The sequence below is a fragment of the Bacillus sp. SCT118 genome, assembly GCF_058566435.1.
Map to the genome: position 1 here is coordinate 3,696,201 of NZ_CP191225.1, position 57,671 is coordinate 3,753,871.

A 57,671-nucleotide genomic window follows, 5' to 3' on the forward strand; every position below is an offset into this window, starting at 1 on the left:
TATCATAAGAACCTTGGTCAATGACAGGTCCCATATAAACATCTGCACTGTCAGGTTTAGCTGTTACTTTTGATTCCGTAATTTCAATAACACGCTCTAATACTTGATCATACACTTTTTCATGAACAACTGCACGTGAACCTGCAGAGCATTTTTGTCCCGCAAAGCCGAATGCTGAAGTAAAGATCGATTGAGCCGCTAATTCAATGTCCGCATCCTCATCAACAACAACCGTATCTTTACCGCCCATTTCAGCGATGACACGCTTTAAATGCTGCTGGCCCGGCTGAACCTTCGCCGCGCGTTCGAAAATTCTCGTACCAACTTCTCTTGATCCCGTAAATGTGATAAGGCTTGTTTTCGGATGGTCAACAAGATAGTCGCCTACTTCCGCTCCGCTTCCCGGAACAAAGTTGACTACGCCTTTTGGCAATCCGGACTCTTCAAGCACCTCAACAAATTTTGCTGCAATAACAGGTGTAGCACTCGCAGGTTTCAGAACCACTGTGTTTCCAGTAACGATCGGCGCCACTGTTGTGCCTGCCATGATCGCAAACAAGAAGTTCCAAGGCGGGATCACGACTGTCACTCCAGTCGGCGTGTATACATATTGGTTTTTCTCGCCTTCACGGCTGTTGACCGGTTTGCCTTTTGCCAGTTCGATCATTTGGCGTGCATAATACTCCATGAAGTCGATCGCTTCAGCCGTATCGGCATCCGCCTCGTTCCAAGGCTTTCCTGCTTCTTTCACAAGCAAAGCTGAGAATTCATGTTTTCTTCTGCGGACTTTGGCAGCAGCGCGGAACAGGACAGCCGCTCTCTCTTCAGGAGACGTGTATCTCCACTCTTCAAATGCTTTTGCAGCCGCTTGAATCGCTTGCTCAGCGTGCTCTTGAGACGCTTTTGACACTCGGCCGACGACTTCTTCTTTATCAGCCGGGTTGATTGAAACGATTTTCGCTTCCGTTTCCACTCTCTCGCCGTTAATGACAAGCGGATAGTCTTTTCCTAAATATTCGCTTACTGTCGCAAGCGCTTTTTTAAACGCTTCCACGTTGTTTTGATCTTGGAAATTTGTGAATGGCTCGTGTTTGTAAGGTGTTGTCATGATAATCTCTCCTTTTTTACTTCTTTGTCATTCCTTTGAAAGCAAATGCAATGTTTGACGGACGTTCTGCAAGGCGTCTCATAAAGTAGCCGTACCAATCCTCGCCGTATGGCAGGTAGACTCTCATGTTATAACCTTCTTTTACGAGGCTGAGCTGGGTTTGCGACCGCATGCCGTACAGCATCTGAAATTCAAACTTGTCATGGGCAATGCCATGTTCCTTGGCAAGCTGCTTTGTAAAGTCGATCATTTTGTCGTCATGTGTGGCAATCGCTGTATAGTGACCGTTTAAGAGCTGCTTTCGGATGATTTTTTTGTAATTTTCGTCGACATCGCTTTTCTCCGGGAAAGCTACTTTTTCTGATTCTTTATAAGCTCCTTTTACAAGGCGAAGGAACGGGTTTAAAGAATCCAAATCGTCAATGTCTTTTTCCGTCCGGTACAGATAGGCTTGCAGCACTGTGCTCACATGCTCGTATTTCTTTCTGAAATCTTTGAAAATATCAAGCGTTTTCTGGCATCTGACTTCGTCCTCCATGTCAATGGTGACCATGATTTTATGTTTCTCGGCCGTCTGAAGGATTTTTGTCATATTTTCATACACCAAATCCATATCTATATCCAAACCTAAAGACGTCATTTTTAAAGAAACGTGTGAGTTCAGCTCCTGATCCGCGATGGTCGCAATGGTTTGAATGCACTCTTCCGTACGCTCCCGTGCGACCTCGGCGCTGTTCACGAACTCGCCTAAATGATCGACAGTAACTGACAGGCCTTGGCTGTTAAGCTGTCGAATGGTCGGGATTGAACTGTTAAAGTCATTCCCGCCGATAATTTTACCCGCTGCTACCCGGCTTCCCCAGTTCCTCGCCATTTTATTGAGAAAGCCGCTTTTGGATAAAAATAAGAAAAAATCTCTTGTGATCACTTCCAACCTCAACACCCCGCAATCTAAGAAGTATTTGTATGAGTTTATTGTAAATGGACAAAACCGGCGTTCACAATATTCTCAAAATACAAAGATTCTGATTATTTTTGTGGGTTTGCCACAATCAGATAGTTAGAAAGTCGGGGGGGATTCTGTCGAATAAAGGAGAAAAAGAAGCGACAAAAAACATCAGCTTCCTCCATCCTTCCACACTTCTTCAACCGTATTCAAAAGCAAACGGTTCAACTCAGGTGTCATATCTTTTTTCTCTGCCTTCAGTTCTTTTGCCGCTTCCATGATTCTTTCGATTTCCGTTTCAATGAATTGGTGAATAACATCGATTCTTGCTTCGAGGTCAAGCTCTTCTCCTCTTCTTTTCCGTTCAAGCAAAGTTTCCATTTCAGCCTTCAGCTCGGGTTCAGCAATAAGTTCATTCATCAAAACAGTAAAGTCCATTGGCGGAATGGTTCCGTGCTTTTCAATCCATTGGCAGGCCAAAATAGGCCGAAGAACGTAGAAGTACTTTTTAATTTTGACCTCTTGTCCTTGTAGATAATCCTTGACGTTCCTTCTCGCCATATTGATATAGTGATACACGCTTGCTTCAGGCTTAAATGCCTCCTTCCGCAGTTTTCTTAACTGCTCTGCGGTCGTAAATGCTTCGTAATACACAATGTCTGAGGACAGCCATTCAAGGAGCGGCGGGTTTGATTTTTTGAAGAGGCGCAGCGTCTTTCTCAGCTCCCAGCCGCTGATATCCAGTAAATCGTGAATCGGTTCCTCAATCACATCCCGCTCCTGCTCAATTGAAAAATACCACTCCTTTTTCGGCACATAAATAAAGCGGACGTCGTAATCACTATCCTGCGAGGGAAATCCCCATGCGCGGCTTCCTGACTCGACGGCATACACGATTTTGACTCCGTATGACTGCTCGATCCGTTTTAATTCATCAATGATTCTTTGTTTCATATCTATTCGTCTCCAGTCTGTTCTCATTCCGGCAGTTTGCAGAAAAAAACCGCCTGATGATATGCGGCGGCTTTTCACATTTATCAGCCTTTAAGATGCTGCTTAAAGAAAGCAAGTTTTTCCGTTTGAAAAGCAGGGATATACTCATGTCCGAAGTAGCGGTACACCTTCAGCTCTTTCTCTGTTTCCAAATGATTGTAGGCGGCAAACACGGTGGACGGTGGCGTGACCTTGTCAATCAGGCCGATTGACATCAGGACAGGCACCTTCACTCGGTCAGCGAGATTCATAATATCGAAATATGAAAGTGTCTTCATCGCCTGCACTTCTGTTTCCGGGCTGCCATTTCTTCTGAAGAAGGAATTGATTTCAAGGTACGGCTGTTCAAGCGCCACATCAATGGCCCGTTCAAAGTTGCTTAAATAAGGATAATCGGCAACCGCGGCTTTTGGAATGTCTGACAGCGCTGCTGCGGCAATGGTTAAACCTCCGCCTTGGCTTCCTCCTGTCACACCGATCCTTGTTTCGTCAACCTCGTCGAAGCTGCTGATGACCTCAAGCGCGCGGACGGCGTCCAAATAAACACCGCGGTAATAGTATGTATCTTTATCAAGAATTCCTTTCGTCATCCAGCCCAAAGCGTGACCGTGCGGTGAAATACTCGTATCCTCGCTGCTCTGCTGGCCGCGGACAAGCATGCCGAATGCGGCGTATCCATGGAGTGCCCAGTTTACCATTTCATGAATCTCACCATCATAGCTTGCATTGTAGCCATGATATTTCACGATCGCCGGATGCGGGCCTTCCTTGTCAGGCACCGCGTACCATCCGGTAATGCGGGCGTTTTCGAAGCTTTTATATGTGAGACGGTACACTTTTACTCCGTCAGCAGGATAGTCAACCGGCTGTAAATCAGGTTCTGCTTGGACTTTTGCAAGTTCCTCCAAAGACAATTTCCAAAACTCAGAAAAATCTTTCGGTGCTGTTTTTTCAGGCTTATATGTTTGCAATTGGTCGAGCGGCAGATCGAATAGTTGCATTTCCGATTATTCCCCTTTGTTTTATAAGATTTAGTTTGTATTCCTATACTACCACGTTTCGGCTTTGTTTTCTAAATATTTTCAGCTTTGTTTCCCAGACAGCCTTCATCAAACGTTTGTTTAAGGCTTTCCCGGCTTAGTTCCATAAAGGCCTGGGCGGTCAGACTGACATAGCGGTTCTTTAAAAAGACAAAGACGAGGGTTCGTGATGGCGCGGATTGAATCGATAAATAGATTACACCCGGATCTTTATCCCTTTTGACCATATTCGGTGCCATTGTCACACCTAATCCGTTAGCCACAAGAGATTGGGCGGTTTCAATATGGCTCGTCTTAAAGGCAGCATTCGGCTTAAAGCCGCTTTCTGCACAGAGATCGAGAACTGTCCTGCGAAAGCCGAAGCCTTCTTTTAACAGAATAAAGGGCACGTTCCTTACCATGGCAAGCGGCACACACGGATGGCGGCCCTCATCTTCTTCCAGCGCTTTCTCAATCAGCGCGACCATTTCCGGCGGCATCCACCTTTGTTTTTCCTTCGGCACCGCGAGAACAACCGGTTCCGTGAGCAAGGGTGTAATGGAGAGCCGTTCATCCTCGATCGGCAAGGATAAAACAGAAAGGTCAACTTCTCCCTTTGCCGTCATCTCCTCTAATGAAACCGGATCTTTTTCAACAAGCTGAACCTCCACATGAGGATAGCGCGCCAAAAACTGCTTCAGCAGCGGAGGAAAGAGATATCTCCCTGTTACAGCAGGAATTCCGATGGATAATTTATGACCGATTCCCTGTGATCGCTCCTGCATTTCCCGAAGCAAATCATCTCTGGAACGAATGATGTCCTCGGCTTTTTCAATGAAACGCCTGCCGTGAGGTGTCAGTGTAACAGAGCCATGAGATCTGTGAAAAAGGGTAAGCCCCAGCTCAGCCTCAAGCTTTTTGATTTGCTGGCTGAGAGACGGCTGTGCGATATGAAGATGTTCCGCCGCCTTTGTAAAGCTTTGGCGCCGGGCAATTTCCGCTGCATATTCCATCACTTTAATATCCATTTCAGCCTCCATAGGTTGAACCTATCGTTTTCATCATTTTTATATCTTGGACGAATCATAACAGAAATTGCTAACATAATCCATATCATCATTTACAAAAGAAGGAGCTGGTTCAAATGACAAATGAAACACCGTTTTCTAAAAACGCCGAGATGTATCGGGATGAAAAGGTATTTGCCGAGGGGGAAGATTTGGGGTTGATGATCAAAACAGCGGAATGCCGGGCAGAGCATCGGGTGCTGGATATCGGAGCGGGCGCCGGCCATACGGCCCTGGCATTTTCTCCTTATGTACAGGAGTGCATCGGTGTTGATGCAACGAAAGAGATGGTAGAGGTTGCGTCCTCCTTCGCGCAAGAAAAAGGAGCTGAAAACGTACGCTTTCAGCAAGGAACGGCAGAGTCACTCCCCTTCCCCGACGATTCATTTGATATCATCACCTGCCGATACGCAGCCCACCATTTTTCAGATGTCCGCAAAGCTGTCAGCGAGGTTGCACGCGTACTGAAACAGGACGGACGTTTTCTCTTAGTTGATCATTACGCGCCTGAAGATCCCATTCTTGATGAGTTTGTCAATCAGTTGAACCGGCTTCGAGACCCTTCCCATGTTCGAGAAAGCTCATTATCAGAATGGCAGGCGATGTTCAGCGCCAATCAACTGGCTTATCAAGACATCCAAAAGTGGAACTTGCCGATTCAATACGATAGCTGGATCAAACGAGGCGGAACCCCCGCTGACCGGGAAAAACAAATCATTGCCCACTTGAACCACACATCAGACGAAGCACGCGACACGTTCTGTATTACATTAAACCGAAACGGACAGCCCGTCTCCTTTTGTTTAAAAGCGATTTTGATACAAGGGATAAAACGATAAAAAAAGCCGTGCGCTGCGCACGGCTTTTTACATCGGCTGATAAAGATCCCAGCCAATTTTTAATGTCTCAACAATGTAATCGGCAACCTCTTCCGGGGAAAGGTTGTCTGTTGCCACTTTTGAATTGTGCTTGTCATAAATGACTTTTCTTTCGTTAAACAGCTGTTCCATTTCATCCATTGAACGGTTATGCAGTACAGGGCGGCTTTCGATCAATAAATCCGCGCGCTGCTTCCAATTCTCCCATGACAGGTCAAGATGAAGCACGAGACAGTTTTCCAGACAGCAATTTCTGATTTCTTCTTGTTTAAAAGATCCCCCGCCCAGAGATACGATTTTGAATCGTTTATGATGGCAGATGTCTAAAATATATTCCTTCTCCGTTTTCCGGAAAAAGTCTTCTCCCTTTTTCTCAAATATCTCAGGAATTGACATATTGAAATCCTTTTCGATCTCTTGGTCAATATCAATAAAATCTCTATATAATTTTTTAGCGACCAATTGGCCGATTGTCGTTTTTCCTACACCCATGAATCCAATCAGGACGATATTTCTTTCTCTTACTGGGATGGCTCGTTTAGCGTTCATCTTCGGCGAAATCCTCCTAAGGAATGAAAGTTTATCTTCATTATATGCTTAATTAGCGAATATTTATATAGATACCGGCTTTACTGGTCAAGCTTATAGTGCGCTTTGTTGTTTAGCCATTTTTGCCTGAATGACATTCATTGTACAACATTTCTGCAGGTATTTTAATACTTCGACGCAAAAAAGCATTAAAACCTTCCGCCTTTATTGTTTTTCCAGCTGACTCTTCGATGGAAGGGTCTTTTTCTGTATGATAAATAGGAAGGGAGAAATGGCGATGATCATTTGGATAAACGGGGCATTCGGTTCCGGAAAAACACAAACAGCCTTCGAACTGCACAGAAGGCTGAACCCATCTTACGTGTATGATCCCGAGAAAATGGGTTTTGCGCTGCGCTCCATGGTGCCGCAGGAGATCGCAAAGGACGATTTTCAAAGCTATCCCTTATGGCGGGCGTTCAATTACAGTTTACTAGCTTCTCTGACAGATACATACCGCGGCATCATTATTGTGCCTATGACGATTGTACATCCTGAATACTTCAATGAGATCATCGGCAGGCTCAGACATGAAGGCAGGATCGTTCACCACTTTACACTAATGGCTTCAAAGGAAACCTTGTTAAAAAGGCTGCAAACCAGAGCAGAAGGAAAAAACTCATGGGCCGCCAAACAAATTGACCGCTGCGTTGAAGGTTTATCATCACCCATTTTTGAGGACCACATTCAAACAGACCACCTGTCGATTCAGGATGTGGCAGAGAACATTGCCGCGAGAGCCGAACTCCCATTAGATCCTGATACGAGAGGCAGCCTCCGAAGGCTCGCCGACAGATTAATGGTAAAGCTGAATCATATCCGCATCAAATAAAGCTTCTGTACACGACAAAAGCCCGCTCCGAGAGCGGGCTTTCTTCAACTTATTTCCACCAGTCATCAAACATAGACGCCGGAACCTGGCGTTTATGTTCAGTCATGCTGTAGCGTTTTTCCAGCGCTTCTGATACTTTCGCTGATACTTCTTTTCCTTCGAGATAATCGTCAATCTCGTCGTAGGAAATGCCAAGCTCTGTTTCATCCGACTGCTGCGGTTTTTCGTCGAGCAGATCGGCAGTCGGTTCTTTTAAGTATAAGCGTTCCGGTGCACCCAGCTCTTTCAGCAGTGTTCTTCCCTGGCGCTTCGTCAAGCCTGTCAGCGGCAGGAGGTCTGCTCCGCCGTCACCGTACTTCGTAAAGAAACCAGTCACTGCTTCAGCAGCATGGTCTGTTCCTAACACAAGAAGGCCTTCCTGGCCGCCGATCGCGTATTGCGCGATCATTCTTGTTCTTGCTTTTACGTTTCCTTTATTAAAGTCAGTCAGCTGATCGCCTGTTTCCTGCTGATACTGATCAGAAAAAGCGCTGACTGTCGATTTAATATCAAACTTCCATGATTTATCCGGCTTAATAAACTTTAAAGCAAGCTGGGCATCGTCTTCATCCTGCTGTGTGCCATGCGGAAGACGGACCGCGATAAATTGAGCGTCTCCGCCCTCCTCGCGAATGCTCTCCACCGCAAGCTGAGCGAGTCTTCCCGCAAGTGTTGAATCCTGGCCTCCGCTGATTCCCAATACAAAGCCTTTAGCACCGGTTTTCTTTACATATTGTTTTAAAAAATTGACTCGGTCCTCAATTTCTTGCTTTGGATCAATTGAGGGCTTCACATGTAACTCACGCATAATCTTTTCCTGCATGCTCATCCCAATCATTCCTCCTGTACATTTTCCCTTGTTACTGATCATTTCCCCAAATCAATGAAAATGAATCATGACTGTTATGTATCCCTATTAAATATAGCACAGGTCTTCATTCACAGTGAACAAGAGAGATCAGCTGACTTCAACCCGTATGGATGTCACACTGTCGCCATTGCATTTCCCTTTTTCAATCGGGCAGGAAGAAAACGCGACAATTAAATCCATCTCCGCCCTGAGCCTTACATAATCTCCGGCATACGAAAGCGGCGTTTCCACAGACAGATTCCCTTTCTCATCAAGGACAGTATTCATAAAAATCGCAAATGGGTAATGCATGTGAGGCTTCGGTACGCCAAACTGCTCAAGCGCACGGTTCATATTGTCATAGCACGTATCCTGAAACTCATCCTTTTGCTTCCCATATAAGAGCCTGTTCATATCAGGACGGCAGGCGGGCAGCAGCAGATCATGCTTGCCGACCGTATCTTCAATCAGGGTTAACATCGGCTTATACAGGTTGGAGTAGAGATGGTCGTTGACCTTCACATGAATGGAGTGATTGGCATCTATCGTCGCTCCCTGATCAAGGTGTTCATAAAAATCCTTGGCATGGTATGCGACAAAATCAGCCACCTGCTGCCCTTCTACATCAACCACCTTTAAAATCTGCCCCTTTTTCAGCTTCAGCCCAAGCCCTTTTTTCGGCTCCACAATATATTGCTGTGTCATTGGTTTGCTCCTTTTTTCATTAGTATGAGCGTCCGCTTCCTTCTTCATGTAAAAAGAGGCAAAAATCCGATGTATATAAGCTTCGGACAGATCACAATCTAACCTTAGATAAAAGGGGTTGAATAAATAATGAGCCAAACAAAAAAAGACCAGCCAAAAGGGAATCTGGCTTGGTGGCAGCTGTCACTGATCGGAGTCGGCTGCACGATTGGAACAGGCTTCTTTCTCGGTTCCAGCATCGCTATTGTAAAAAGCGGTTTTTCCGTTCTCCTTTCATTTCTGATCGCAGGGATCGGTACGTATTTTGTCTTTGAACAGCTCGCCAAGCTGTCGGCGAAGCAGCCGGAGAAAGGTTCGTTTTGTGCGTATGCCCGAAAAGCATTCGGCAAATGGGCAGGCTTCAGCAACGGCTGGGTGTACTGGTCATCAGAAATGCTGATTACCGGAAGCCAGCTGACAGCCATTTCGCTATTTACGAAGCATTGGTTTCCTCAAGTGCCGCTATGGGTGTTTGCCTCAATCTACGCGGTACTGGGGCTCCTTATTATTTTCACCGGCCTGTCCGTCTTTGAAAAAACAGAAAACGTGCTGGCAGTCATTAAAACAGCTGCTATTTTTATGTTTATTGTCATTGCCATCCTGGCATTATGCGGTATCCTGTCCGGCGGAAATCATGGCATACATGTTCCAAATAAGACGAGAGAGCTTTTCCCATACGGCGTCATGGGGCTGTGGACAGGTTTAATCTATGCGTTTTACGCTTTTGGCGGAATTGAGGTCATGGGGTTGATGGCGGTTCACTTAAAAAAACCTGAGGAAGCGTCTAAATCAGGGAAACTGATGCTGGCGACGCTGGCGATTATTTATATCATTTCAATCGGGCTTGCTCTGCTTTTGGTTCCGTTACACGCGTTTACTGAACAGGACAGTCCGTTCATTACGTCATTAAAAGGATATAACCTTGAGATCATCCTTGATATATTTAATGGGATTTTCATCATCGCCGGGTTCTCGACCCTTGTCGCTTCGCTTTTTGCCGTTACGACATTGCTTTGTACAATGGCTGATGACGGCGACGCGCCGAAATGCTTTACTCTAAAGGAAGGCAAAAAAATATGCTGGCCGGCACTTGGGCTGACGTTTGCGGGGCTTGTTCTCTCCATTATTCTGTCGTTAGTGCTGCCTAAAAACATTTATGAGCATATGACAACAGCTGCGGGGCTTATGCTTTTATACACTTGGCTGTTTATCCTGTTCTCCAGCAAAAAGCTGACTGATCCCGAGGGCATGGGAAAAACGCAAATTTATTTAGCGATGGTTCTGATTGCTGCAGCTGTGTCCGGTACATTGTTTGAAAAATCAAGCCGGCCCGGTTTTTTCGTCAGCATAGGTTTTCTCGTGATCATCGCCATTGTAACCATGATCTATCAAAAAAAGCAGGGTCATAAAGATCGCCCTGCCAGCTCGTGATTTATTTCATTTTGTTGAACATATTCTTTAAATAAGAAAACGGGCACTTCGATACCTGTTTTTCGTCGTCACGGAGGAAATACTGCTTCCATTCACGATTATCCTTTCCTCCGTACCAGCCTAATTGCGGGTGAATTGGAGCCTGATCATAGGCCTCTAAACGAGATCGGATCAGCCTGCTCATGTTACGGCCAAATGCAGTTGATCCATTTAGGTCCTCAAACACCCACCTTGGCTGAAACGTTATCATAAAAAAAGGAAAGCTTCGGCTTTTTCTCGCCTCGTGCGCCGGTGTAGCGCAGAGAAGAAAGTACGGCTCGCCGTCAAAACAAAACTCCCATTTATAATGCTCGGGATCGGCCGGAATGTCTTCCGGCCATTCTTTTTCGTCTTGATGACTCAGTCTATTTAAAAAGCGCCAAAACAGCTCTTCATACGCTTCAATCGAATAGTGCTCAGCCAAATCTTCCGGCGTATCAAACAACACAACGAAGGATGCGTATTTTCCCGTGTCCCGCGATATCTTGCCGTACTCCGCAAGCAACGGAGCCAGGTCCTCCGCTGTACGGTTTTCCCGCGGATCTCCTGCAAAAGCAATCCGAAGCTGATCAGTCAGAAACGCCTGGCGTCCGGGAATGCACGGAAACATATCCGCTTCGTCCCCCAGCGTTTCTGCCAGCAGCTCAAAAGCGATTCTTTGCCATTCCGGGAGCTCATCTTGACTACGTTCCAGAAAACTTTTGGTGTAAATCCCATTCACCATTGATCCACCTCCAGTATCATCTGGATACTATATTAAAACTGGAGGCGGAAGGTGACTGTCCTTCATGAATCAGCCCAATAACTGTTTGATGCCCTGATAACCAAAGTAAAAGCCAAACACAAGGAGGGATACACCGGCGATTCCGGTCAATCCTCTCAATAGCTTTTCATGAAGCAGGTTTCTGAACGTACTGGCTGTGATAGCCATGCAGAAATCCCAGATTAAAATGCCGATCATGATGCCGGAGCTATAGATTAGAAGCTGATTCATATTGTAGGCCTCTGCTGTTTTCGCAAGAATGCTTCCGTAAATTCCAAGCCAAAAAAGGATGCTCAATGGGTTTGACAATGAAATGAGAAAACCCGATGCGAATGTTTTCCTGTATGACGGTTTCCCCCGCGAGCTTCGCACATCCATCGGTTCTCTGACGTTTTTCAGCGTTTCAATTCCGGTATAGGTCAGGACAAAAAAACCGAAGAGCCACAAAAACGTTTTCACAAATGGAGCAGTCAAGAACTGTGACAGCCCGAAATAGATAAAAAGCATGTACAGCCCATCCGCTGTCATGGCGCCTAAACCGAAAATCCATGCATGCCAAAAACCGTTTTTAATTCCTTTGTCTATTTGCGCCGCATTCACTGGCCCCACAGGCGCAGACAAGGACAGCCCCAGCACAATATAGCTCAAAAAAATGTTCACCGGCCCGTACTCCCTTCTCTTATGTAACTTGTACAATTTATTCGGGAACGGGCCAAGCTATGCACAAATTCACTTACTGTTTCAGACGTTCAAGCTCTTCCTCCATAATATCGGCGGCTTTGCCTACAAAACTGAAAATGAGTTCCAGCTCCTCTTCCGTATATTCGCGGCACAAATCCATCGTCGACTCAGACAGAGGACGGAACAAATCCTTTATATGTTTTTTCGAAGCAGTCAAAGGGACGATTACGACTCTCCTGCGATCGTTCGGGTCCTTTTCACGAGCCACATACCCCGCTTTTTCCAACCGGTCAACAAGCGCCGTGACGGAACCCGTGCTGAGGCCGGTTTTTTTCCCCAGCTCTCCGGCCGTCATCGGCCCTGCTTCATTTAAAATGTCAGCTGATTTCAAATCGGTGGGAAACAGACCGAGAGCTTGAGCGGCTGCCTGATGAAACAGAACCGTTCTTGTGCCCAGTTTTCGAAAAAGCTGAACAGCAGTCTTTTCCAACTCACTTCTGGAATTTCTTGTTGACAACTGACAGTCCTCCCTATAAAATCGAGTTTATCTTGATAATCGAGATATTCAACGATCAAACTATTATCATGATATCAGAACTTACATAGAAAAGTAAGAGGAGGTAGAACAAATGGACACAACAACAGCAAAACAGGCTTCCACCAAATTTGTGGTCCTCGGTCTCCTGCTGGGCATCTTGATGTCTGCAATGGACAATACGATTGTTGCCACCGCGATGGGCAATATCGTAGCCGATCTTGGAAGCTTCGATAAATTTGCCTGGGTGACGGCATCCTATATGGTGGCGGTTATGGCTGGCATGCCGATTTACGGCAAGCTTTCCGATATGTACGGCCGAAAACGTTTTTTCCTGTTTGGACTTATTTTTTTCTTAATCGGCTCGGCTTTATGCGGAATTGCCCAGACGATGAATCAGCTGATCATCTTCCGGGCTATTCAAGGGATCGGGGGCGGCGCGCTCCTGCCGATTGCCTTTACCATTATCTTTGATTTGTTTCCGCCGGAAAAACGCGGAAAAATGTCCGGCATGTTCGGTGCTGTATTTGGATTATCCAGTGTTCTTGGTCCGCTCTTAGGCGCGATTATTACAGATTCGATCAGCTGGCACTGGGTGTTTTACATCAATGTGCCGATCGGCGCATTGTCATTGTTTTTCATTATGCGCTACTACAAAGAATCTCTGGAGCACAGAAAGCAGAAAATAGACTGGGGCGGCGCGATTACCTTAGTCGTATCCATTGTATGCCTGATGTTCGCCCTTGAGCTTGGCGGCAAAACATACGATTGGAACTCCATTCAGATCATTGGGCTGTTTATTGTATTCGCCGTTTTCTTCATTGCCTTTTTTATTGTGGAGAGAAAAGCAGAAGAGCCGATTATTTCTTTCTGGATGTTTAAGAACCGCTTGTTTGCCACAGCGCAGATTCTCGCTTTTCTGTATGGCGGAACATTTATTATTTTAGCGGTATTTATTCCGATTTTCGTTCAGGCGGTCTACGGCAGCTCGGCGACAAGCGCGGGCTTCATTCTGACGCCGATGATGATTGGATCAGTCATCGGAAGCATGATCGGCGGGATCTTCCAAACGAAGGCAAGCTTCCGCAATTTGATGCTGATATCTGTTATAGCTTTCTTTATCGGCATGCTGCTTCTTTCCAATATGACGCCTGACACAGCACGGGTATGGCTGACAGTCTTTATGATGATTTCAGGCTTTGGTGTAGGCTTTAACTTCTCCCTGCTGCCGGCGGCATCGATGAATGATCTTGAACCTCGCTTTCGGGGGACGGCCAATTCTACAAATTCATTTTTGCGGTCACTCGGCATGACCCTGGGCGTTACTATTTTTGGAACGGTGCAAACAAACGTATTCACAAACAAGCTGACCGACTCCTTCAGCGGTATGAAAGGCTCAGCGGGATCAGGTGCTGCGCAACATATTGGCGACCCGCAGGAGATATTCCAAGCGGGAACACGTTCCCAGATTCCTGATGCGATCCTGAATCGCATTATTGACGCGATGTCATCAAGTATTACGTATGTCTTTTTGCTCGCTTTGATTCCAATTGTCCTCGCGGCGGTTACCATTGTGTTTATGGGAAAAGCCAGAGTGAAAACAACAGCCGAAATGACAAAGAAAGCAAATTAACATAAAAAAAGCAGTACATGCTGGGCATGTACTGCTTTTTTCTATTACACTCCTAATCTTGCAAGAATAAACGTCCATATACAAATGATCAATAACAGAATCAGGCTGTACGCCACTGTCCTTTTAAACAGTTTAGATTCCTTGCCTGTTTGGCCGACCGCTGCGGCAGCGATGGCGATAGATTGAGGAGAAACAAGTTTCGCCATGACACCGCCCGCCGTATTTGCGGCTAACAGCAAGTCTGAACCCGCACCGATCTGCGCTCCGGTGACAACCTGCAAATGGCCAAACAAAGCGTTATTGCTAACAACAGAACCTGTGATAAACACGCCAATCCAGCCGAGAACAGGACTGACAAACGGGAACAGGTCTCCTGTTTTCGCCAATGCTAACCCAATTGAAGAGCTGAGCCCTGCGAAGTTGGCCAGATTGGCAAAGCCCATCACGAAGCAGATCGTCATAATCGGCACCCACAGCTCTTTTCCTGTCTCCTTCAGGGAAGCAAAGGCATCCCGGGAGGAGAACTTTTTGCTGAACAGCCCTGTCACGATGACCGCCGCTAAAATCGCTGTACCAGTCGCTGACAGCAGATCAACTTTAAAGACTGCATCTAACGGCATGGCAGATGGCGCGATCGGCGGCATTTTCATAATTTGCTGATGCAGAAAAGGCATTTTGAACAGGAGCGTTGATTGATATAACAGTCCGCCTTCTTGAAAAAGCGCTTTGAAGGCAGGAAGGCTCCAGATGGTGATCGCCGCAGTTAAAATGTAGAAAGGAGACCATGCTTTCGCAATATCAGCGGCACGGTATGCCTTTTTCTCACTAGCATCGCCGGCCCCTTCCTCGCGGTAAATCTCTTTCGGCTGCCATTTGCGGAGGAAGAGGGCAAGCCCGCCCATGCTGAATAAGGCCGCCAAAATGTTTGCTAATTCCGGCCCGAGCACCGCCATTGTCAGTGTCTGAACCGCTGTATACCCACCGCTCACAACCAGAAGAGCGGGCCATGTCTGTTTGATTCCTTTCATTCGGTCTAATAAGAATACAAGCAGGAAAGGTATGAAAAATGAGATCATCGGCAGTGTCCACATCAATGTCCGTGACAGCTCAAGAGCAGACAAATCACCAATCTGCGCCCCTGTGATGACAGGAATCCCGATCGCCCCAAAGGCTCCGGAAGCTGCGTTTGCAATCAAGCAGAGCGCTGCCGCTTTTAACGGTTTAAAACCAAGTTCGACGAGCAGCGCCGCGCTGATCGCAATCGGAACACCAAAACCGGCCGCGCCTTCCAAAAACGCGTTAAAACAAAAACCAATTAATAATAGCTGTAATCGTTGGTCAGGCGAAATGCCGGCAATGCTGGACCGAATAATAGTAAATTTCCCGGTTTTCACCGCGATTTTATACAGCCACACCGCCATCAGGACGATGTAGCCAATGGGCCACAGCCCGCTCCCGATTCCTAGCAAAACAGAAGAAATCGCTTTTTCAACCGGCATGTGAAATGCCAAAACGGAGACGAAGAAACTGACGGCTAGAGTAAGAAACGCCGCAAGTATGCCTTTCATTTTCAAAACAGTTAAAGCCAAAAGAAAAAAGAGAATCGGAGTGAGCGCCACAAGTGCGCTCACATACTCGTTTCCAAACGGATCATACAACTGCTCCCACATTGACAATCAGCCCTTTACTCTAAAGTTGCGGTTAGTTGACTTTTTGTTCTGCAAAATGAGGTTTTAAAATGTTTTTAAGGACACCGGCGCTGTGAAGAAACTGTTCTTTTTCTTTCTCATTTAAGTTCAGCTCAGTGATACCTGCGATCCCTCCGCGGTTCACGACAGCCGGCACACCGATGTACACGTCATCTGCACCGTATTGCCCGTCCACATATGTGCTGACAGTTAATATGCTGTTTTCATTATGAAGAATGGCTTTTGTAATGCGAGCAAGACTCATCGCAACTCCATAATAAGTCGCGCCTTTTTTCTCAATGATATGGTAAGCTGCGTTTTTCACATCATCTACAATTTGGTCCAGCTCCTCTTGTTTGTACGCATCGTTTTTCTCAACGAGTTCACTGACCGGCACACCGCCGACATTCGCGCGGCTCCAAACAGGAAGCTCTGTGTCGCCGTGCTCTCCGATAATATGCGCGTGCACGTTTTGAGGCGCTGCGCCAAAGTATTCGCTCAGCATGAAACGGAATCTCGCAGAATCAAGTGTTGTGCCACTTCCGATCACCCGCTCTTTTGGCAGGCCGCTGAATTTCCATGTAGCGTAAGTCAGGATATCAACCGGATTTGTCGCGATTAAGAAAATGCCGTCAAATCCGCTCGCCATGACTTCACTGACGATGCCTTTGAAAATCTTCAAGTTCTTTTCTACTAATTCAAGGCGTGTCTCACCAGGTTTTTGGTTTGCTCCGGCGCAAATGCAGACAATATCAGCATCCTTGCAGTCTTCATATGTTCCGTAAGATGTTTTGACCGGTTGTGGCGCAAACGCCTTTCCGTGGTTTAAATCCATCACATCGCCCATTGCTTTTTCTTTATTTACATCAATGACCACAAGCTCATCTGTGATCCCTTGGTTAATTAACGCAAATGCATAACTGCTTCCAACAAAACCCGCTCCGATTAAAGCTACTTTATTTACTTGTTTGTTCATCATTAATCATCCTTCCAGGGTATGTTTCTCTTTGATGTCTTTTGTTTGTGAAGTATTTCACATTTATATTGTGCAACATTTCACAAACTTTTGCAAGAGAAAAGTTTTGTCTGATTTATGAACAAAAAAGAAACCATCATTGATGGTTTCTTTCGGTAAGTCCCGTCTAGCATTGCCCTCAATGAGGAAGAGAACCGCTTAAGCCCGAGTCATTATATAAACCATTTTGCACATAATCAAAGCCAGGCTGATTCTGACCGGGCACTTGGGCGCTGCCATTATTAAAAATCACTTTGGCGTTGGTTGTATCCGTGTCCGCGGGCAGCGTCAGCGTGTAAATTCCATCTGCATTTTTAGTCATTGGTTTTCCAGGCCAAGATCCGGTCAATTCAATTGCCCGGCCCCCATCATGTTTATAGATATAAGCATTTACTTGGCTCCAATGATTCGGATTTTGATAGCCGATGGTTTTGGCCGAAGCTGGATCTCTTTTAACAAAGCTGTATTCCTCGGTCTTCGTTACCCCATCACTGTTCGTTCCTTTTAATATGATGGTGTATGTTTTGCCAAATGGATCTCCTTTTCCGATTGTGAATTGATCTCCATCCTTAAACGCTGTCTCTGGTCCATTATTGATTTGATAAACGGCTTTTGTTGTATTCGCATCTGCACGCAAGGTAATCGTCAGTTGATCATTGAAAGAATGTGTTACACCTGTTTTGTAATTCTCAAGGAAAACATGAGGCGCTTTTGCAATATCATCAGGATAAAGCACAGCCACAGATCTGGCATTGATCGTGCCTGTCAGTTTACCATCGTTCACTTGAAATGAACCCGCCCCAGCTTTATTATCATACCTGCCATTAGGCAATTTTGTTGGCGTATTGATAGAAACAGAGGAAGAACCTGTATTTGCCAGCACAACGCCATGTGAGCCGCGCTGATTCATAAATATCTGGTTGTTTCCATTCGGGTTCGAGAGTTCCTCAGGCTGTCCAGCCATCACATTGTGAAATCTATTGACCGCAGTGATAGCCTGATCTTCAAATAAAGCACTCCCGCGATCGCCTATTTGGCTTTTCCCCGGGAATCTCACACCATTTCCGCCTCCCTCAGGTCTAGAAAAGAAAAGAGGCGTACTGCCTGAACGAGAAGCTATCACCGCCCAGCCTAAACGGATATCATCATCGCTCATCCATGTCGACTCTTCATCATCATTGGCATACGTATCATGCGACTCTACCCATGTCACTAGCTTGTCCGCAGACACATCTGATGCATAGTGGGAGATATTCGACACGCCCAGATTACGATTCTTTAAAGCGGACCTTATGGAATGCCCATAGTTAGACGCTGTCACATTCATATAATTCGCATAGGCAGCATCTCTTGAGGCACTATCCTGCAGGATTTCTCCGTATTGGAACTCTGCAGATGTATTTGTGATATTCGGCCAAAATTGACTGCCGTAACTCCCATCATCCGGAAGCTCTATATGTTTGGCGGCATCAAATCGAAAACCGTCTGCCCCGTCATTCAATGCTCTTTCTAAGAAACGTTTCAAATAGGACTGTACTTGTGTATTTTGTGTATTCCAGTCATACAGCCCGAGCAATGAATTCTGCGTGACATCCCATCGATCAGACCAGTTTTTAATTTGTGTGTTTCCATGTGTCCAGTTTGGAATACTCTTAATCTCATTGGAAATCGCGGCATAGTCACTGGTGGTATGATTGATGACCGCGTCAACAATGACCTTTATGCCATATTCTTCAGCGGCTGCACACATTTCTTTAAATTCTTGTTCAGTTCCTAAGTAACGGTTGCCAATTTGGTACGATGTCGGCTGATAGAGCCAGTACCAGTTCGACATGCTTTTATTTCCTTGGTTCCCTTCCTTTACTTGGTTAATCGGAGACGTCTGAATGGCTGTATATCCTGCATCATGAATATCCTTCATATTGTGTTTTAACGTATTAAACGACCAATTCCAAGCATGAAGAATGGTTCCGCTTTTGATCGATGGCGCTGTAAGCTCATTTGATTTGTTAGCCGTTTCAGCATTCGCAGCCGTTGGTCCTGCCAGAACCAAATGAAACAGCAATAAAAATCCAGCGAATAACGGCAGTAAAGAGGTTTTGAATCGTTTTGCAAACATTCTTGACACTCCTTATTTGATTTTTGAAGACTTACTTCGGAGTCAAAAATCCCTCTTACTTCATTCTTCCGCTTCCTCCTTTCAAACTGATGTGAAGACTGGAGAATTTTGTTAACGCTTACATTTTAAATTATCACAATCACTCTATCAAAACAACTTGGCAGAGTGAATACAAATCAATGTTCCTATAAAAAAAGCTGCCCGAAACTGTGAACGCTTCCCTCGCTTTCCAAACAAAAAAAGAAACCATCTATTTTTCAAGATGATTTCTTTTTTATTTCTTCTTTTACCGCTCTTCTGTAAGCCAGCTTCACAATCACATACCGAAGCAGAAACAGAACGCCGCCGCAGACGATAAAAAGAAGAATCATTTTCAGCCAAGCGAAGAATGTATGGGGAATCCCCCTGTCGTACATCGTAAGCACCACTACCGCAAAGGCGACCGCAATTGATTCTATTCGCTGCTGCTTCACCCGTTTTTGCAGTTCTTCTTTGGTGTCTATTCTCGGCATGAGCATTCCGGATGCCGCAGCCCTGATGCAGTAATATAAGATAATGATGAACAAAAACACAAGGCTTGCAGCCCATTCTTTAAACGGAAATTCAAACATAATGCCGCGGATGATCACATCAAGCAGCGCAAATGCTCCCGCTATCATCCCAATCTCCGACCAGATTTTTTGTTCTTTTTCTTTTACTCTCTTATTTTTCCCATTCACGCCTGAAAGTCTATTACGCAGATTATTCATGACCTTCCTCCCGCACTTTTACGAATGGCTTATGGCTTACATGTTACAATAACAGCCTGCGCTTCTGCAATGAATAACTCAAAAGCCCGCCGTACAAGCCGGCGGGCAGTAATCGTTAAAACGGCCCCCAATTGATCATGACGCCGATCACGATAAAGACAAGCCCGATCAAGAACCAAATCAGAGCAAGCGGCACCATAAACCGCAGCCACTTGACATACGGAATACCGCTGGCGGCAAGCACTGCCATGAGAACGCCGGATGTCGGGTTCACACAGTTGACGACCCCTTCTCCAAGCATAACTGCCTCCACTGCAACCTGTCTCGTGATTCCCATCAAATCAGCGAGCGGCGCCAGGATTGGAATAAATACAACGGCTTCGCCAGACCCTGAAGAGATGAGAAAATGAAGCAGCGCACTGGCGATATACATGCCGATTGCCCCGGCAATCGGGCTGAATCCGTCCAAAAGTGAAGCCAAAGCATTGACGACAGTATCGAGGAGCTTTCCATTTTCAAGGATAACGGAAATGCTTCGTGCCATCCCGACAATCAGCGCCCCGTATACAAGGCTTTGGCAGCCCGTAATGAAGGTTTTGGCAATATCGTTCGCCGCAAGCCCGCCTATTAAACCGGCAAGGACAGAAATAAAAATAAATGTCGCAGCCATTTGGGAATCTGACCAGCCAAGCTTCAAAGCGCCGTATAAAAATCCGACAAGTGAGAGTCCCGCCACAGCCAAAATCAGCTTATGGCGAACGGTAAACGGCACTGACTGATCTTCTTCTTTACCGGCTTCGCCCATTCCTGCCGCAGGGAACCAATCTGTTCCTAACACGCTGGCATCTTTTGATTTTTTTAATTTTCTCGTATACAAATAGATATAAATAATAGAAGACAGCAAAAAGCATATGTATATCACAACTCGCAGGCCGATTCCAGAAAAAAGAGGGAGCTCCGCGATTGATTGTGATAAACCGAGCGGTGACGGTGATAATATGGTGGAGTTAAATCCAGCGTAGCAGCCGATGTAAATAACAGCGGCTCCCGCGACTGCGTCCCATTTTAAGGATCGTGCCACAATGAGGCCTATGGGGATAAAACCGATAACTGAATTCACGACAATCCCGGTTGTTCCGAGAATGGAGAACAATGCGCCGACAATACAAATAAATAATAATTGCTTTGTGCGGAATTTGCTGATGACATTGTAAATCAGGCCATTGATGGCACCCGTTTTTTCTAGAATAGCAATGGTGCCGCCTGTGAATAAAATCAGAAAGATGATGGGTGCTGATCCAACCATTCCATCCTGTAGAGAAGTAAAAAAGCTGATCAAGCTGACCGGAGACTGTTCAATTGAATGATAGCTTCCTGGAACAGCGGTCGTGACATCCCCCTTCGTCACGCGGTCAAATTCACCTGCCGGCACAATATATGAAGCGATTGCGCAAATGAAAGCAATCATAAATAAGAGGACATAGGCGTCAGGCATTTTAAATGTCATACGTTTTTTCTTAGGCTGTGTTTCGGCTGCTGGCATACTCATATTTCGATCCATCCCCTCTGTTTGAAAATATTAATTATTCTGAAAAGTAGCAATATGTGCTATATTATATACAGCCTATCTTCCTGTTTCAATATAAATAAAGTAAAGAAGGTAAAAATTCATTCTGATAGAAGGAGGTATTTCTTACCATGCAAAAGCTTTCAGAAGACATGAAACAAACCATTATGGATATCTTCGAGCATCTGCACGCGAACCCTGAAGTCAGCTGGAAGGAATATGAAACAACTTCATTTTTGAAACAAAAGCTTGAGGATTTAGGGTGCCGGACGCGCACGTTTTCAGACTGCACCGGGGTTGTCGGCGAAATCGGCTCAGGCTCACCTGTTGTAGCGGTACGCGCTGATATTGACGCGCTGTGGCAGGAGGTTAACGGCACATTTCGCGCCAACCATTCCTGCGGACACGATTCACATATGACAATGGCATTGGGCACGTTAATGCTGCTCAAAAAACAACCTGAGCTTTCGAAGGGCACAATCCGTTTTATCTTTCAGCCGGCAGAAGAAAAAGGCGGCGGCGCCTTGAAAATGATAGAAGAAGGCGTGCTTGATGATGTCGACTATTTGTACGGCGTTCACGTCCGTCCGATTCAGGAAACACAGAACGGCCGCTGCGCTCCGTCTATTCTGCACGGATCAAGCCAGCACATTGAGGGAACGATCATCGGGGAAGAGGCTCATGGCGCCCGTCCGCACCTCGGGAAAAACAGCATTGAAATTGCGGCATTTCTTGTACATAAGCTCGGACTCATTCATATTGACCCGCAAATCCCGCATACCGTCAAAATGACAAAACTTCAAGCCGGCGGTGAAAGCTCTAACATCATTCCAGGAAAAGCATCGTTCAGCCTTGATTTGCGCGCACAGACCAATGAAGCCATGGAGGCGTTAATCGCCGAAACAGAAAGAGCCTGTGAAGCGGCCGCCGCTGCATTCGGCGCAAAAATCGAGCTGCAAAAAGAACACAGCCTTCCTGCAGCAACACAAAACAAAGAAGCTGAAGCGATCATGGCAGAAGCCATTACAGATATCATCGGGGCTGAGGGGCTTGATGACCCGCTTGTCACCACCGGCGGCGAGGATTTTCATTTTTACGCCGTGAAGGTGCCGAATCTGAAAACAACGATGCTCGGACTAGGCTGCGGGCTCCAGCCGGGGCTCCATCATCCGCACATGACCTTTGACAGAAATGCGATGTTCAACGGCATTCACATTTTAGCGAATGCCGTATTAAAAACTTTTCAAAAGGCTGATTCACCCGCTGCCGCTTACGTAAAATAACGCAAAAAAAGCAGCCTGACACAGGCTGCTTTTTTGATTACTTCTTCAAATCTTCAATTGAGTTGACATTTTTCATATATTGAGGAACAACAAGCCCCATCTTCACACCAGTCATACTGGTGCCAATATCATCATATTTGCCTTTATATTTAGCGGCGTATGCTTTATGGGTATTCGGCAGCCATGCGGAAAGGGATGCATCCGCACTTCCCGTCGCAATTGCAGTCCACATCGGCCCAGCCTCTACCTGAGTAAGTGTTACCTCATAGCCCAAGTCTTCTAAGACTTTGCCTATGACGTTTGTACTTGCAATCTCACTGTCCCACGCAACATAGGCAAGGTTGATTTTGTCTCCCTTCACCTTTTGAACGCCTTTTGTCCATTCGGCAATCTGATCCTTGTGTTTATTGACGTACTCAGCAGCAACTTTGGAAGGTTTCTCGCCTTCTTCCACCTTGATCATGATTTCGCCCATTTCGTCTTGCGTCCATTTAAACTGGCTCAGAAGCTTTGCGGCATTCGGCTGTTCTTTGCTGAAGCCTTTGCGTGTGATCGTATGGATTTCCTCTGCGCTGCCATAAGATTGTTTCGGATCATCGAGATATTTCAGCTTATATCTGGAGAACATCCAGTGCGGTGTCCATCCTGTAATGATAATCGGTTTCTTACGGTCGTATGACTTTTTAAGTGTAGCGGTCATCGCAGCACTTGACGCTGAAATCAATGTCCAGTCATTCAGGTCATAATCCTTCATCGCTTTGTCAGTCAGGGACATAATCCCTGAACCGGGGTCAATCCCGATGATGGTCTTATTCACCTGTTCTGCTGCGGATGCATTTTCATCGTTTTCTGAACCGCAAGCCGCAAGTGAGAGCGCCAGCATGGCGGAAACGCCGATGCCGATGATTTTTTTAAGCATCAGGCATTCCCCCTGCTTTTCTTCTTCACTTTAATATTTTGAGTAATACGGTCCAGGGTAATGGCAACGATAACGATGGCGATACCGGCCTCTACTCCGACCCCGGTTTTCAGCTGTGTAACGGCACTGTATACTTCAGAACCAAGTCCCGGTGCACCGACCATTGCGGCGATAACAACCATTGATAACGCAAGCATGATGCTTTGGTTAATTCCGGCCAAAATGGTTTTTGTCGCAAGCGGAAGCTGAACTTTAAACAAACGCTGAGCTGTTGTAGAACCGAATGCCTCAGTCGCTTCAATCAGATCCGCCGGCACTTGTTTAATACCGAGAACAGTCATGCGGATTGTCGGCGGCATCGCGAAGATAACAGATGCAACAACACCCGGCACAACACCGATGTTAAAGAAGAAAATCGCCGGCAATAGATATACGAAAGCAGGCATTGTCTGCATTAAATCAAGAATTGGCGTTACAATACGGCGAACCGTTTCTTTCTGGGACGCCCAAATTCCGATCGGAACTCCGACCACAATCGAAATAATCACAGATGTCAAAACAAGCGCCAATGTTTGCAGCATTGGGTCCCAATATCCTAAATAATCGATCAGGAGGAATCCAATCAATGTAAATAACGCAATTCCCCTTGTACTGATCCACCACGCAAGTGCGGCGAAAATAATCGTTAACAAAATAGATGGAATAAATCCAAGACCAGTGACAATTCCATTTACAAAAGCGGCCAATCCGTTTGCAATTCCGTCGAAGAATCCGCCAAACGTCATCGTAATCCAGTCAACAAAACGGTCAATGATATCTGCTAAAGGTATTCTAGGCAGTCTATCCATCTTACTTCACCTCCTGTGCAGAAGGATCTTGAGTTTGTCCGTCAGTGCCTTCAGCATTGATATACTCGTTATTGCCGGCAAGTGCGCCAATCAGCGCGCCTCTTACGACAATCCCTTTCATTCTTTGCTTCTCATCTACAACCGCAATTGGAATATTCGCGTCAGACACAACGTCAAAAATCTCTGTCAGATACGTATTCTCTGGTACAGTCGTAAATTCTGTATTCAAGATGTCTTGAAGTGACAAATCAGACTCAGCCGCTTTTTTCGCATCAGACGCATAGATAACACCTAACAATTTCTTTTGTTTATCCACTGCGTAAATCGAAGAAATTCCAAGGTTTTTCATCAGCGTCAATGCTACGCGAGGCCCTTTATCAATCCGCACTGTTTCAGCGCGTTTCATAATGTGGCCTGCTGTGAGGACTTTAGACAAATCAACATCCTCGACGAATTTTGCAACATATTCGTTAGATGGATTCATCAAGATTTCTTCAGGCGTGCCAATCTGAACGATGTTACCGTCCTTCATTAGGACAATTCTGTCGCCGATCCGCAACGCTTCATCCAAGTCGTGCGTAATAAAAATAATTGTTTTTCCAACATTATCGTGAAGATCAAGGAGCTCATCCTGCATATCTTTACGAATCAATGGATCAAGCGCACTGAACGCTTCGTCCATCAGAAGGATGTCAGGATCATTCGTCAACGCGCGGGCAAGGCCGACACGCTGCTGCATCCCGCCGGAGAGCTGGTCTGGATATTGATGTTCAAATCCTTCGAGCCCGACGAGCTTAAGAGACTCAAGCGCTTTTTGCTCCCGCTCTTGTTTGTCTACGCCTTGAAGCTCCAGTCCGTATTCTGTGTTTTCAAGTATCGTTCTGTGCGGGAACAGAGCGAACTTTTGGAAGACCATGCTGATTTTTTTCCGGCGGACTTCCCGGAGCTGGTCTTTTGACATATTTGTTATCATGTCACCATCAATGTAAATACTTCCGGCAGTCGGTTCAATAAGCCGGTTTAACATCCGTACTAAAGTTGATTTACCGCTCCCTGATAGACCCATGATGACAAATATCTCACCATCATATACTTCAAAATCTGCCTGATTAACCCCAACGGTTGATCCGGTTGCTTTCAGGATCTCTTTTTTTGTCTTTCCGTTGGCAAGCATTTGAACTGCCTTCTTTGTTTGTTTTCCAAAAATCTTAGAGACTTTCTCGACTTTTATCTTAATTGGTTTCTCATCTACACTCATATTTTCCCTCCATATTAAGCAATCTTTATTACCGTAACATTTATGTAACTCCCCGCACAAACAGCATATTCTCTTTTATTCTGTACCATTTCTTTATAAACATCCATGTGACCACATAATCTTATTTATGCTTCTAAATGCTCTGTAATCCTCCTATATGATTGTATTTTACGGGTGATTTTTCGCCTATCTTTAGTTGAAAACGCTTTTATTGGAATTGAATTCCTCCTTCCTCTTATGACTTCCTGCTCCTTTACTGGAAAAATAAGTTGCTTTTTCAACACCCATTATGTATTATAGTTTCATGACTATGAAACAATCAGATGATCAAATCAGAGCGCAAATTTTCAAAGCACTGTCTGATGAATCAAGGCTTGCCATTATTCGTACGCTTTATGTCAGCGGAAAAGAACTCAGCTGCGGTGAAGTAGGTGAAAAGTGCAATATTGTCAAAACCACGGCATCTTATCATTTTAAAACGCTGCGTGAAGCGGGATTGACGGCAACTCGGAAAGATTCGCGGACAAAATACGTCAGTCTGCGTGAAGACACATTTCAAACTTACCTGCCTGGCTTTTTGGAAACCCTCTAACAAAGGGTTTTCTCTATACATATCTGTTTTATAGTTTCAAAGTTATAAAACAATAGGAGTGATAAAATTTGAATCGCATTTGGCTTTTCTTCAGTGTCATGTTTGTCATTGGCACGGATACCTTTTTGCTTTCGCCGCTTCTCCCCCTTTTACAGGATCAGTTTCATGTTTCTACTGATTTGTCAGGCTGGATGGTCAGTGCTTATGCACTCGGTTATGCGCTCTTCGCTTTCATTGCAGGCCCAATCTCAGACCGGCTGAACAGGAAAACAGTCATGCTGTGGGGACTTGCAGGCTTTATCGTATCCACGTTTTTATGCGGCATCGCTCCCTCTTTTGCCGCCATGTGCCTGTTCCGTTTTGCCGCAGGCGTTAGCGCTGCGTTTGTAACGCCTCAAATTTGGGCGTCCATCCCAGTCATTGTCCACCCTTCTCAGATCATAAAAGGCATGGGGATTGCGACAGCAGGTTTGGCCGCTTCACAAATGCTCGGACTTCCTATTGGAGGGTTTCTCGCTTCCTTTACATGGCATACGCCATTTTTCGTTTTGTCAGCGTGCTCGCTTATTCTTCTATTGATCCTGGCGGCGGTCATGCCTGATATCCGGCCTTCTGAACAATTGATACGCCCATCAATTGTAAACCCCTATCGGGAGCTTTTTTCATTGCCGAAAACATCGGTTATTCTGCTTGCCTATTTTCTGTTTCAAACCGGAAACTTCGCTTCGTTCAGCTTTCTGGGTACTTGGCTTTCCGCAGATTATCATTTAACCGTGTCACAAATTGGCGCAGCTATGCTTGTACTCGGACTGGGAAATATGCTCGGGAGCCTTATCGGCAGCCGGGTTTCAGAAAAGCTGGGCATGTTTAAAACACTGATCAGCGGGATGCTGCTAATGGGCGCTCTCTATTTCGCTCTTCCGTTCTTTCCAAACTTGTTTTTTGTAGAAGCCGGCTTTTTTCTCACGTTCTTTACAGCTGGCATCATCTTTCCGTTAATGATGAGTGTCTTTCAATCCATTGCACCAAATGCGCGAGGAACCATCGCTTCCCTTTCCAATGCCGCTATGTATGCCGGAACCACTGTCGGTACAAGTATTGCAGGTTTTTTATATCAAAGCACACAGCATTTCGGAGCTGTCACAGGATTTACTGCCATTCTGTTCATACTTTCTATGACGCTCTACCAAACAATCAGTAAAACCGGGAAACGCCAATCCGCAGCCCGGGCGCAATTGTAAAAAAAGCACCTCATTCAAGAGGTGCCTCAGATTGTTGACAAAATCCTAAAATGGTTTTCATTTTAGGATTTTGTCATCTTTTCAGCGTGATTGAAAACCCTTGAAGTCTAGGAAGGACGAGCATAGGAGCGGACATTCACAGGATGTGATGACGGCGGCGTTTAGGCAGGACGCCTGAGAATTTAGCCGTTGATCCACTTCGCATTGAGCACCGAAGCGCAGTCCTGACAACGAATGCGAGGGTTTGTCGACACGCTGAAAGCACCTCTTTCAAGAGGTGCTTTTCCTATTCCAGCTCAGTTTGTTTCGTTTCTTTCCCCATAATCAAAATACAAGCAACCGCGAGTAAGATTGCAATGCAAAAGATTGAAAAGATGACCGAAAACGAAATATGACGGGCTGCCAGGGTTCCGACGAGCAAAGGCCCGAAGATGCCGCCGATTCTTCCAAACGCTGCTGTCGTTCCTGAACCTGTTGCTCGAATCGCAGTCGGGTATTGCTCCGGGGTATAAGCATACAGCACGCCCCACGCACCGAGATTGAAAAACGATAACAGCATTCCAGCCGTAAGCAGAAGACTTAAGGAATCCGCCGTTCCGAAGAAATAGGCGCTTCCTGCTGTACCAATCAAGTAAATGACGAGTATCCACTTCCGGCCTGCTTTTTCAATCAGCCAGGCGGCAGAGAAATAGCCCGGTAGCTGAGCAAGCGTCATCAGCAGGACATATTCAAAGCTTTGAATCATGCTGAAGCCTTTCAGCAGCATGACACTCGGCAGCCATAAGAACATGCCGTAATAAGAAAACACCACACAGAACCAAACGATCGACAGCATTACGGTCGGCCGTATATACTGTCTTGCCCAGACGCTTTTTACATTCTCCCACACCGACCTCTTTTTGGCAGAAAGCGATTCATATTTCGGCGAATCAGGCAGACTCGTCCGCAGGTACAGCGCATAAAAAGCAGTCAGCGCAGTTAACAGAAGGGCAGCCTGCCAGCCGAAGCTTGGTATCACAAAGTAAGAAATCAAGGCCGCTGCGAGCCAGCCCACGGCCCAAAAGCTTTCCAAAAGCACAATCACTCTGCCTCGCTTTTCAGGCACAACCGCTTCCGAAACGAGTGTTGAAGCGACTGGAAGCTCGCCGCCAAGTCCCATACCAATCACGAAACGAAGGATTAGAAATGCCGATAAGCTCGTCACAAAAGCGGAAATGCCGCTTCCGATGGAAAAGCATAAAAGGGTGATGATGAACACTTTTTTGCGGCCGATTCGATCAGCAAGCAAACCAAACAAAAACGCACCCGCAGCCATGCCGATGGAATTGACGCTTCCGATCCATTTCATTTCCTCGGGCGACAGATTCCACTCTACATGGAGCGCGGCGATAATAAACGATAATATTCCGACATCCATTGCATCAAACAGCCACCCCAAACCGGCGACGCCCAGCAGTTTACGCTGGGATATAGGCTGTTGTTTTCCCATTGCCAACACCTCTGATATGCAAAATGATTACCGTTTAAGTTTACACCTGTCTTTACACATTGTCATTAACTAAATGATGTAAATGAAAAACCCCGCTTATGTTCCACAAGCGGGGTTTTTATTATTGCTGCAATGCTGCTTTTTTAATATTATCCTGAAGCTGTGCAATTCGTTTCGCGCCGTCTTCGCGGAGGCGTTTGTTTTCTTCCTCGATTTGTTTTGTTTCCTGCATGCCGCTGACAATGGTGTTCCAAGACGATTCGATCGTTTCAATATCTATGCTCGGTCTGCCGGCCATTCTGGCAATTTCAACACTTTGGCTCGAGATGTTTTCAGCATTTCGTTTCAGCATCTCGTTTGTCCGGCGGTCAAGCTCGCTCATGGAATCAGCCACAAGCTTTTGCCGCTTTACCGTAACAGCCTGAATAATGCCGTTTTTGAAAATCGGAATGGTAATGATAAACGCGGAGTTGATTTTCCCGATCAGCTTTGCATTTCCTCGCTGCAGGAGACGGATTTGAGGTGCGGTTTGAAGCGCCACCATCCGTGCCATGTCCAGATCATACACCCGTTCCTCAAGCGCCTGAATGCCGTTGCGCAACGTATCGAGCTGCATTTGCGCCAGCTGGTTCCCGCTTGCCGCTTTTTCCTCATATGAAGGAAGGATCGACTGCATCTCTTCCAGTTTCATCTGCCCGGCAACGACGTATTTTTCAAGCTCCATATAGTATTTGATATTGTTTTCATACATTTCATCGAGCGTGTAGTTCGTCTTCGTCATCTCATCTTTGTATTTTGAAATCTCAACGTGGATTTTTTCAATCTCTCCGCCAAGTGTCTGATACTTTTTAAAGATTTTTTCAATCATGCTGCCGCCGCGTTTGAAAATTTTCGCCATTAATCCCTTTGGCTCATCAAAATCATTTTTGTCGAAGCGGTCCATGATTTTCCCAAGCTGAGTCAGCATTGTGCCGGAGTCTGTCACGCTTGTTGTTTTCATCATCCCCAAGATGCGGTCAGAGAACTTGGATATTTCAACGGCCGGCTCCTTGCCATACTCAAGCAGCTCCATTTGGTTTTTGACGTCAATTTGTTGAGCAAGCCGCTTTACTTCTGGTTCCTGACGGAGCTGAAGACGAATATCGTCAGCTTTTTGCTGGGAAATCTCTTCATTTTTATCGAGAACAAGCGGATTTTGATTTTCTGTTGTCATGCTTTTCTTCTCTCCTTATTTTTGGGTAATGGTTCTGAAGAGCCTTTTCACAAGCGAAGGCTCTTTGTAGTCCTGCTGAAACACCATGTCGTCCAGCCAGTGGATATCATACTGGTCCTCTTCAATAAACTGCTCAATATCTTGGTGTCCGGGCGGATTATAAATGATGATATCGATTCCGATTTCATTCAGGAACAGCAGGGCGGCAGCATCCGATCGCGTGAGTCCGCCGCTCATTTCCGTATGATATAAAACGAGTTTCGGAACGGTTTGCGCATAGTCGAACATTTGAATCAATTTCAGCAGATTAGCAGGCAGGTTTGTTGTTTGTTTAAACAAATAGATTTGAACATCCTTGACTTGTTCCTGATGCAAAGCCTTAAGCCGCGGGTGCCTGCACATTCTCGAGATCGTTTTGGCAATGGCAGTCTGAACGCCCGCCGGCAGCTGTTTGTACTGCCACACATTGCTTGCCATCAGCTTGTCCGGATCAATGTTCCCTTCTTGATCAAGTGCGTGGCTGTAGTGAAATTGATAGTTCGACTTTATTTCTTCTGTAAATGGAAAGCTTCTTACCATTTCTGTTTCCTGATAATCCGCTAGAGTATGAAGCCTGTTCCAATATTCCTTATTGTCTTTCGACACGCCCATAATTTTGGCGAATACATTCGGAATCTCAATTGAATGTTTATCTGCTTTGAAATTCGGCCGAATAAAGGCGCGTTCTTTCGTGATTAAAAACAATTCATCATAGGTCGTTTTCAGCGTAACGGACACCGGTGTGTGATCTCTGAACTGCCACGGCTTATACAGCATAGATTCCTCGTGATTCAGCACATGTTCAATTTCCTTTGTTGAGCGGTAAGCCACTGTTGATTTCCGGTCTGGTTTTTCTTTCGGAAACGGCTGAAGCTCCGAAACATCCGGGAGCTTTTCCGTAAAACCGAGCTCCTGCTTCGGGTCGACAAGCGCCAGCTGATCCGTTCCCGCCGGATGGAACAGTAGTACATCACAGCCGACTAGCATCAGATAATATAAGAAATAGAGCTGGCTTTTCGTCGCATCTCCATACCAAACAACCTTCGGCAACTCCCGCTCTATATCGGTTTTTTCCAGCCAAGGATTCAGGTGGTTTAAGGAAAACTTCGAGACATCAAGCAGCACTCTGCGAAAATCAGGATGATTCAGCCCCTTTTCATGACTGTCCGCAAAGGTATGTAAAAGCGTCATCAGCGCTTTTCTTAAATGGCGGTGCATCAGGGGATTTGAGTGCTTCGCAATCAGCTTTTCCCCGTCCAGAAAGGCAACAAAGCGGCTGACTGACAGCCCTTTTTCTTTCTGATTGATGGAATGAATATGCTGAAGCTTTTGAAATGTTTCCGGTTCGATTGTTTTATCAAGCGTTTCACTCAAAATCGTTATGCGGTCGTTTACAGACAGCTCATACAGCTCGTTATAGTAGTCCGTCTCATCAATAGGCGTGCCCAATATCTGACCGGCAAGACGAGAAAAAGAAAGGCCTTGTGCAGTTTCATAGTGATCCCGCTCCGGCAATGGCTGAAACAGCAGGCTTTTCCAATCGCCATCAGCCGGAAGTGCTTTATGAATGGTTAGTTCTTCTTGTCTCATCATATCCTCCTTTCCGGTTTGTCATTGAACGATATTTCGGTAACAAAAAAGGAAGGACATTGAACCTCCCTCCTTGTTTTGTTTTATTCTTCTTTTGAAGCGGCTGTTTGTTCGCGCACCTGCTTTTGTTTATTGATGTAGTGAATAATCAATGTTACCGCAAATGCAGCGATAATGATGATGAAGAATACGGAGTGCGGCATTTCGTAATGGAAAGCGCTCCCCGCCATTTTCAGCGCGATAATGCCGATTAAGACGAATGCTGTGTTTTCCAGCTCAGGAATTTTATCAATCAGCACAAGGAACACTTTTGCCACTGTACGCATCATTAAAATACCAAGCATACCGCCGATCAGAAGCACCCATACTTTTTCAGATACTGCAAACGCGGCCAGGATGCTGTCCACAGAGAAGGCAAGATCCATTAATTCTACTGAAATGACAGTCGCCCAGAAGATCCCGAACGTGCGGACCATCCAAGAGTTTTTCTTCATGCCGTCCGCTTCCTCTTCTTTTTCGCCTATCCAGAAGTGCTTAATGACGAGCCAAGCCAGGTAAAGCGCGCCAAGCACCTTGATCCACCAGAATTTAATGAGAAGCATACCGAGCCCGATGAAAATAAACCTGAAAATATAAGCTCCAAACAAACCATACGTTAACGCTTTTTTCCGCTGTTTTTCCGGCAGGTGTTTAACCATGACCGCAAGAACAAGCGCGTTATCGGCCGATAAAAGGCCTTCCAGAACAACAAGGGAACCGATCAAACCCCAAGAAACAGGATCAGTCAGAACTTCCCCCCACATTTTCCAATCGAAAAATGAAGCATACGTAGACAAAATATGATGTAAAAAGTCCAAGTTTTTTCCTCCTATTAATTTGAAACGGTGACTTCTCTATTTGTCACTCGCTTACACTTGCAAACCGTAATTCCGGCACAATGCAGCCAGCCCGCCGGAAAATCCGCTGCCGATCGCATTGAATTTCCACTCGTCGCCGTGTCTGTAAAGCTCACAAACGACAACAGCTGTTTCAATGGAGAAGTCTTCTCCCAAATCGAAGCGAAGAAGCTCATTCTGCGTTTCTTCATCCACAACGCGGACAAATGCATTGGAAACTTGTCCAAAGTTTTGGCTGCGTGCTTCAGCGTCGTGAATGGTCACTGTGATGCCGATTTTCTCAATGTGAGCAGGGATTTTTGAGAAATCAACGATAATCTGCTCATCATCTCCGTCGCCCTCACCCGTGCGGTTGTCACCCGTATGGATGACACCGCCGCTCGGATGTTCAAGGTTATTATAGAAGACGAAATCGAGATCATTTACGCAGTTATCATGCGCATCAACTAAAAAGGCCGAAGCATCCAGGTCAAAATCCTCTCCGCCAGAGTACTTGTTTGTATCCCAGCCTAAGCCGATCACCGCTTTTGTCAGTCCCGGATTTGTTTTTGTTAAATCAATGCGCTGTCCTTTTGATAATTGAATGGCCATACTGCCTCTCTCCTTTCTGCTCTTCGTATTTGTCTTAACCGACTTGCAAACCGTAGTCTGTTGCAATGCGGGCAAGGCCGCCTTGGTAGCCTGAGCCGATTGCGGAGAATTTCCACTCGCCGTTATGTCTGTAAAGCTCCCCTGCAATGATTGCCGTTTCAATAGAGAAATCTTCTGCAAGATCGTAACGGATGAGCTCTTCATTTGTTTCTTCATTTACGATGCGGACAAACGCGTTTGATACTTGTCCAAAGTTTTGGCTGCGCGCTTCTGCATCGTGAATGGTAATAACAAATGAGATTTTATCAATGTTTGCCGGTACAGCGCTGAGATTTACTTTTACATTCTCATCGTCGCCTTCGCCAGCACCAGTCAGGTTGTCGCCTGAATGAACGACTGAACCGTTGCCGCCTTCAAGCTGGTTGTAGAAAATAAAGTCGTTTGGAGATGCGCATTTGCCTGCAGCGTCTAACAGAAACACACTTGAGTCAAGATCAAAGTCGTGCCCGCCGTCATACTTGTTCGTATCCCAGCCTAAACCGACAACAACCTTTGAAAGACCCGGATTTGTTTTTGTTAAATCTACTTTTTGTCCTTTTGCCAATGAAATTGTCATGTTTCATCCACTCCTTTTCTTTTATACGTATCTGCTGATAATATCTTCTAATCTCGTATCGTTTGTGCCCTCACCGATCGCCGCAAACTTCCACTCACTGCCGCTGCGGTAGATTTCTGCTGTAATCAGGCTTGTTCTGCCGGCATAATTGTCTCTCAAATTGTACTTGAGCATTTCTTCATGATGAGATTGATCAACTACGCGGATAAACGCATTTTGAATCATGCCGAAATCTTGTTTTCTTCTGACACAATCGTAAATGTTTACTACAAATACAAGCTTATCGATGTTTGCAGGCACTTTATCTAAATCTATCATAATTTGCTCGTCATCGCCCGCACCGTCACCCGTCAGGTTGTCGCCTGTATGCTGTACACCGCCGCAGCGGCTTTTCAGGTTGCCGAAATAAATCAGGTTTTTCTTATCGGTAAATTTTCCGTTTTCCAGCATCAGCACTGAAGCGTCACAGTCGATATTCGGACCGCCTCCGCCAAGCAGTTTGCTGAAGAATCCTCCGCCTGAGGACACTGGGTCCCAGCCGAGACCGACCATCAATTTTGACAGACCGGCTTTTCCTTTTGTTAAATCAATTCGTTGACCTTTTTCTAAAGAAATTGCCACACGATTCACTCCTACTCATCGAAATGTGAGGATAGTCACATTTATTTTTACGCTCACAAGGAAAATAAGCCGTAAATTACTAATATATACGTTTGTTATTATATCAAAGTTTCGTAAAAGTTAAGAATAATTGACGAAAAACCTCGAAAAAAAACTTCCATATTTGATATATGATTTGCAAATGCTATAAAGTGCGCTTCTTAAACAAACCATTTGACGCGGGCAAGTCATTTTGCCTATTCTTGTGTCACCATCTAAAAACAGACAGAAAGGAAGCGGCCTTTTGATTCATTTAAGCATACTTGATCAGGCACCTGTTTCTAAAGGAGAAAGCCCTGTGACAACTCTTCAGCATTCGGTTGAGCTTGCCCAATTAAGCGAAGAGTGGGGCTATAAGCGTTATTGGTTTGCCGAGCATCACAGCACGAAAGGACTGGCAAGCACAGCGCCTGAAATCATGATCGCCCGCATCGCAGCACAGACAAACACCATTCGTGTCGGATCAGGCGGCGTGCTTCTGCCCCAATACAGCCCATTTAAAGTGGCTGAAACCTTTCGCCAGCTTGAGGCCCTGTATCCAAACCGGATTGACCTCGGCGTCGGTCGTTCTCCCGGCGGCACGACAAAAACCAGGCTTGCATTAACGGACGGGGTGAAAAAAAGCTTAACCGAATTTAACAGACAGCTGCAGGATGTCTCTTATTTTCTAACAGATTCCCTTCCTCCCGACCATCCGTATGCCGGAATCAAAGCGGCGCCCCTTATTGGTACGGCACCCGAGCTATGGGTGCTCGGTCTTGGTGAAAACAGCGCAAGACGCGCGGCGCACCAGGGGATTGGATATGTATTTGGGCATTTCATTAATCCCGAGCGAGGAGAAAATGCATTCCGCATCTACCGGGAAAGCTTTCGGCCCTCAGCCCATTTTTCGAATCCATCCGCACTGTTTACGATTTTTGTCATTTGCGCAAAAACAGATGAAGAGGCAGAAGAACTCGCATTAAGCCAGGATTTGTGGCTTCTTCGCGTCGGAAAAGGCTTGGACAGCCGCGTGCCAAGCATCGAGGAAGCGAAAGCCCATCTCTACACAGCGTCCGATAAAAAACTCATAGAAGAAAACAGAAAGCGGATGGTGATCGGTTCTCCAACCACTGTCAAACAACAGCTGTTAGACCTCACAGACCGCTATGAAACAAATGAAATCATGGTACTGTGCAATGTATTTGATTTTGAGGCGAAAAAAGAATCGTATGAGCGCCTTGCCGGATTGTTTCTATAAAAAAAGCAGTTTTCCCTGGGGAAAACTGCTTTTCATGTTATCGGCGCCTTTTTTTGCGCTGAGCTTCTTTTTTGATAAACGTCCAAACTCCCTGAACTGCAAATCCGATTAATAGCAAAACGATCAATAGCAGGGTAATAGACGGACCTGGCGGCGTCCCGAGCTGATAGGATGATGTCAGTCCCGTAAATACACTGAATAACGAAATGAGTATGGCTGTAATGAAAACCATGTTAAAGCCTTTTGCAATTCTGATGGCGAATGCTGCCGGCAATACGAGCAGGGCCGAGACAAGAAGGACCCCGATGATCGGAATAATGACTGAAATCGCAAGGCCTGTGACAATACTGAATGACAACGAGAGAACGTTTGTATTGATTCCCGATGTTTTGGCTGTTGCTTCATCAAACGTCAGCAGGTAGAGCGGCCTTTTCAGTACGATAAAATAAAGCAGGATCAGCAGTGTGATAATACTGATAATATAGACCTGCTGCTGGTTGACTGTCACAAGCGATCCAAATAGGTATTGATCGATGCTCATATTGGCTGTGCCTTTGGAAAGGCTGATTAAAAACATCGCGAAGGACAAACCAGCTGCCATCAAGATGGCAATGGACACTTCTGAATAAGTCCGATACGCCCGCCGCATGTATTCAATTCCGATTGCGCCGATGGTCACGACGACTATGCTTGCTGCGGTTATATTGGTGCTGAGAAAAAAGCCGATGGCAACACCTGACAATGAGATATGTGAAAGTGTGTCAGCCATTAAGGCCTGTCTTCTGAGAACGAGATACACTCCTAGTATCGGAGCCATGACGGCGATCATGCCGCCTGCTAGAAAAGCTCGTCGCATGAATTCCAAGTCAAACATTTCCATCCGCCTTTTTCTCCTCTCTCTAATCGAATCACTTTATCTAAAAATTGCTGTACTTCGTTTTGTTCGTGAGTAACCATCACAACTGTGCGGTTGTGATTTTTCACTAGGTGATGCATAAATTCGTAAAATCCTTTTCTGCTGTCGTAATCAACAGCTGTCGTCGGTTCGTCCAGCATCAGCAGATCCGGGTTGCTGGCAAGCATTCTGGCGATACAGATTTTCTGTTTCTGTCCGCCTGATAAATCACCGATTTTACGATGGCGGAGCTCCCACATTTCCACCATTTTCAGTGCTTTTTCTACTTCAAGATGATCTTCTTCATTTAAACGTTTAAACCATTTCCCTTTTGTGTAGCGGCCTGATTGAACAAGCTCCAGCACCGTGCTCGGAAAGCCGGCATTAAATGAAGAAATTTGCTGCGGGACGTACCCTATGGTCAGGCGTTTCCCTTCTGTATTCCTTTTACTGATCGTCACTGTGCCTTCCCACGGTTTCAGCATGCCGAGCATTACCTTTATGAGCGTCGATTTAGAGGCGCCGTTTGGTCCAGTGATGCCGACGAACTCACCGCTTTCAATATCAAGTGATACTTTATCTAAAACAGGCGTATGGGAATAGCCGAAAACGATATCTTTCAATGAGACGAGATTCATGTTAATCTTCCTTTCTCACAAAGAAATAGTGTGCACCCTCCGGCGCACACTATCTTATGATTTAACCAATAGTGAATCTTTCAGGGCATCGAGGTTTTGTTTCATAATGTCGATATACCCTAAACCTTTATCCTGTTCTTCTTTGCTCAAGCCTTCCAGTGTATTCAGCACTTCTGTCTTCGCGCCGATTTCACTGGCGAGCGTATCTGCGACCTTTGAGGATGCAATTTCTTCAAAGTAAATGACTTTTACATTATGTTCTTTGGCATATGTTTTCAGCTTTGCCAAGCTGGCTGCGCTCGGTTCTTGGTCAGGTGAAAGCCCTGCAATCGGAACCTGCTTCAAGCCGTATTCTTTTGCCAGATAGCCAAAAGCTGTATGCTGCGTGATAAATTCTTTTTTCTCCGCTTTTTTTGCGGTTGTACGATATAGTTTATCAAGATCCTGCAGTTTTGCAATATATTCTTTACTATTTTTCTCATAGTATTCTTTGTTATCCGGGTCCTGCTTCACGATTTGCGCCGTAATATTTTTAACTTCCTTCTGTGCCAGAACAGGGCTGAGCCATACGTGAGGGTCCATTGCATGACTGTGCTCATGCTCTCCATGATCATGCTCTTCGTGTTCTTCTTCAGAGCCTTCCATTAAATCAATGCCTTTGCTTGCATTAACGAAAACGGCATGGCCTTGGCCCATGCTTTTTTCAGCTGACGGAACCCATGTCTCCATGTATTCACTATTATAAACGAACAAATCAGCATCCTGAATGTTGGCAATGTCTTTCGGCGTCGGTTCCCAATCATGCGGTTCAACGGAAGATGGGATTAACAGATCCACATCGCCTTTGTCTTTTACAATTTGTTTTGTGAATTCATACATCGGGTAGAACGTTGTGACAACGTGCAGTTTATCACCCTTTGAATCCGCCGACCCTTTTGTTGATGAGTTGCCGCATGCTGCAACTAATAAAAAGCACGCTGCAATCACAAACAAACCGCTCCATTTTTTAAACATATCGTATATCCCCTCTTTTTCAGTAACTTTAAATCAAAATGATAACGATTTTGTAATCCTATATCATAATAAACCGAAGTCATTACGTTTTGCAAGAATAAATTTCATTTTCATTTATTCTTCCCGCCTGCAGAGCGAATATATGTACTAAAAAAACCCGGCTAAGAATGCCGGGCTACTTCAATCATTAGTTTGTTTTGTCCAGAAGATAGACCCTGCTCTCATAAGGCCGGAACACCATTTCGTCAGCAAGATCATCGTTGTTATAATTGCTGAGAAGCAGAGAGGCCTGAGCTTTGCCGCAGTTCTTAGGCCACTGAAAAACAGCCTGCTCTTTTGAAAAATTATTGACCGACAAAAGCTGCTGTTTACTGTTTTCTCTCATGTATACAAACAACTGCGGATCGTCCGGAAGCAAAAGATCAAAGCTCCCTTTCATGAGGTCAGCGTACTGCTTTCTCAGGCTGATCAGCTTTTTGTAATAGATTAAGACCGAATCAGGATCTCCCTGCGCTTCCTCCACATTGATTGCGGTGAAGTTCGGATTGACCTTCAGCCAAGGCGTGCCGTCAGTAAATCCGGCATTTTTGCCGCTGTTCCACTGCATCGGGGTCCGGGCGTGATCCCGGCTTTTGGCTAAGATCGATCTCATCACATCATTTGGATCATAGCCTTTTTCAAACACCCGTTTATGATACATATTGATCGTTTGGATATCTTTGTAGTCTTCAATCCGGGTAAACGGCGCATTTGTCATCCCGATTTCTTCTCCCTGATAAATATACGGCGTGCCCTTCATAAAATAAAGTACGGTTGCCAGCATTTTCGCTGATGTTTTACGGTATTCCCCATCGTCTCCGAATCTGGACACAATCCGGGGCTGGTCGTGGTTGCACCAAAACAATGTATTCCAGCCTTGATGTTCAAGCTTCTTTTGCCATTTTGTCAAAACCGATTTTAAATCAGAAAGCTCAAGGGGCTTCAAATCCCAATGTTCTTTTCCGGGCTGCTGATCAAGCTCCATATGCTGAAAGTGAAAAATCATATTCAGCTCATGCTTATCTGTTCCCGTATATTTCAGGCCTTCTTCCGGTGTGACACTGCCGACCTCTCCGACAGACAAGACATCATATTGAGAAAACACTTCATCTGTCATTTCTTTTAAATAGTCATGGATTCTTTCGCCATTTGGCTGAAAGGGCCTCGGCTCTGCCTGCTGATTGATATAGTCCTCATACGAAGGAAGATATTCTTTCTTAGAAATGAGATGGAGCTGATCAATTCGCAAACCGTCGACCCCTTTATCGAGCCAAAATTTCATCATGTCATACACCGCCTGGCGAACTTCGGGATTTTCCCAGTTTAAATCAGCTTGTTTGACGGCATTCATATGGAGATAGTATTCTCCGGTGTGCTCCTCGTATTGCCAGACCGGGCATCCATAGTCTGAGAGCCAGTCCGTCGGCGGACCTTTCTTTGTGCCGGGACGCCAATAATAATAGCTGCGGTATTTACTGTTTTTGTCCAGCTCCGCTTCTTTAAACCACGGATGCTCGACCGAGGTGTGATTTAACACAAAGTCCATCACCAGCTTTAATCCCCGCTGATGAACCTGGTCCAGCAGCTCGTGAAAATCGTCCATTGTTCCGTAAGAATCCATAATCGCCTTATGGTTTGTCACATCATAGCCGTAATCAACATTCGGAGAAGGATAGATCGGGCAAATCCAAATCACATCTGCCCCGAGCTCCTTTATGTAGTCAAGACGGGAAATAATCCCCCGCAAATCCCCAATTCCGTCTCCATTGCTGTCCTGAAAGCTTCTCGGGTAAATTTGGTACACCACTGCATCCTTCCACCAGTCTGTTTTCATCCCGCAATCCCCCTGTTTTGTCTTCTATTCAAGCTGAGATGGATAAAGTGTCATTCCGCCGTCGACGAAAAGTGTTGTGCCGGTCACATAGCTTGCTTCCTCAGATACGAGCCAAGCTGCTGCTGCCGCCACTTCTTCAGGCTTTCCGAAGGCTTTCATCGGAATTTTTTTCAATTGTTTTTGCCTGCTCTCTTCCTTTTTCGTATCAACATTTGATTCTGTGGCAATGGTGCCGGGCGCTATCGCATTGACGCGGATTCCTTTATCCGCATAATTGAGCGCCAGCGTTTCCGTCATCATCTTGATGCCGCCTTTGGATGTGGAATACTGAACGTTGACTGGGCGCGGAATCTGCTGATGAACACTTGAGATATTCAGCACATTGCCCTTGATATTGTTTTTCATCATGTGGTTAAGTGCTGCTTTTGCTCCCAGAAAGGTTCCGGTAACATTGACATCAATCACTCTCTGCCAATCTTCAAGACTCATCTCATGCGGCATCGCCTCAACTCCGTTAAAACCGGAGTTGTTTACCATCACATCGAGCGTGCCGAAATGCTCTAAAGCTGTGTCCAAGAGCGCCTGAATCCCCTCTTCTTTTGACACGTCCGCCTCAACTGCGACGGCTTTCCCTCCGTTCTGCTTAATGATTTCCAGAGTTTCATCGGCTCCAGACGGGTCGCTGTGGTAGTTTACAACAACATTCATTTTCTCCTGTCCGAACCGTTCCGCAATGGCTTTCCCGATTCCTTTTGAAGACCCTGTCACAATCGCTGTTTTTCCGGTTAAATCTTTGTACATACTTGATATCCTCCTCTGATTTCTCACTATGCAGTGGAAAATACCCTGTTTTTCCGAGTTGAAAACAGCACAAAAAAAGCAGAGAACCTGTAGTTCTCTGCCATTTCCTATTGAAAACGCTGCTCGGCAAGCTTCTTTTTAATATTCATCAGCCTGCGGTAAAAGAAAGCGGCGGACTCGTAATGTTCCAGCTGATTGAAACGTTCCGCTGTATCATGCAGCAGATCTTCGGCGTCGGCAAGAAGCTGCCTGGATTCCAGCAGGTCAAAGCATTCTGTAAGCACGTTCAGGTCGCCGCTTCCAAGATACAGCTCATGAATGAGGCGGAATTTCGTCAAGTACATGTCATCCTCCCATTCATCCGCGCTCTTTATCCCGCGGTCATACGCCTCTACTGCCTTGTCGTATTTTCCCTCTTTACAGTAGATATGGGTCAGTGAAAATACAGCTTGAACAGCTTGCTGAAAGTTGTGCTCCTCAAAAATGGCGGCGGCTGTTTTGAAATAGCCCTCCGCTTCTTTGTAATCACCCAGACTGTACTTACAGTGTCCGACATTATAATAGGCAGCGGCGATCATGTATGCTTCTTCAAGCTGCCTGGCATGATCTAAAGCGCTGCACAAGTGGGTCAGTGCTTTTTCATGATGATACACATCGGTCAAATTTCCGGCGATGATAAATTCACACTGAACTCGGCGGCGACCGTACAGTTCATATTTCGTATAGATATCAAGCGCCTGGCTCGCATAATTCATGGAAAAATACGTTTGTTTGATGTGATAATACACTTCTGCGACTTTAAAAAGAAACTCAGCTTTTTCGATCTCATCCTCGACATACTCGAGCTTTTCCTCGGCATGTTTATAATGGTCGATCGCTAATATGAAATTTTTCTGCTTGAATTCGTACATTCCTCTGAAATAATAAAAGTAGTATTCCAATAAGCCCGTGAGTTTTTGCTGATTGCTTTCAATTTCGTTCAGCATATCAGAGAACGGAGGCTTGGTGTCGCTGTCTTTCACCGGCATCAGCTTATCAAGCATGATTCGATGGCGGAATTCCATCAAAGAAAAATATAAAAGCAAGTCCTGGTTCTCTTCCATATCTTCTAAATCGTATTCAATCTCCTGCTTTAACGCTTCTGCTTGATCTGCTTCAAATGCGCGAATGAGCTTGTACCATTCATTCAGCTTTACTGCTACTTCTTCTGATGGAATCTTTGCTCTCATCGGTCTGCCTCCTTCCTCCTGCTACTATTTATGTTATATTTTATCATAGCTGTTCGCTTTTAGAGAGAGTCAATCACTTGAAAGCGTTAACATTCAGCACATCTTGAGAAAGTGAGACCGATATGAAGTTACCCGCAAAAACATTTGTCATCTTATGTATTCTATGTATTCTATTTCTTCTAGATCTTTGTTTTAGTTATATTCGGCATGAATGGCATTCTCAAAACGCCTTGCAGGACATGCCTGTCCCTTCGGATCTTCATCCGATTGTGAAGCAGAATGCCGATGCACTCAAAGCCGCTGCAGCGAATAAAGGCATTACCGTCGTCATTACTGAAGGATTCAGGTCCTTTAAGGAACAAGATGAATTATATAAACAGGGACGTACAAAAAAAGGGAATATTGTCACCTATGCAAGAGGAGGGGAATCGTATCATAACTATGGTTTAGCGATTGATTTCGCCCTTCAAAAAAAGGATGGAAGCATCATATGGGATATGGAATATGACGGCAATCAAAACGGAAAATCAGATTGGCTGGAGGTTGTCGGGATCGCTAAGACACTCGGTTTTGAATGGGGCGGGGATTGGAAACGATTCAAGGACTACCCCCACTTGGAGATGATTCCTAACTAGACACCCCTCACAGCCTTTTCTTTTTCCTTATGTGCGCATCAATATAGGAAGGGTAAACCGGCTTATAGACAAGTTTGTAGTGCTGGTCACTGCCTGCAGTAAAATCAGGCTGCCATTCCAGCTTCACATCAAAAGCGGCTAAAAACGCTTCTCTCGCTTCTTCAGCGGAAACATCCGGCCTGTGATTTATCGCTTCCAATTGTTCAGGTTCAATATCAGGCGCCATAAAAGCGTCAATCAACCCAGTTTCCGGATTGACAATGATGCGGGCAGCGCCGAACCGCAGCGGCACTCCTTTATACCAGACAGAAAAATGGTTGCGGACTCTCCCTCTCTCATCAATTCGGACGGGATTCACCCTGAAAAACTCAGCCGCTCTCGGATAGAGGGCATACAAAAATTGAAGCGCTATCTCTTGGCATTCTTCCGTGGAGCATTGGCGGTTGTTCGGCCGCTCCATAAAAGAAAGCGCTGCTTTTAATTTTCCAGTTCTTTTATCCGTCTTCATTTTGATTGTGTTTTTATTTCTCGTTTCAAAATAGCTTCCTATGCTTAAATCCTTACGCTCCGGCGCAGCGCCCCTGCGCCATGTGCTTCCAATTTGTTCTCCAAAGTCTCTTTCACTGACTTTCTGCATATCAGAGGTAAAACCCAGCAAGGCAAATATATCAACTTCTTCCTTGTTCTGAAGCGGCGGCAGTGGCGCCGTGTTTTCTATTCTTTCATCTGCGATATGCTGGTCGGGCACAATTTCGTCTATATCTGCGGGATAGCTGTATCCCGGGAGAATCGGTTCATAAACAAGCCTTGGTTCCTGTTCGCCATCAATGACATCGTACATCAGCTCAAAAGACATTGTGTTTAAGTAATGGGACACAACCTTCTCTTTTGCTACAAATTCTGTCGGAACTTCGGCTTTATGCCCTTCCCCGTAATATAGAAAGTGGACAATCTGACCGCTTCGTGTCATATCAATTAAAAAGCCTGAATTGGGAATCGGAAGCCCCAGCTCTATTTTGGTATAGACAAACCGGATGTGCTGCCCCCGTTCTTCCTTGCCTTGAAAATGAAAATTCATAAATGTGCCGGGATGATTGGCAGCGGCAAACTGAAGAGCCGTCAGCTTCAGCTCGGCATCTGGAAGTTGTTTGTCTGTCTCGGAGCGGACAGTTGTTGAAAAGGTGAGCAAAGCGCCGTCATTTCTAAGTTCAACTGTAATGTGCTTTTCCGGATCTTTAGGGTCCTTCCAGATAAAATATGCCTGCCCGTTCTTCTTTTGCTTTTGGTCGTAATCTTCTATCTCAAGCTCATAATGCGTCGGTACATTTCCGATCTCCTGCGCCTTCTTTTTCAGCTGTTTATTAACCAATGAAGTCATCCCTTTCAAAGAGTCTACGACAAAGAGAATCCCGTTTATTATATAAAAAGACCTTTCTTCATTTAAAGTGAAGAAAGGTCCTTTTCTATTATTGTCATTGTTTTTCGAGATTCTTTCTGTTACTTTCATCACATACTCTCTTCTATATCCGAGGCAATTGCGTGACTTTTGACTGTTTCACCATAAGCTGAAGACAGCCTCTCCTGTATGTGCATCGATAAAATGCGGATACACCGGCCTATAGACGAGCCGGTAGCTGTGTTCTTCATTATCGTGATATTCTCTTTCCCAGCCAAGCTCAACTTTAAAATGCTGCCAAAAGATAGACTTGGCTTGTTCAACTGAAATGGCCGGCACAGGATTAATGGTTGCCAGCTCATTTGGGTCAATATCCGGTCCCATATAAACGGTGATATACCCTGTCTGGCGGCTGACACAAATTTTGATCTGCCCAAATCGGATCGGAACTCCGTGACAATGCGCTTCAAATGTAAAAACAGCGACTGCGTTTTCCTCTTCATCCTTTTCGTCGTATCTGATCCTAAAATATTGATCGGCATTCGGAAATAAAGCAAACAGAAAGCGAAGCGCGATTTTTTCACACTCTGCCAAAGTTACTGTCAGCGGCCCTTTTTCCTCCATAAATGACATGACGCCTTCGAGTTTTCCGGTTTCTTTATTATAGATGGTTTTCAGCACTTGATGAGTCCGTCCCTTAAACCAGCTGTCCATGCTTTTATCCGCCGGCTGATACACAGGGTCATCCGGATTCCGCCAAACGATTCCGATTCTCCCATCTCCCAAATCCGCTTCCCGCTCTTTGACAAACCCATTTTCAATACCAATCATGCTGTCAGGATCGGCCTTTTCGTGGATGCCCTCGAATAAAGGGAGAGGAAAGCTCTCAGGCTCCCTGTAATTATCGTCATCATCAACTCCTCCTTGTTCTTCTTGAACCAAATCCGCAGGTACGGTAATCGCCCTACATTCAGGCTCATACACCAAATGCGGCTGATCATCTCCATTTTCGTAAACAGAACGATGGAGAACCTGAAACAAAAGGTCGAACTCCACGTCCTTCTTGATAAAGGCAAGTGCCTCTTCAACATCCGCGACCCTCTTTGGCTTGATGATGCTGCCTGCTTCGCCGTAATAGCGGAAGTAAACGATCTCACCTGATAAGGAAACATCAGCCATAAATCCGCTCATGGGGAGAGGAAGCCCAGCCTCCATTTGAACATATGAAAATCTCACTTTATTGCCGTATGCACGGTCATTTTCTTCACGAACAAAGGCAGAGAGTGCCCCCGGATGATGAGTCTCGACAAATTGGCGCATGATATCCTCTAGTTTCTCCTCAGACAGCCTTTCTCCGCTTTCAGGTTCAATATCACGGGAAAGGGATTCCAGCTCTCCGTCCGGTCCAAGTTCCACGATAATGCCGATATTCTCATCCTGAGGATCTGCCCAACAAAAATGAGCTCTTTTGTCATCACCGCCATAATCTTCAATTTCCAGTTTTAAGTGTGTCGGCACCCGGCCGATTTCCAGTGCTTTTTGTTTCAGTCCCTCTTTCTTCACAAAGGCAGCCCCTTTCATCCTTCTTAAGTTCCCTCCAACTAATCAAAAAGTAATAGTCTAAAATACACAGTTTTCTGAGTTTACCAGTTTTACCAGAACATTTTTCACCAAAAATAGGATGATGAACCTATTCAATATAAAAGCTAATAATCTTAAAATTAATTCCGTTGTAACTTTTTATAGGTCCATTCATGACAAAGGAGGGCGGAGTTTCCAGAAAATCCGGTGAAAACCGTGAGAAAAGAACTGATTTTTTTGGTTATATGATGCTAATCCATTCAAAAAGATCCATTTCTCAAAGACAAAAGACTCCCCTTTCCTAAACCATTTGAGGAGGAAAAATGAATGTTTCAGAAAAAAACGTACGCTGTTTTCCTAATTCTTCTGCTGATGATGTTTACAGCTGCTTGTTCCGGCAGCAAAACAAGCGCGGAGAAGAAAGAATCAGAAACAGAAAAAAGCTCAGATATAGCTCAAGTCAAAATCAAGGATGTCTCTTACACGCTTCCGTCTAAATATGATAAGTCCACTTCAGATGACCAGCTTGTGTTAAAAGTCAATGTCGCGGTGAAAAACACAGGAAAAGACCCGCTGAATGTAGACAGTATGGATTTCACATTGTATCAAGGTGATACCAAAATGTCTGACACAGACCCTGAAGACTATAGCGAAAAGCTTCAAGGCAGCACGATTAACGCTGACAAATCCGTTGAAGGAAATCTTTTCTTCGTTGTAGATAAAGGCAAGCAATACGAGCTTAACTATACGCCGGAATCTTACGGTGATAAAAAGCCAAAATCAGTTACTTTTAAAATTGACGGAAAAGACAAAAAAATCCTGGCGACGGCAGATAAGCTCCAAGATTCTGCAAAAGCGTTATCAGCTTATGTTGATGTCCTTCTTTTCGGCAAAGATAACGCCGATTTCGAAAAAATCACCGGCGCTAACAAAAATGAAATTGTAAATGATTTTAATGAATCAGCCAAAGACGGTTATCTCTCAGCTTCCGGCCTTTCCAGCACATATGCGGACAGCAAAGCGCTTGATAATATCGTGAACGGCATTAAAGAGGGATTAAGCAAAAACTCTTCCATTCAGGCAAAAACGACTTCAATCTCTAAAGACGAAGCAATTGTTGAAGCCACAGTTAAACCTGTAGATGCATCTTCTCTTTCAGACCGTATCGAAGACAAAGTGAAAGACTACTACAGTAAAAACTCTAGTGCCAGCTATGAAGAGGCAGTGAAATACGCGCTTCAAGTCTATCCTGAGGAATTCAAAAAGCTTGGACCTGCTTCATCTGAAAAAACAGTTGAAGTGAAAATGAAGAAAAATGACATCGACCAATGGCAGCTTGATATGGATGATTACAGAGCAGCAGAATTAGTCGAAGCATTCATCAAAGAATAAAACACCAAAAGGAAATAGCCTTGACGGCTATTTCCTTTTTATTTAAAAATGTCGCTGATGAAATTCACTTCGTCTTCGGTCAGTTCAATGTTCAAGGTTTTCAGGTTATCCTGTAATTGCTCAGGTCGTTTAGCTCCTGGAATAATGGCATCAATCGCCGGTCTCGTTAACAGCCACGCCAAGGCGACATGTGCCGTATCCGCTTGTTTTTCCTCCGCTACTGCTTTCAGCTTATCTACTTTTTTGAGATTGTGGATAAACGTTTCACCCTGAAATTGAGGTTTATCCTTTCTGAAATCATCAAAGACTGTGTCTCGCGTGAATTTTCCTGTCAGCAGTCCGGACGCAAGCGGAAAGTAAGGAATAAAGGAGATGCCTTGTTTTTCACAGTACGGAAGAAGCTCTTTCTCGGCATCACGCTGTATGAGAGAATATTCGGCCTGGAAGATCTCCAAATAGCCGTCAGCATTAAAATCCTGCAATTGCTGATAATCGAGGTTCGAAGCGCCGATTGCTTTGATTTTCCCCTCATCCTTCAGCTCTTTCAAAGTGCCCGCCACTTCAGCGAGAGGTGTTTTTCCATCCGGAAAGTGAACATAATACAAATCAATGTAATCTGTTTTCAGCCGCTTCAGGCTCTTCTCGACCTCGCTGCGAAGAAACCCCCGGCTATTGTCTAATTCAATGCTGCCGTCCACTTCTTTATGAGCTCCTTTGGTGGCGATGATGAGCTCATTCCGCACGCCGCGTTCCTGTAAGACTTCGCCGATTAATTCTTCAGATCGCCCCAATCCATATATAAAGGCGGTATCGATAAAATTGACGCCTCCATCCAATGCCGTGCGCACTAAATCCTTCCCTGTTTCATCATTTAGATTTGGAAATAGATTATGCCCGCCGACCGCATTCGCGCCGAATCCGATCCGCTTCACCTTCAGCTTCGTTTTGCCGAGTGTACGTGTTTGATCCATTGTTCCTTCTCCTTTGAAACCAATTTTGATGAAAAATAGTGCAGGGTCACTTTTTGTATTAGATATCCTTTTTCTATTTTCCTTCTTTTTTCAGGATATACAAAAAGGAGAAAGTGTATTTCTCCTTTCGCAAGTTTATTTTGGAAGAACCCATTTGTCTTTCAGGAAGCAGGCTCTGGCTAGTAAAAAGAAGATGGCGATGAGCACGGCGATGGTTCCTGACGTAGACAAAATGGCAGCCGGGTCAACCATCCCGAATAAAAGCTGTTTAAATAACGCATGCAGGTTCAGAAACGGGATGAGAAAGTATGATAAGTCAAATTGGTTCGGTGCCTTGCTGAAGATGAAAAACATCGGGAACACAGGCAGAAAGACGACGAGAGACATATAACTTTGCGCTTCTTTTACCGAGCTGGACATGATGCTGATGAAAAGCTCCATCGCAGAGATCAGCAATGCAGAGAGCACAATGATTAAGGCTGAAGCGCCGATTACACTCCACATATGATCTCCCAGCTGGAAGGCCGTTTTTAAATTTTCGGTAAATAACACGGTGGACAAAATCAAAAACACCAAAGCCAATACACCTGAAGCCACGCCAAAAGTGAAAACCGCAAGCCACTTGCCGACCAGCATTTTGTTTCTGCTGACTGGCGTTAATAGCAGCGCCTCGATTGACTTCCGGTCCTTTTCACCGGCCATGATATCAAGAGCGATCGGCATTGCGCCGGAAACAATGGAAGTCAGAATCAGCATGGGCAGAATGGCGGAAAGCATAATAGCGGAAGTCCCTTTCTCCTCATCCGCTTCCTTTTGCTGAATCGTAAACGGCTGGATCACCGATTGATCAATATGCTTATTTGTTAAACGTTGCTGCACAATTTCATTTTTGTACTGATCTAAGGCAGACTGCACAAACTGCATGGCATTTGACGACCCTTGATCGATTGAATTGCCGTAAACATCAACCTTAAAAGGTGTCATGCTGTTGACATAAGAGTCGAACTCTTTCGGGACGTTCAGATAGGCATCTGCTTTTCCTTCATCAACTGCCTCTTCAGGCTTTGCAAATGTTTTTACGCTGATTTCGTCAATCTCATTAAGCTTGCTTTCCAGTGCGGGCGGAAGCGAATGGCCGACAGCCAGCGTGTACTGCTCCCCTTTGTCGGACAGCATGCTTTCATAAAAGAAGACAAGTCCAAGCATCATAATCATCGGCACTAAGATTGTGAGTAAAATCGTTTTTCTGTCGCGCAAAGCGTCGATCATTTCTTTTTTATAAATATGGCTCAGCATTTAAGAAATCCCCCTGACAAGCTTAGACATAAAGATGTAATTCAAATCCTCACTGCGCTCGCTCTCGTATAGGGATTCAAGCGCTCCTCGGTAAATCACCTCTCCGCTGTGAATCATGATGACACTGTCACAGAGCGCCTGCACTTCCTCCATAATGTGGCTGGAGAAAAGAATCGTTTTTTGTTCTCTTTTCAGCTGCTGAATAAATTCGCGGAAGATGTTGCTTGACGTAATATCAAGCCCAGTTGTCGGCTCATCAAATAAAATGATGTCCGGATCGTGAATCAGCGCTCTGGCAATGGCGACTTTCTGCCTCATGCCTTTCGAAAACCCGCCCACTCTCCGGTTCATATAATCGCGCATGCCGAACCGTTTCGATAAATCTTCTATTCTTGCTTTGATCTCGTGGCGGTTCAGCCCATACAGCCTGCCGAAGTATTGGAGATTTTCTTTAGCGGTCATCCTGTCGTAAAGCCCGGTTTCTCCTCCGAATAAGACACCGATTCTTTTTTTGACCTCAGCCGGCTGCTTGACCGTGTCAAAGCCGTCTACTGTGATTACACCCTGTGATGGTTCAAGCAAGGAAGCAATCATTCTCAGCATCGTGGTTTTGCCGGCACCGTTTTCTCCGAGAATGCCGACGACTTCTCCTTTTTCAATTGTTAAACTTACATCTCGCACCGCTTTGACTACTTTTTTCTTATCCTGAAACCTGCGGCTGCAATCGGTCAGTGTAATCATGTCACAATCTCCCTTATCTTTATTTCTAGTAATGACTATATACGAAAAGCTGGATTAGTTGGATAAAGTTGTCGCGAAGAGTTCTTTTTATGTCGCGAAATGGGATAGAATAAAGATGATTCTATGTAACTAGGGGAATGATAATGGTAAAAGTCGGACTTGTAGATGATTATCGAGTAGATTTAGAGAAGCTGGAAGCGATCGTGTCCAGAATGCAGGACGTCGAAATTGTCTTTTCCACCGATTCAGCGAAGGAAGCCTACAGGCGGGTAAAGAACGGAGACATTGATCTGCTGCTTGCCGATATCGAGATGCCCCATATGTCTGGCTACGAGCTTGCTGATTTGATCAAATCCCATTCACTTGATGTGGATGTGATTTTTGTTACCGGCCACGGCGGTTATGCGGTTCACGCCTTTGACCTGAACGTCCATGATTATATTATGAAGCCGTACTATGCCGACCGTCTGGCCGCTTCCTTCGACCGGTACTTGAAAAAGAAAACGGAAACGAGTTTGAATGGGCGTATATTGATAAAGCAAAAGTCTGAAATGCATGTCCTGCAAAAGAAGGATATTATTTTCGCAGAACGGACGGGACGTTCGACGACGATTGTGACAACCGCCGAAGAGGTGCAAACGTATCAAACATTAAATGATATTAAAGGCGACCTGCCCGAAAAAGATTTTCTTCGTTCGCATCGTTCCTTTATTATCAACATTCATTACATAAAGCATTTTTCCGCTTATACCAAGCATTCATTTACAGTTTCCTTTGAGGGAACGTCTAAAAAAGCGATGATCACCAAGCAGCAGCTTGATTATTTTCAAAACTACTATTTTTGAGGAGTTTAGTACGTGATTACCCTTTTTCAATGTCTTTATCTGATTTTATTTAGTTTCATATGTTATCAGGGAGCTGCTGCTCTTTCACACAGCACAGCCGTCTCTTGGCTCACCGCTGTTTTAGGCGCAGCTGCTGCAGGATTGTACATTTGGAAAACGAAGCGGGTGTGGAAACACTGTTCCTCAGGTCTTTGTGCATGGATTGCCGTGATTCAAGTGATGTCGGCGGGAGTGGTACTGATCGGCACAAACATCATGCCGGCATTATGTGTAATCGCGATATTTGCAGGGTGTGAAGGGCTCCGTATCGGACAGTCTGCTTTGCAGGCAAGGCTTACTGATCAAATTGATAAGCTGACTCAGGCTGAACAGCACGCCAATCAAATGCTGATTGATGTCAGAAGCCGGAATCATGACACAATGAAACATATCACTGCAATCAAATCAGCTCAGCCCAAGGCAGATACACAAGCATATATTCAAAACTGGGCGGATCAATACAGTCAATATGACCGTTTTTTGAAAGGAGAGAACGCGTACGTTGCAGGGGTGCTTTATGATTTTTTAGAAAAAGCCCGCGCCTCGAATGTGAGTGTTTCGCTGCATATGCATACACCGCTTTCTTCCCTTCCGTTTTCGCCTGCTGATCAGGTCAGCTTGGTCGGCAACATATTAGAAAATGCGCTCGACAGCGCGGCGGAGGCCCGAGAAAAAGCAGAGATTAAACTGGAGACTTCACTGCGCAGCGGACTTTATGTACTGACTTGTGAAAACAGCACTCCCGGAATGGACCCAAAAGTGCTCGATACAATCTATCAATCGTTTGGCCGCTCAACGAAAAACGGCGCTCATGAAGGCATGGGCACATATATCATTCAAAAACTGGTGAAGAGCGCTTTTGGCAGGCTGGATTTTACCTACCGCCACCCCGTCTTCCGGTTAGAAATCAAAATTCCGTTTCAGAAATAAAAAAACCTTGAAAAGCCTGGCTTTTCAAGGTTTTTTTCATTATGAGGATAACGCTTGTGCAAAACGATCCGCTTCATCCTGCAGCGTGCTTTCAATTTCTTTGTAACGGCTGGAAATCGTTGATGCGCTGACGCCGTATTTTTTCGCCAGTTTAGCTTGAGAAACGGACGCGCCGTTAAGAGAAATCGCGTTTACATAATATTCAACTGCCGCCGCAAAAGCTTCGGGCTTTCTGATGACAGGTGATTTTTTCTCGCAGAATGTTTTCCAGATGTCAATAACAGCTGGGATCAATTCAGTCGGATACTCTTCACCGCTCATGCCTTCTTCAATAGCCGCAGCGGTTTCTTTCTCCAAGTCGTTTGCCCACTCAACAGTGCTTACTTCCGCTTTCTCTGCTTGTGGCTCTTCATCTTTCTCAGCTAACAACGCGAACAGAACGTTGTTGAATTCCTGCTTCATGAAGTCCTCCGGCGTTTTGCCGTCCTTCACAGCGGCATCCGCATATTTCTTCACCTTGCTGATCAGAGCTTCTGTTCTCTTCACCGGGAAGATCGTGAACTGCATGAAGAATTCTGCTTTTTCCGCTTCGTGGATTGGGTATCCAAGAATCAGGCTTCCCACTGGAGGAAGGTCTTGATTGCTGGCGTCCATTTCCACTTCGAATTGTTTTGCCGTAATGACATCTTCAAAGTGAATGATGCCTTCCTTCAGGTCCTTCAGCAGCAATAAAGCAGGCGTCATGCTCTGCCATGATTCTACGATCTCACGCGTTTTCGGACGAGTGATCGAATCGCCTTTTTTCTGAAGGTACTCTTCGAAGATTGTCTTCTCACCAGCAAGCGGGTGGAAGAAGATTCCCCAGATTCCTAAGTTAAATACGCTGATGTCTTTCGTCTGTCTGTCCATACCAGAAAGAAAATCATGCTGGTTGATAAAGCCTGAAATGCTTTCTCTATGTACTGTGAAGGCATACTCCACTAAGTCTTCCTGAATTTGTTTCGCTTCTTTTGCCGCTAGTTCCGCCGGGAAGTCGACAACTTTACTTCCGCAGCATTTTTTATATTTCTTGCCGCTGCCGCACGGGCAAGGGGCATTTCGTTTCACTTTTCCCACAATAAACCCTCCGAATTCTGTTGTAACTTTTCTATTTTAACAAAAATAACTTCTGAGGGCTTGGTTTCGGGCTAAAAAAGAATTTGGTAATATGATTATCCGGCTGATTATGCCAATTTACCTATGACATTTTCACCAACTTTTGTGATTTAAGGCTTATCACCTATTCCCACTTTAGGCCCTTCTTTTTTACAATCATTAGGTATTTATTTAACATTTTAAGGAGTGTTTCTATTGGAACTAGCTGGTTTCATGCTGCGCGCCTGCGCTCTTGTACTTGATGTAATCATTGCCGCAGCAGTGATTTTGGCAGCCGGATTTACGTTTGGCGATGGATCCGCCGGTGTCATTATTGTCGCCATATTGATGCTGATTGTGTATCCTTTGCTGATGCCGCTGACAAATTGGAAGGGCACACTGGGCAAAAAAATCATCGGGCTGCAAATCGTGAGGGACGAAACACACGAGAAAATTTCTTTCCTACAGGCGATTGTCCGTTACATCATAGCGTGGGTGCATGTATTCTCCCGCCTGATCTATTTGACAGCCGCATTTACGAAGAAAAAACAAACCGTTCATGATATGGCGGCGAAAACCATTGTGCTAAAAGCAGAATAACCTTGAAGAATAGGACTCTTCAAGGTTATTTATCTCATTAGTTTGTATTCTGGCCCCCGCCGTTCAGCCCTTCTTTAATCAGGCTGTTGACTTGGCTGCTGTACAGAAGGCCGATGTGTCCAACGCCATGGATTTGAACGTTTCTCGCACCATCTAATCTTGATAAATAATTCATGACAATCATATCGGCACTGCTGTAAATAGATGTGTATAAAATCTTTTGATTTGGATCTGTTCCCGGAAGCGCCTTGCCTGTCGTCAAACGGTTCGCGCCGCCAAGCGTCACGACGTTTGCAACTTTATTTCCGCCGTCCAGATTTTTTATGTAGTAAAGTGTGTTCGCGCCCCCCATACTGTGAGCGACAATATCCACTTTTTTCGCACCCGTTTCATCTAAAACCTTTTGCACAAATCGTGATAATACCGGGCCATTGTTATAATTCGTGCCTGTCTTGTCCCAAAAATCAACTGCATACAGCTTGTCCCGCGACCAGCCCTGAGATACGAGATAGCTCTTAATTCCCGCAAAATTGAATGATGCTCCTCCAATACCGTGAACCATAACGACTGGATTGTGTTCAGCGGCTTTTGCTGACGGCTGCAACGCAAACAGCGATGTAACAGACAGCATCAAAATTGTTACAAGTGCAATGATCCTTCTTTTTACAAATTTCATAATATCCTCCTTTTTTTGTAACAAATTCTCCAATTATATTACGTTACCAAATTAATTAAGTAAAGGGTAATTTTGACTTATTTTTAAAGAAATTTTAAGATTCAGAGGTCATTATTGGTCCTAAAAAGCCAAAAAAAAGAAGGCTTATTCGCCTTCTTTTCTTCAATACTCATTGAAATAAGCTTGGATTTTTTGAGGATCATTTGTTTTGGTAAGCGCAAGCATCAGCAACATCCGTGCTTTTTGGGGGTTTAAAGAGTTCGATGCCAGCAGGTCCTTTTCCGCATAGTCTTGGTTTGGTGTGACGACACCATTTCCCGTGCGGGTAGAGCGCACCACTGTGACGCCTTTTTTGACTGCGCTGTCCGCCCCTTTTTCGGCTGCATCAGATAAAGACCCGTTCCCAGAACCGGCAAATACAATCCCCTTTGCTCCGGCTTTTACAGCAGCGTCAAACAGGTAGCTTCCGTCATTTTGGTATCCATAGATAATGTCAACCTGCGGCAGCTCATCAAGATTAGAAACCGAGAAATCCGTGTCCTTCGTATGCTTACGGGTAATCTCATTATTAAAATAGATATCATCTGCAATTGTTCCGACGAAGCCCATTTCTTCTGATTTAAATGTATCTGTTGTGGTTGTGTTTGTTTTGGTGACATATCGGGCTGAGGCAATCCGGTCGTTAAGAACAACAAGCGTCCCTTTCCCTTTTGCCTCAGGTGCACCTGCCACTATCACTGCATTGTACAGGTTAGAAGGCCCATCAGCGCTGATGGCGGTGGAAGGTCTCATCGAACCGACAATAACAACCGGTTTATCACTTTTCACGGTAAGATTCAAAAAATATGCGGTTTCCTCCAATGTATCTGTTCCATGAGTCACGACGATTCCGTCTACATCATCTGTAGCGAGCAAGTGGTTGATGCGTTTCGCCAGCTTCAACAATATTTTATTATCAATATTTGTGCTGCCGACGTTAACAATCTGCTCGCCGCTGACGTTTGCAATGTCCTTCATTTCTGGAACTGCCTCGATCAGTGATTCAACGCCGACAACACCTGCTTTATATTCAGTTGTTGAGGTTTTCGATTGATCGGCACCAGCTATCGTGCCTCCTGTCGCTAAAATTCTAATATTCGGCAGATCCTTTTTTTCAGATGCAGAAGCCGAAGAGACTTTTTGTGTCTGCGTTTTTTCTTTCGGGGATTCTTTTGTTTCAGGAGAATGTGAACATCCGGTAAAAACAAACAATAGTGCGGTAAAAAGTACGAGCATTCGTTGTTTTTTCATCTATTTCTCTCCTTACATCCATATGATGATTAATCATTGAATATTTTATCTATTCAGTCAAAAGATCAGTCAGCTTTTCTCTCAGTATTTTTTGTTGTTATATCCTTCTTTTTTTGTCTTTTCATACAATGATTTTTTCTTGACAATTGATGATTGAATCAGGATAATAGACCAGTCACTATATTTTTGATTGCAATTCAGTAAGGTGGGAATGTTATGAGTTATGGAGATTCCCGTGAGAAAATCCTTTCGGCAGCTACCCGGCTTTTTCAGCTGCAAGGGTATTACGGCACGGGGCTGAACCAGATTATAAAGGAAAGCGGTGCGCCTAAAGGCTCTCTTTACTACCACTTTCCCGGGGGTAAAGAACAGCTTGCGATCGAAGCCGTGAATGAGATGAAGGAGTATATCCGTCAGAAAATCGCGGACTGCATGGAAGCCTACACCGATCCAGCGGAAGGCATTCAAGCCTTTTTGAAGGAGCTCTCCTGCCAGTTTTCATGTACGGAAGACATTGAAGGCTTGCCTGTGGGCTTGCTAGCGGCTGAGACGTCATTGAAAAGCGAACCGTTGCGCGAAGCCTGTCATGAAGCCTACAAAGAATGGGCCTCTGTGTATGAGGAAAAACTGCGGCAGACTGGCTGCAGCGAGAGCCGTGCAAAAGAAGCCAGCACTGTGGTTAATGCGATGATTGAAGGCGGCATCCTTTTATCTTTGACGGCAAAAAACAGTACGCCGCTCCTTCATATCTCCAGCTGCATTCCTGACCTGCTGAAGAGATAAAAAAACGACATACTACATGCAGTTGATAGAGAGGGGAAATAATTTTGGAAACAACAGCTAAAGCATCTCAGCAATACAAAGTGATGCCGATTATGATTTCCTTGCTGTTGGCCGGTTTTATCGGCATGTTCAGTGAAACAGCGCTGAATATTGCGTTAACCGACCTTATGAAGGAATTGAACATTACAGCGGCAACCGTCCAATGGTTAACGACGGGCTACCTGCTTGTACTCGGTATCCTTGTTCCTGTTTCAGGACTGCTGTTGCAGTGGTTCACAACAAGACAGCTTTTTACCGTGTCACTTATCTTTTCAATTTTAGGTACATTCATTGCGGCGCTTGCGCCGAGCTTCTCGTTTTTATTAGCGGCAAGGATCGTTCAGGCACTTGGAACCGGTCTTTTACTGCCCCTAATGTTTAACACAATCTTGGTGATTTTCCCGCCTCATAAACGGGGCGCCGCAATGGGAACGATCGGTCTTGTCATTATGTTCGCGCCCGCCATCGGCCCAACTTTCTCAGGATTGGTTCTGGAGCATCTCAACTGGCACTGGATTTTCTGGATCTCTCTTCCATTCCTTGTGCTGGCGCTTGTTTTCGGTATCGCATATATGCAGAATGTATCTGAAACGACAAAGCCGAAAATCGATGTATTGTCTATCATCCTGTCGACGATTGGCTTCGGCGGCATTGTGTTCGGATTCAGCAACGCGGGTGAAGGCTCCGGGGGATGGTCCAGCCCGACTGTTATCGTGTCGCTGATTGTCGGCGTTGTCGGCCTTATCCTATTTTCAATCCGCCAGCTGACAATGAAGCAGCCGATGATGAACCTCCGTGCGTTCAAATACCCGATGTTTATTTTGGGTGTGATCATGGTGTTCATTTGTATGATGGTCATTCTGTCATCTATGCTGCTTCTGCCGATGTATCTGCAAGGCGGCTTAGTCCTGACTGCATTTGCATCTGGTCTTGTTCTCTTGCCGGGCGGTATTTTAAATGGATTTATGTCCCCTGTTACAGGCCGCTTGTTCGATAAATACGGGCCGAAATGGCTTGTCATTCCGGGATTTGTGATTGTCACCGTTGTACTATGGTTCTTCTCAAATGTCACGACCACTTCAACGGCTGTGCTGATTATCATCCTGCACACCTG

At 45.2% G+C, this 57,671-nt stretch carries 55 protein-coding genes and 1 pseudogene (2 of these 56 cut by a window edge); 16 read left to right on the forward strand and 40 right to left on the reverse strand.

Annotated features, from left to right (window positions below; translation table 11 throughout):
* The 5 genes from pruA to ACQVGT_RS18940 form a co-directional block, all read right to left on the reverse strand.
* Positions 1 to 1,108: the 5' portion of an L-glutamate gamma-semialdehyde dehydrogenase gene (gene pruA / locus ACQVGT_RS18920; protein WP_003234655.1), read on the reverse strand. Its footprint begins 440 nt before the window's first position; 1,108 of the gene's 1,548 nt are visible here — the first part of the coding sequence; its start codon is at positions 1,106 to 1,108; its stop codon lies beyond the left edge, outside the window.
* 16 nt (positions 1,109 to 1,124) lie between these two features.
* A complete protein-coding gene (gene putB, locus ACQVGT_RS18925; protein WP_080030710.1) occupies positions 1,125 to 2,036 on the reverse strand; it encodes a proline dehydrogenase PutB in 912 nt (303 codons plus the stop codon).
* A 189-nt stretch (positions 2,037 to 2,225) separates the two neighbouring features.
* Entirely contained in the window at positions 2,226 to 3,008 is a 783-nt protein-coding gene (locus tag ACQVGT_RS18930) for a nucleotidyltransferase domain-containing protein (protein WP_015482769.1), read from the reverse strand.
* A gap of 83 nt (positions 3,009 to 3,091) precedes the next feature.
* Complete coding sequence (cah, locus tag ACQVGT_RS18935; RefSeq protein ID WP_015382711.1) at positions 3,092 to 4,048, reverse strand: cephalosporin C deacetylase; 957 nt, start codon at positions 4,046 to 4,048, stop codon at positions 3,092 to 3,094.
* Positions 4,049 to 4,119: 71 nt separating this feature from the next.
* Positions 4,120 to 5,094 (reverse strand): LysR family transcriptional regulator, encoded by a 975-nt coding sequence (locus ACQVGT_RS18940; RefSeq protein ID WP_015482768.1) that lies wholly within the window; start codon positions 5,092 to 5,094, stop codon positions 4,120 to 4,122.
* Positions 5,095 to 5,210: 116 nt separating this feature from the next.
* Here ACQVGT_RS18940 and ACQVGT_RS18945 point away from each other — a divergent pair, with 116 nt between their 5' ends.
* The gene (locus ACQVGT_RS18945) at positions 5,211 to 5,972 is read left to right on the forward strand and encodes a class I SAM-dependent methyltransferase (RefSeq protein ID WP_015382709.1); all 762 of its coding nucleotides are present in this window, start codon (positions 5,211 to 5,213) and stop codon (positions 5,970 to 5,972) included.
* 27 nt (positions 5,973 to 5,999) lie between these two features.
* Here ACQVGT_RS18945 and ACQVGT_RS18950 read toward each other — a convergent pair whose 3' ends face one another.
* The gene (locus tag ACQVGT_RS18950; RefSeq protein ID WP_014475740.1) at positions 6,000 to 6,560 is read right to left on the reverse strand and encodes a shikimate kinase; all 561 of its coding nucleotides are present in this window, start codon (positions 6,558 to 6,560) and stop codon (positions 6,000 to 6,002) included.
* A 277-nt stretch (positions 6,561 to 6,837) separates the two neighbouring features.
* Between ACQVGT_RS18950 and tmrB the strand changes: the two genes are divergently transcribed.
* Positions 6,838 to 7,431 carry a tunicamycin resistance ATP-binding TmrB gene (tmrB, locus tag ACQVGT_RS18955; protein WP_041518185.1) on the forward strand — a complete coding sequence of 198 codons (594 nt, stop codon included), beginning with the start codon at positions 6,838 to 6,840 and terminating at the stop codon, positions 7,429 to 7,431.
* A 49-nt stretch (positions 7,432 to 7,480) separates the two neighbouring features.
* Here tmrB and nadE read toward each other — a convergent pair whose 3' ends face one another.
* Both nadE and ACQVGT_RS18965 read right to left on the reverse strand, forming a co-directional pair.
* The gene (gene nadE / locus ACQVGT_RS18960) at positions 7,481 to 8,299 is read right to left on the reverse strand and encodes an NAD(+) synthase (RefSeq protein WP_003246440.1); all 819 of its coding nucleotides are present in this window, start codon (positions 8,297 to 8,299) and stop codon (positions 7,481 to 7,483) included.
* Between the two features lie 129 nt (positions 8,300 to 8,428).
* Positions 8,429 to 9,025, reverse strand: a complete 597-nt coding sequence (locus ACQVGT_RS18965) for a DUF1989 domain-containing protein (RefSeq protein ID WP_015482767.1) — start codon at positions 9,023 to 9,025, stop codon at positions 8,429 to 8,431.
* Positions 9,026 to 9,154: 129 nt separating this feature from the next.
* Here ACQVGT_RS18965 and ACQVGT_RS18970 point away from each other — a divergent pair, with 129 nt between their 5' ends.
* Complete coding sequence (locus tag ACQVGT_RS18970) at positions 9,155 to 10,495, forward strand: amino acid permease (RefSeq protein ID WP_015382705.1); 1,341 nt, start codon at positions 9,155 to 9,157, stop codon at positions 10,493 to 10,495.
* Position 10,496: 1 nt separating this feature from the next.
* Here ACQVGT_RS18970 and ACQVGT_RS18975 read toward each other — a convergent pair whose 3' ends face one another.
* The 3 genes from ACQVGT_RS18975 to ACQVGT_RS18985 all read right to left on the reverse strand — a co-directional run bounded on the left by ACQVGT_RS18975 (position 10,497) and on the right by ACQVGT_RS18985 (position 12,495).
* A complete protein-coding gene (locus ACQVGT_RS18975; protein WP_015382704.1) occupies positions 10,497 to 11,258 on the reverse strand; it encodes a YqcI/YcgG family protein in 762 nt (253 codons plus the stop codon).
* A gap of 69 nt (positions 11,259 to 11,327) precedes the next feature.
* Complete coding sequence (locus ACQVGT_RS18980; RefSeq protein ID WP_003246469.1) at positions 11,328 to 11,957, reverse strand: LysE family translocator; 630 nt, start codon at positions 11,955 to 11,957, stop codon at positions 11,328 to 11,330.
* A gap of 73 nt (positions 11,958 to 12,030) precedes the next feature.
* Positions 12,031 to 12,495, reverse strand: coding sequence for a MarR family transcriptional regulator (locus ACQVGT_RS18985; protein WP_003246360.1), 465 nt, complete (start codon positions 12,493 to 12,495; stop codon positions 12,031 to 12,033).
* A gap of 112 nt (positions 12,496 to 12,607) precedes the next feature.
* On the opposite strand from ACQVGT_RS18985, the gene bmr3 reads away from it, so the two are divergent.
* Positions 12,608 to 14,146 (forward strand): multidrug efflux MFS transporter Bmr3, encoded by a 1,539-nt coding sequence (gene bmr3, locus ACQVGT_RS18990; protein ID WP_041517636.1) that lies wholly within the window; start codon positions 12,608 to 12,610, stop codon positions 14,144 to 14,146.
* 44 nt (positions 14,147 to 14,190) lie between these two features.
* On the opposite strand, the gene ACQVGT_RS18995 is transcribed toward bmr3, so the two are convergent.
* The 5 genes and pseudogenes from ACQVGT_RS18995 to ACQVGT_RS19015 all read right to left on the reverse strand — a co-directional run bounded on the left by ACQVGT_RS18995 (position 14,191) and on the right by ACQVGT_RS19015 (position 21,266).
* Positions 14,191 to 15,816 (reverse strand): L-lactate permease, encoded by a 1,626-nt coding sequence (locus tag ACQVGT_RS18995; RefSeq protein WP_015382702.1) that lies wholly within the window; start codon positions 15,814 to 15,816, stop codon positions 14,191 to 14,193.
* Positions 15,817 to 15,847: 31 nt separating this feature from the next.
* On the reverse strand, positions 15,848 to 16,813 hold the full coding sequence (locus ACQVGT_RS19000; RefSeq protein ID WP_015382701.1) for an L-lactate dehydrogenase: 966 nt from the start codon (positions 16,811 to 16,813) through the stop codon (positions 15,848 to 15,850).
* 175 nt (positions 16,814 to 16,988) lie between these two features.
* The gene (gene amyE, locus ACQVGT_RS19005; RefSeq protein WP_015382700.1) at positions 16,989 to 18,968 is read right to left on the reverse strand and encodes an alpha-amylase; all 1,980 of its coding nucleotides are present in this window, start codon (positions 18,966 to 18,968) and stop codon (positions 16,989 to 16,991) included.
* A 147-nt stretch (positions 18,969 to 19,115) separates the two neighbouring features.
* Positions 19,116 to 19,717, reverse strand: a pseudogene (locus ACQVGT_RS19010) (DUF6773 family protein).
* A gap of 115 nt (positions 19,718 to 19,832) precedes the next feature.
* Positions 19,833 to 21,266, reverse strand: a complete 1,434-nt coding sequence (locus ACQVGT_RS19015) for a YfcC family protein (protein WP_003246402.1) — start codon at positions 21,264 to 21,266, stop codon at positions 19,833 to 19,835.
* A 149-nt stretch (positions 21,267 to 21,415) separates the two neighbouring features.
* Between ACQVGT_RS19015 and ACQVGT_RS19020 the strand changes: the two genes are divergently transcribed.
* Positions 21,416 to 22,567 (forward strand): M20 peptidase aminoacylase family protein, encoded by a 1,152-nt coding sequence (locus ACQVGT_RS19020; protein WP_015382697.1) that lies wholly within the window; start codon positions 21,416 to 21,418, stop codon positions 22,565 to 22,567.
* A 37-nt stretch (positions 22,568 to 22,604) separates the two neighbouring features.
* On the opposite strand, the gene opuAC is transcribed toward ACQVGT_RS19020, so the two are convergent.
* Genes opuAC through opuAA form a run of 3 tightly spaced genes read right to left on the reverse strand, consistent with a single transcriptional unit; the run spans position 22,605 to position 25,592 of the window.
* Positions 22,605 to 23,486 (reverse strand): glycine/proline betaine ABC transporter substrate-binding protein OpuAC, encoded by an 882-nt coding sequence (gene opuAC, locus ACQVGT_RS19025; protein ID WP_015382696.1) that lies wholly within the window; start codon positions 23,484 to 23,486, stop codon positions 22,605 to 22,607.
* Positions 23,486 to 24,334 carry a glycine/proline betaine ABC transporter permease subunit OpuAB gene (opuAB, locus tag ACQVGT_RS19030; protein WP_003234703.1) on the reverse strand — a complete coding sequence of 283 codons (849 nt, stop codon included), beginning with the start codon at positions 24,332 to 24,334 and terminating at the stop codon, positions 23,486 to 23,488. The genes opuAC and opuAB overlap by 1 nt, the downstream gene beginning before the upstream one ends.
* 1 nt (position 24,335) lies before the next feature.
* Positions 24,336 to 25,592: a glycine/proline betaine ABC transporter ATP-binding protein OpuAA gene (opuAA, locus tag ACQVGT_RS19035; protein WP_015382695.1), complete on the reverse strand. Its 1,257-nt coding sequence runs from the start codon at positions 25,590 to 25,592 to the stop codon at positions 24,336 to 24,338.
* A 289-nt stretch (positions 25,593 to 25,881) separates the two neighbouring features.
* Here opuAA and ACQVGT_RS19040 point away from each other — a divergent pair, with 289 nt between their 5' ends.
* Together ACQVGT_RS19040 and ACQVGT_RS19045 are read left to right on the forward strand one after the other, a co-directional pair.
* Positions 25,882 to 26,184: an ArsR/SmtB family transcription factor gene (locus ACQVGT_RS19040; RefSeq protein WP_010886398.1), complete on the forward strand. Its 303-nt coding sequence runs from the start codon at positions 25,882 to 25,884 to the stop codon at positions 26,182 to 26,184.
* Positions 26,185 to 26,252: 68 nt separating this feature from the next.
* Complete coding sequence (locus ACQVGT_RS19045; protein WP_015382694.1) at positions 26,253 to 27,425, forward strand: MFS transporter; 1,173 nt, start codon at positions 26,253 to 26,255, stop codon at positions 27,423 to 27,425.
* Between the two features lie 286 nt (positions 27,426 to 27,711).
* Here the strand turns inward: ACQVGT_RS19045 and niaP are convergent, their stop codons facing one another.
* The 7 genes from niaP to ACQVGT_RS19080 all read right to left on the reverse strand — a co-directional run bounded on the left by niaP (position 27,712) and on the right by ACQVGT_RS19080 (position 34,480).
* Positions 27,712 to 28,914 carry a niacin permease NiaP gene (niaP, locus tag ACQVGT_RS19050; protein WP_015252880.1) on the reverse strand — a complete coding sequence of 401 codons (1,203 nt, stop codon included), beginning with the start codon at positions 28,912 to 28,914 and terminating at the stop codon, positions 27,712 to 27,714.
* A gap of 121 nt (positions 28,915 to 29,035) precedes the next feature.
* Positions 29,036 to 30,127: a toxic anion resistance protein gene (locus tag ACQVGT_RS19055; RefSeq protein WP_015382693.1), complete on the reverse strand. Its 1,092-nt coding sequence runs from the start codon at positions 30,125 to 30,127 to the stop codon at positions 29,036 to 29,038.
* Positions 30,128 to 30,142: 15 nt separating this feature from the next.
* Positions 30,143 to 31,756, reverse strand: coding sequence for a YceG family protein (locus tag ACQVGT_RS19060; RefSeq protein ID WP_015482762.1), 1,614 nt, complete (start codon positions 31,754 to 31,756; stop codon positions 30,143 to 30,145).
* 83 nt (positions 31,757 to 31,839) lie between these two features.
* The gene (locus ACQVGT_RS19065) at positions 31,840 to 32,613 is read right to left on the reverse strand and encodes a TerC family protein (protein ID WP_003246458.1); all 774 of its coding nucleotides are present in this window, start codon (positions 32,611 to 32,613) and stop codon (positions 31,840 to 31,842) included.
* A gap of 51 nt (positions 32,614 to 32,664) precedes the next feature.
* On the reverse strand, positions 32,665 to 33,243 hold the full coding sequence (locus ACQVGT_RS19070; protein ID WP_015482761.1) for a TerD family protein: 579 nt from the start codon (positions 33,241 to 33,243) through the stop codon (positions 32,665 to 32,667).
* A 34-nt stretch (positions 33,244 to 33,277) separates the two neighbouring features.
* Positions 33,278 to 33,859: a TerD family protein gene (locus tag ACQVGT_RS19075; protein WP_003234723.1), complete on the reverse strand. Its 582-nt coding sequence runs from the start codon at positions 33,857 to 33,859 to the stop codon at positions 33,278 to 33,280.
* A 21-nt stretch (positions 33,860 to 33,880) separates the two neighbouring features.
* Positions 33,881 to 34,480 carry a TerD family protein gene (locus ACQVGT_RS19080; protein WP_015482760.1) on the reverse strand — a complete coding sequence of 200 codons (600 nt, stop codon included), beginning with the start codon at positions 34,478 to 34,480 and terminating at the stop codon, positions 33,881 to 33,883.
* Positions 34,481 to 34,763: 283 nt separating this feature from the next.
* Between ACQVGT_RS19080 and ACQVGT_RS19085 the strand changes: the two genes are divergently transcribed.
* Positions 34,764 to 35,759 (forward strand): LLM class flavin-dependent oxidoreductase, encoded by a 996-nt coding sequence (locus tag ACQVGT_RS19085; RefSeq protein WP_015482759.1) that lies wholly within the window; start codon positions 34,764 to 34,766, stop codon positions 35,757 to 35,759.
* A 37-nt stretch (positions 35,760 to 35,796) separates the two neighbouring features.
* Here the strand turns inward: ACQVGT_RS19085 and znuB are convergent, their stop codons facing one another.
* From znuB to rapJ, 6 genes are all read right to left on the reverse strand, one after another.
* Entirely contained in the window at positions 35,797 to 36,639 is an 843-nt protein-coding gene (znuB, locus tag ACQVGT_RS19090; RefSeq protein WP_015382688.1) for a zinc ABC transporter permease ZnuB, read from the reverse strand.
* Complete coding sequence (znuC, locus tag ACQVGT_RS19095) at positions 36,597 to 37,292, reverse strand: zinc ABC transporter ATP-binding protein ZnuC (protein WP_014475714.1); 696 nt, start codon at positions 37,290 to 37,292, stop codon at positions 36,597 to 36,599. Before znuC ends, znuB begins: the two co-directional genes overlap by 43 nt.
* Before the next feature lie 54 nt (positions 37,293 to 37,346).
* Positions 37,347 to 38,306, reverse strand: a complete 960-nt coding sequence (locus ACQVGT_RS19100; protein WP_003234733.1) for a metal ABC transporter substrate-binding protein — start codon at positions 38,304 to 38,306, stop codon at positions 37,347 to 37,349.
* Between the two features lie 187 nt (positions 38,307 to 38,493).
* Positions 38,494 to 40,179: a glycoside hydrolase family 13 protein gene (locus ACQVGT_RS19105; protein WP_015382687.1), complete on the reverse strand. Its 1,686-nt coding sequence runs from the start codon at positions 40,177 to 40,179 to the stop codon at positions 38,494 to 38,496.
* A gap of 24 nt (positions 40,180 to 40,203) precedes the next feature.
* Positions 40,204 to 40,980: an SDR family oxidoreductase gene (locus ACQVGT_RS19110; protein WP_015382686.1), complete on the reverse strand. Its 777-nt coding sequence runs from the start codon at positions 40,978 to 40,980 to the stop codon at positions 40,204 to 40,206.
* A gap of 107 nt (positions 40,981 to 41,087) precedes the next feature.
* Complete coding sequence (gene rapJ / locus ACQVGT_RS19115) at positions 41,088 to 42,209, reverse strand: response regulator aspartate phosphatase RapJ (RefSeq protein WP_015382685.1); 1,122 nt, start codon at positions 42,207 to 42,209, stop codon at positions 41,088 to 41,090.
* 122 nt (positions 42,210 to 42,331) lie between these two features.
* Here rapJ and cwlK point away from each other — a divergent pair, with 122 nt between their 5' ends.
* Positions 42,332 to 42,844 carry a peptidoglycan L-alanyl-D-glutamate endopeptidase CwlK gene (gene cwlK, locus ACQVGT_RS19120; protein WP_041517631.1) on the forward strand — a complete coding sequence of 171 codons (513 nt, stop codon included), beginning with the start codon at positions 42,332 to 42,334 and terminating at the stop codon, positions 42,842 to 42,844.
* A gap of 7 nt (positions 42,845 to 42,851) precedes the next feature.
* Here cwlK and ACQVGT_RS19125 read toward each other — a convergent pair whose 3' ends face one another.
* Both ACQVGT_RS19125 and ACQVGT_RS19130 read right to left on the reverse strand, forming a co-directional pair.
* Complete coding sequence (locus ACQVGT_RS19125) at positions 42,852 to 44,213, reverse strand: YcdB/YcdC domain-containing protein (RefSeq protein WP_046340299.1); 1,362 nt, start codon at positions 44,211 to 44,213, stop codon at positions 42,852 to 42,854.
* 186 nt (positions 44,214 to 44,399) lie between these two features.
* Positions 44,400 to 45,821, reverse strand: coding sequence for a YcdB/YcdC domain-containing protein (locus ACQVGT_RS19130; RefSeq protein WP_015382683.1), 1,422 nt, complete (start codon positions 45,819 to 45,821; stop codon positions 44,400 to 44,402).
* Positions 45,822 to 45,994: 173 nt separating this feature from the next.
* On the opposite strand from ACQVGT_RS19130, the gene ACQVGT_RS19135 reads away from it, so the two are divergent.
* Positions 45,995 to 46,126 carry a hypothetical protein gene (locus tag ACQVGT_RS19135; protein WP_003246334.1) on the forward strand — a complete coding sequence of 44 codons (132 nt, stop codon included), beginning with the start codon at positions 45,995 to 45,997 and terminating at the stop codon, positions 46,124 to 46,126.
* Positions 46,127 to 46,148: 22 nt separating this feature from the next.
* Positions 46,149 to 47,213, forward strand: coding sequence for a DUF4352 domain-containing protein (locus ACQVGT_RS19140; protein WP_003234750.1), 1,065 nt, complete (start codon positions 46,149 to 46,151; stop codon positions 47,211 to 47,213).
* A gap of 38 nt (positions 47,214 to 47,251) precedes the next feature.
* Here the strand turns inward: ACQVGT_RS19140 and ACQVGT_RS19145 are convergent, their stop codons facing one another.
* The 3 genes from ACQVGT_RS19145 to natA all read right to left on the reverse strand — a co-directional run bounded on the left by ACQVGT_RS19145 (position 47,252) and on the right by natA (position 50,221).
* The gene (locus ACQVGT_RS19145; protein ID WP_015382682.1) at positions 47,252 to 48,184 is read right to left on the reverse strand and encodes an aldo/keto reductase; all 933 of its coding nucleotides are present in this window, start codon (positions 48,182 to 48,184) and stop codon (positions 47,252 to 47,254) included.
* Between the two features lie 135 nt (positions 48,185 to 48,319).
* Entirely contained in the window at positions 48,320 to 49,480 is a 1,161-nt protein-coding gene (gene natB, locus ACQVGT_RS19150) for a sodium ABC transporter permease NatB (RefSeq protein WP_015482757.1), read from the reverse strand.
* Positions 49,481 to 50,221 (reverse strand): sodium ABC transporter ATP-binding protein NatA, encoded by a 741-nt coding sequence (natA, locus tag ACQVGT_RS19155; protein ID WP_015252894.1) that lies wholly within the window; start codon positions 50,219 to 50,221, stop codon positions 49,481 to 49,483. It lies immediately after the preceding gene.
* 143 nt (positions 50,222 to 50,364) lie between these two features.
* On the opposite strand from natA, the gene natR reads away from it, so the two are divergent.
* Entirely contained in the window at positions 50,365 to 51,066 is a 702-nt protein-coding gene (natR, locus tag ACQVGT_RS19160) for a two-component system response regulator NatR (RefSeq protein ID WP_003234759.1), read from the forward strand.
* A gap of 12 nt (positions 51,067 to 51,078) precedes the next feature.
* Complete coding sequence (natK, locus tag ACQVGT_RS19165; RefSeq protein WP_015482756.1) at positions 51,079 to 52,035, forward strand: two-component system sensor histidine kinase NatK; 957 nt, start codon at positions 51,079 to 51,081, stop codon at positions 52,033 to 52,035.
* A 39-nt stretch (positions 52,036 to 52,074) separates the two neighbouring features.
* Here natK and ACQVGT_RS19170 read toward each other — a convergent pair whose 3' ends face one another.
* Entirely contained in the window at positions 52,075 to 53,151 is a 1,077-nt protein-coding gene (locus ACQVGT_RS19170; protein WP_015382680.1) for a helix-turn-helix domain-containing protein, read from the reverse strand.
* Between the two features lie 234 nt (positions 53,152 to 53,385).
* Here ACQVGT_RS19170 and ACQVGT_RS19175 point away from each other — a divergent pair, with 234 nt between their 5' ends.
* Positions 53,386 to 53,769 (forward strand): RDD family protein, encoded by a 384-nt coding sequence (locus ACQVGT_RS19175; RefSeq protein WP_015482755.1) that lies wholly within the window; start codon positions 53,386 to 53,388, stop codon positions 53,767 to 53,769.
* Between the two features lie 37 nt (positions 53,770 to 53,806).
* On the opposite strand, the gene estA is transcribed toward ACQVGT_RS19175, so the two are convergent.
* Both estA and ansZ read right to left on the reverse strand, forming a co-directional pair.
* A complete protein-coding gene (gene estA, locus ACQVGT_RS19180; protein WP_003246250.1) occupies positions 53,807 to 54,445 on the reverse strand; it encodes a lipase EstA in 639 nt (212 codons plus the stop codon).
* 162 nt (positions 54,446 to 54,607) lie between these two features.
* Positions 54,608 to 55,735 carry an asparaginase AnsZ gene (gene ansZ, locus ACQVGT_RS19185; protein ID WP_015382677.1) on the reverse strand — a complete coding sequence of 376 codons (1,128 nt, stop codon included), beginning with the start codon at positions 55,733 to 55,735 and terminating at the stop codon, positions 54,608 to 54,610.
* Between the two features lie 216 nt (positions 55,736 to 55,951).
* Here ansZ and lmrA point away from each other — a divergent pair, with 216 nt between their 5' ends.
* On the forward strand, positions 55,952 to 56,518 hold the full coding sequence (gene lmrA, locus ACQVGT_RS19190) for a transcriptional regulator LmrA (RefSeq protein WP_003234771.1): 567 nt from the start codon (positions 55,952 to 55,954) through the stop codon (positions 56,516 to 56,518).
* 38 nt (positions 56,519 to 56,556) lie between these two features.
* On the forward strand, positions 56,557 to 57,671 hold the 5' portion of the coding sequence (gene lmr(B), locus ACQVGT_RS19195; protein ID WP_010886396.1) for a lincomycin efflux MFS transporter Lmr(B). It continues 325 nt past the right edge of the window; only the first 1,115 of its 1,440 coding nucleotides appear in the window; its start codon is at positions 56,557 to 56,559; its stop codon lies off the right edge, out of view.

Bases quoted from the DNA above. Each gene is read 5' to 3' on its own strand.
- ACQVGT_RS19015 (WP_003246402.1), bottom strand. From the start codon at position 21,266: ATGAGTATGCCAGCAGCCGAAACACAGCCTAAGAAAAAACGTATGACA.
- ansZ (WP_015382677.1), bottom strand. From the start codon at position 55,735: ATGAAAAAACAACGAATGCTCGTACTTTTTACCGCACTATTGTTTGTT.
- opuAB (WP_003234703.1), bottom strand. From the start codon at position 24,334: ATGGATAGACTGCCTAGAATACCTTTAGCAGATATCATTGACCGTTTT.
- natA (WP_015252894.1), bottom strand. From the start codon at position 50,221: ATGATTACACTGACCGATTGCAGCCGCAGGTTTCAGGATAAGAAAAAA.
- ACQVGT_RS19020 (WP_015382697.1), top strand. From the start codon at position 21,416: ATGCAAAAGCTTTCAGAAGACATGAAACAAACCATTATGGATATCTTC.
- cwlK (WP_041517631.1), top strand. From the start codon at position 42,332: ATGAAGTTACCCGCAAAAACATTTGTCATCTTATGTATTCTATGTATT.
- amyE (WP_015382700.1), bottom strand. From the start codon at position 18,968: ATGTTTGCAAAACGATTCAAAACCTCTTTACTGCCGTTATTCGCTGGA.
- ACQVGT_RS18930 (WP_015482769.1), bottom strand. From the start codon at position 3,008: ATGAAACAAAGAATCATTGATGAATTAAAACGGATCGAGCAGTCATAC.
- opuAC (WP_015382696.1), bottom strand. From the start codon at position 23,486: ATGCTTAAAAAAATCATCGGCATCGGCGTTTCCGCCATGCTGGCGCTC.
- tmrB (WP_041518185.1), top strand. From the start codon at position 6,838: ATGATCATTTGGATAAACGGGGCATTCGGTTCCGGAAAAACACAAACA.
- ACQVGT_RS19055 (WP_015382693.1), bottom strand. From the start codon at position 30,127: ATGACAACAGAAAATCAAAATCCGCTTGTTCTCGATAAAAATGAAGAG.
- ACQVGT_RS19060 (WP_015482762.1), bottom strand. From the start codon at position 31,756: ATGAGACAAGAAGAACTAACCATTCATAAAGCACTTCCGGCTGATGGC.
- ACQVGT_RS19145 (WP_015382682.1), bottom strand. From the start codon at position 48,184: ATGGATCAAACACGTACACTCGGCAAAACGAAGCTGAAGGTGAAGCGG.
- ACQVGT_RS18965 (WP_015482767.1), bottom strand. From the start codon at position 9,025: ATGACACAGCAATATATTGTGGAGCCGAAAAAAGGGCTTGGGCTGAAG.
- nadE (WP_003246440.1), bottom strand. From the start codon at position 8,299: ATGAGCATGCAGGAAAAGATTATGCGTGAGTTACATGTGAAGCCCTCA.
- ACQVGT_RS18945 (WP_015382709.1), top strand. From the start codon at position 5,211: ATGACAAATGAAACACCGTTTTCTAAAAACGCCGAGATGTATCGGGAT.
- ACQVGT_RS19000 (WP_015382701.1), bottom strand. From the start codon at position 16,813: ATGATGAACAAACAAGTAAATAAAGTAGCTTTAATCGGAGCGGGTTTT.
- opuAA (WP_015382695.1), bottom strand. From the start codon at position 25,592: ATGAGTGTAGATGAGAAACCAATTAAGATAAAAGTCGAGAAAGTCTCT.
- ACQVGT_RS19130 (WP_015382683.1), bottom strand. From the start codon at position 45,821: ATGAAAGGGGCTGCCTTTGTGAAGAAAGAGGGACTGAAACAAAAAGCA.
- ACQVGT_RS19075 (WP_003234723.1), bottom strand. From the start codon at position 33,859: ATGACAATTTCATTGGCAAAAGGACAAAAAGTAGATTTAACAAAAACA.
- znuB (WP_015382688.1), bottom strand. From the start codon at position 36,639: ATGGAAATGTTTGACTTGGAATTCATGCGACGAGCTTTTCTAGCAGGC.
- ACQVGT_RS19105 (WP_015382687.1), bottom strand. From the start codon at position 40,179: ATGAAAACAGACTGGTGGAAGGATGCAGTGGTGTACCAAATTTACCCG.
- ACQVGT_RS18950 (WP_014475740.1), bottom strand. From the start codon at position 6,560: ATGAACGCTAAACGAGCCATCCCAGTAAGAGAAAGAAATATCGTCCTG.
- ACQVGT_RS19140 (WP_003234750.1), top strand. From the start codon at position 46,149: ATGTTTCAGAAAAAAACGTACGCTGTTTTCCTAATTCTTCTGCTGATG.
- ACQVGT_RS19070 (WP_015482761.1), bottom strand. From the start codon at position 33,243: ATGGCCATTCAATTATCAAAAGGACAGCGCATTGATTTAACAAAAACA.
- ACQVGT_RS18975 (WP_015382704.1), bottom strand. From the start codon at position 11,258: ATGGTGAATGGGATTTACACCAAAAGTTTTCTGGAACGTAGTCAAGAT.
- bmr3 (WP_041517636.1), top strand. From the start codon at position 12,608: ATGGACACAACAACAGCAAAACAGGCTTCCACCAAATTTGTGGTCCTC.
- ACQVGT_RS18940 (WP_015482768.1), bottom strand. From the start codon at position 5,094: ATGGATATTAAAGTGATGGAATATGCAGCGGAAATTGCCCGGCGCCAA.
- ACQVGT_RS18995 (WP_015382702.1), bottom strand. From the start codon at position 15,816: ATGTGGGAGCAGTTGTATGATCCGTTTGGAAACGAGTATGTGAGCGCA.
- ACQVGT_RS19110 (WP_015382686.1), bottom strand. From the start codon at position 40,980: ATGTACAAAGATTTAACCGGAAAAACAGCGATTGTGACAGGGTCTTCA.
- ACQVGT_RS19040 (WP_010886398.1), top strand. From the start codon at position 25,882: ATGTATTATAGTTTCATGACTATGAAACAATCAGATGATCAAATCAGA.
- lmrA (WP_003234771.1), top strand. From the start codon at position 55,952: ATGAGTTATGGAGATTCCCGTGAGAAAATCCTTTCGGCAGCTACCCGG.
- ACQVGT_RS18970 (WP_015382705.1), top strand. From the start codon at position 9,155: ATGAGCCAAACAAAAAAAGACCAGCCAAAAGGGAATCTGGCTTGGTGG.
- ACQVGT_RS19135 (WP_003246334.1), top strand. From the start codon at position 45,995: ATGACAAAGGAGGGCGGAGTTTCCAGAAAATCCGGTGAAAACCGTGAG.
- ACQVGT_RS19100 (WP_003234733.1), bottom strand. From the start codon at position 38,306: ATGTTTAAAAAATGGAGCGGTTTGTTTGTGATTGCAGCGTGCTTTTTA.
- estA (WP_003246250.1), bottom strand. From the start codon at position 54,445: ATGAAATTTGTAAAAAGAAGGATCATTGCACTTGTAACAATTTTGATG.
- rapJ (WP_015382685.1), bottom strand. From the start codon at position 42,209: ATGAGAGCAAAGATTCCATCAGAAGAAGTAGCAGTAAAGCTGAATGAA.
- znuC (WP_014475714.1), bottom strand. From the start codon at position 37,292: ATGAATCTCGTCTCATTGAAAGATATCGTTTTCGGCTATTCCCATACG.
- cah (WP_015382711.1), bottom strand. From the start codon at position 4,048: ATGCAACTATTCGATCTGCCGCTCGACCAATTGCAAACATATAAGCCT.
- natR (WP_003234759.1), top strand. From the start codon at position 50,365: ATGGTAAAAGTCGGACTTGTAGATGATTATCGAGTAGATTTAGAGAAG.
- natB (WP_015482757.1), bottom strand. From the start codon at position 49,480: ATGCTGAGCCATATTTATAAAAAAGAAATGATCGACGCTTTGCGCGAC.
- niaP (WP_015252880.1), bottom strand. From the start codon at position 28,914: ATGGGAAAACAACAGCCTATATCCCAGCGTAAACTGCTGGGCGTCGCC.